This is a genomic window from Pseudomonas sp. MPR-R2A5, assembly GCF_058793055.1.
The window spans coordinates 109,304-166,291 of sequence record NZ_JBXAFK010000001.1; the positions used below are offsets into that span (position 1 = coordinate 109,304).

Sequence of the window (56,988 nt, forward strand, 5' to 3'; positions counted from 1 at the left end):
TCCATCGGGTTGGTCAGCCAGGCGATCGGCTTGGCGCTGGAGCCTTGGCCATTGATCGTGCTGGCATCGTCATAGGGCTTGAGCACGCGACCTTCGAGGCGGCCGCGCAGGCGCTTGCCCTTGAGTTCGGGGTAAATGCTTTCCAGGTTGACGATGATCAGGTCATCCGGCACGCCGTACACCGGCACATGGGCGCTGGCGGTCTGGGTCAGGCTGCCGGGGTAGACCGGTTCGTAGTAGCCGGTGATCAGGCCGTTCGGGCTATTGTCCGCCGAGCGCAGGCCGAACACATCCAGGCGCTCCTTGAGGAAGCCGCGGATTGCCACGGCATCACCCGGCACTGCGGCCGCCGCCGTGCACGTGGCGCCCCACACAGGGTCGGCCTTGAGACGCTGGCAGGCGCTGCGCCAGGATTCAAACCCGGCCAGCAGGTCGCTGTCGGACACCGCCGGCAACGCTTCCCACGGTGCGTTCACGTAGGTGGCTATGGCATGGGGTTTTACGGTTTCATCTTTGCCGGCATCTTTGCCCGCGTCGCAGCCGGCCAGCAGCGCGATCATCGGTAGAGCCCACGCCAGGCGGCGGCTCCAGGGTTTCAAGGTGACATTCATAGGGGTAATTCCTGAAGCGATTGCCTGCGCCATCGCGCGTTGGGGCAACCCTTATTGTTAATAGGGCTATTGGTCTTTTCGGGCGGGGCGAGGATACTGGCCGCCGTTTTCCGTGACCGTGAGCCACCATGACTTTTAAAAAATTGACGGTTGTATTGCTGGCCTGCCTGGCCTTGTCTGCCTGTGGCGGCGTTGACCCCAACTCCCCCCTGGGCCAGCGCAAGGCGATCTTCAAGCAGATGCTCAAAACCGGCGAAGACCTGGGCGGCATGTTGCGTGGGCGCATCCCGTTCGACGGCGCAAAGTTCGCCGAAGGGGCGGTCAAGCTCGATGCCCTGTCCCATGAGCCGTGGAAGCATTTTCCGAGTGTGCGCGAAGAAGATCACACCAGCGCAAAGGACGATGTCTGGCAGCAGCAGGCACGTTTCCAGGAGCTGGCGCGCAACCTTGAAGCGGCCACCGGTGAATTGGTGATCGCCAGCCAGGTGCAGCCTTACAAGGCCGCCAACCTGGGGCCGGCGGTGCAGAAAGTTGAAGATGCCTGCAGCGCTTGCCATAAACAGTTCCGAGACCACTGACCGATTTTACTGGTCGAGCTCTTCCACGGCGTCCTGCAGGTCTTTGCGTGACTGGGCAAGCTTGTCCTTGCGCTTGTTGATCTTGTCCGCGTCACCCTTTTTCATCGCTTTGTCGAGGTCGGCCTGACGACGGCTGACTTCGTGCTTGGCGTCGAGCACCTTGTTTTCGCGTTCCTTCTTCAAGGCGGCGTCGTTGCAGTTGGCGGTGACTTCAGCCAGGGCTTTTTCCAGGCCGGCCTGTTGTTCGCTGTTGCCATGGGCCTTGGCCTGTTCGATCTGGGTGCTGATGGCCTGGCGCTTGGCGGCGCAGCCGGTCAGGGGTTGCGTGTCTTCGGCCGCCAGCGATGGCGTGGCCATGAAGCTTGCGACGGTCAACAGGGCAAGGGGGGCTAGAAATTTCATGTGGAGCTCCAAGGTCGCAATCGGATGGCAGGGTGAATTCTGCCGTGGTTTAAAGGTGGCCGGGCCGGTTCAAAACCCGTCTATCCCGGCCACGCGGAGTGTCTCAGCCAACGCCTGGACTTGTGGGTCGTGAAAAAAAGCGCTCAATTGCGCTGCGCGACCCGGGCCAATGCCATCGATGGCCTGCCAGGCTTGGGTGTCCCGGGCGACCAGCGTCTGCCAGCCGCCTTCCAGGTTATTGCGTGCCACGGGCGGTACACCCAGGGCTTTGAGCCATTGCGCGAAAGGCCGTTGCCGCGCGCTGCGAATGCTGTCGAGCAGTCGCGCACGGCTGCGATCGCCGAAGCCATCAATGTTAGCAAGCTCTGCCGCATCCAGGGTTAACCAATCGAGAAAGCCAGCGATTAGACCGGCCTGGATCAATACGTTCCAGGTCTCGCGGCCCAAATGCGGTAACGCCAGGCCCTGGTTGCCGCTCAGCCAGGTCAGGCGCGCGAGCAATTGTTCTTCGCAGCCGGGGTCGAGTTGCCAGCAGCTCAGCGCGTGAAAATCCCGGGCATGGGGCACGGCCATGGCGACTCGGGTTTCGTTGCGCAGGATGACTTCGTCCAAGCGTGGGATCACTTGGCCGGCGAGGCTGATGGAAACCTGGTCGCCGGGGCGGATGTCCAGCGCTTGCCAGCGTTTCAGGGAGCCGACGCTGACCCGGCTGATCTGCCGGTCGTCCAGCCGCACCGGCTCGAGTTCCAGCAACGGCGTGATGCGCCCGGTGCGGCCGATCTTGAACTGCACGTTGCGCACCAGCGCCAGGGCCTTGGCTGCGGGGTATTTCCAGGCGACTGCCCAGTAAGGCGTACTGACCTGCCAGCGTTCGGCGGGGGCGCGCACGGCCTGGTGCAACACCACGCCGTCGCTGGCGAACGGCAGTGGATGGGTATACCAGTGGGTGCGCCAATGGGCGGCTTCGGTGAGGCTCTCGACGGGGTGGCTGTAGTCTTGGCTGTCCGTGAACCCCCAGCGCGCCAGGGTAGCCAGGCGTTCGGTAAAGTCCTCCGGACCCTCGGGCCAGGCCCAGACGAACAGGCCGATTCCGGCTGCATCGGCGTCGCTCAGCTGGCGACGGTTCATCAGCCCGGCCACTTTGCTGCGGGCATTGAGCCCACCCTGTGCCGATTGCACGTGGTCGTCGAGACGCCAGTAGAGCTCGCCCTGCAACACCAGGTCGATGGGTTCAGGCAAGCGTTGGACGATGGCCGGGATCCTGCTGGAAGAGGCTGACCAATCCTGGCCGAGTCGGCCGTCACCGCGGCTGATGACTTGGCTCAAGTGGCCCTGGCGGTACACCAGCGTGACGGCAACGCCGTCGACCTTGGGTTGAATCCAGACATCCTGGCGCACGCGCAACCATTCGCCAACGGCCTGTTCATCCAGCAGTTTTTCCAGGCCCGTATGGGCAATCGGGTGCGGCACGGTGCCGCGTGAACTGGCCAGCGGTTTGTCTGTGGTCGCCGCGGAGGGGGAGACGCATTGGCGCCAGTTGGCCAGGCGCTGGCGGGCCTGGTCGTAGAGCTCATCGCTGATGGGCGAATGGCCGAGTCGATGGTAGCTGTCATCCCACAGGCGAATGTGTTCGGCGAGGGTATTGACCTGCGACCTGGCTTCATCGGGGCATTCATCTGCCCAACACAAAATGGGCAGAGCACTGACTAGAAGAGTGATCACTGAACGCATCATGAGCATCCTTGCTCGAAAAGGGCGCCCAGCCTAAATGATCCTCTCTTCCACAAAAAAGCCCCGGCAGTGCGGGGCTTTTTACCGGGTGTTTCCAGTTACTTGAACAAACCACCCAAGGCTTTCACGGCGTCCGGCTTATCCGCCTTGGCTTCCTGGTTTTGCTGCTTGGCGTCGGCTTTGGCTTGGGTTTCAGCGAGTTTGTTGCAACCTTTGTTGACCTGGTCTTGTGCGGCTTTGAATGCCTTCACTTTCATGGTGTCTTTGCTGGCTTCGGCCGCATCGATTTTGGTTTGCAGGTCTGCGGCTTGCTTCTGGCAGTCGCCGGCATTGCCACCCAGTTGGGAGGTCAGGGCGCCACTCAGGGCGCTCAGGTCGGCGGCGTGGGCCGGCAGGGCGAGCAGGCTGAGCAGAAGGGCGGCGGGGACGAGCGTGGAGATGCGCATGAAAAACCTCAATGTTCGATTGCCTGCGCACTTATCTATCCCGGGCTGGCGCAGTGCAATATCCAATTAAGGTGGAGGGCCCGAGAGGGCGCGGATTCTAGTGGGCCATTATTTGGCCTGCAAGCTTTGGATCCAAAAAATGTGAACGTCACCGCGATTCACCCGACAATAAAAAGCCCCGCCGGGAAAACCCGGCAGGGCTTTGGATGACGCGAGCGATTACAGGCCGGCAGCAATGCGCAGGTCGTTGGCGCGGTCGGTCTTTTCCCAGGTGAAGGTGGTGAAGGTGTCGTCGCCGACGGTCTTCTGCGCAGGGGTACGACCGAAGTGGCCGTAGGCTGCGGTTTCCTGGTACATCGGGTGCAGCAGGTCGAGCATGGTGGTGATCGCGTAAGGGCGCAGGTCGAAGATCTCGCGCACCAGTTTGACGATCTTGTCATCGCTGATCTTGCCGGTACCGAAAGTGTTCAGCGAGATCGACGTAGGCTGGGCCACGCCGATGGCGTAGGACACCTGGATCTCGCAGCGCTCGGCCAGGCCGGCGGCGACGATGTTCTTGGCCACGTAGCGACCGGCGTAGGCCGCGGAACGGTCAACCTTCGACGGATCTTTACCGGAGAACGCGCCACCGCCATGCCGGGCCATGCCGCCGTAGCTGTCAACGATGATCTTGCGACCGGTCAGACCGCAGTCGCCGACCGGGCCACCGATGATGAACTGGCCGGTCGGGTTGATATGGAACTGGGTGTCTTTGCTCAGCAGTTCGGCGGGCAGCACGTGCTTGACGATCAGTTCCATCACGCCTTCGCGCAGGTCGGCGTAGGAAACGTCCGGGTTGTGCTGGGTCGACAGGACGACTGCGTCGATGCCGACCACCTTGCCGCCTTCATAACGGCAGGTCACCTGGGACTTGGCGTCCGGGCGCAGCCAAGGCAGCAGGCCGGATTTGCGCGCTTCGGCCTGACGTTGCACGAGCTGGTGCGAGAAGGTGATCGGTGCTGGCATCAGCACGTCGGTTTCGTTGCTGGCGTAGCCGAACATCAGGCCCTGGTCGCCGGCACCCTGATCTTCAGGCTTGGCCCGGTCGACGCCCTGGTTGATGTCAGGGGACTGCTTGCCGATGATGTTCATCACGCCGCAGGTAGCGCCGTCAAAGCCGACGTCGGAGCTGTTGTAGCCGATGTCGGTGATCACGTCACGAACGATCTGCTCCAGGTCAACCCAGGCGGTAGTGGTCACTTCGCCAGCGATGATCGCTACACCGGTTTTCACCAGGGTCTCGCACGCCACACGGGCGAACTTGTCTTCAGCAATGATGGCGTCCAGTACCGCATCAGAAATCTGGTCGGCGATTTTGTCCGGATGCCCTTCAGACACGGACTCGGAGGTGAAAAGGGAGTATTCGCTCATCTCGATGTTTTCCTGATATTTACCGATGGTGAGTGTCGCCAGCCGGTCGCTGAAAATGGCGGACCTGAATCTGGAAACCATTACGTAAACCTACATAGAGGCTTTCCCCGGGAACGAGCCCCGCAGCGGTGGCCCAACGGGCCAGGTCGTCCTGTTCAAAACCCAACCAGAGATCACCGCAGGCCTCCCTGGCCCAATTCTGGTTGTGGCTGCATAAATCTGTAACCAGCAGGCTACCGCCGGGTTGCAGCAAGTTCGCCATCTGCTTGAGGGCGTCGGCGGGGGCCGCGAAATGGTGCAGGACCATGTTCAGCACCACGCAATCGGCCTTCAGGCCCGTATGAGTCAGCGCGTCGGCCAACTGCAGGCGGACATTGCCCAACGCCTCGCGCTCGCAGAGCTGGCGTGCCAGCTCAAGCATTGCCGGGCTGTTGTCCAGCGCGGTGACCTGGCCGAAACGGCGCGCCAGTTCTGGCAGAAAGCCGCCATCCCCAGGCCCGACTTCCAATGCCGTGGCCTCATGACTGAAGCTCAGCTTGTCCAATAGCGCCAGTACGCTTTCGCGATATTGGGGCAAACCGGCGATCAGGTCCTGCTGGGCACGAAACTTCTCGGCAACCCGCGAGAAAAAGTCCTGGCTGGCCGCAGCGCGTTGTCCGTGTACCTGGCCGATGCGTGATTGCACGTCGTTGGGCAGGTTGAGGCTGTCCACTTCGTCGAGCAGGGCGGCATGAAGCTTTCCGCCGAGCACGTCGGAGTGGGGCAGGGCGCGGCGGTAAAAAATCGCATTGCCTTCGCGGCGGGTGGCTACCAGGTCGGCCTGGGCCAATACCTTCAAGTGGTGGCTCATGCCGGACTGGCCAATGGCGAAAATCTGCGCCAACTCCAGTACACCGAAAGAGTCGTTGGCCAGTGCGCGCAATACGTTCAGGCGCAACGGGTCACCAGCGGCCTTGCACAAGGCTGCCAGGTCATCGCCGTCGTCAGGACGCAGGGAGGGCACGGGTAGGTTCATAAGGCCAGCAGTCTAGTGACGGGTGGGTCTCCTCGCAAGGCCAATATCAAAAAGTTTTGATATTGGACGATAAGTGGCGGTTATAAACAGTCGCTATAACCTTTAGACGAAGCGGTTAAAGGTTTCTGCAAGCGATTGCCGCGCAAAGCACAGGAAAAACACCTGCAAGTGACTATCTGTCATTGCCCGCAGGCGGTGGCTGAGGGAAAATGCCGGTCCTTTTTTCCGTTTCTTTTAATCACTCACTATTCAAAATCCTCAGGAGAACAGCGATGCCCAGCCGTCGTGAGCGTGCCAACGCCATTCGTGCCCTCAGCATGGATGCCGTGCAAAAAGCCAACAGCGGCCATCCCGGTGCCCCGATGGGCATGGCGGATATCGCCGAGGTACTTTGGCGTGACTACCTGAAACACAACCCGAGCAACCCATCGTTCGCCGACCGTGACCGCTTTGTGCTGTCCAACGGCCACGGCTCGATGCTGATCTACTCGCTGCTGCACCTGACCGGCTACGACGTCACCATCGATGACCTCAAGAGCTTCCGCCAGCTGCACAGCCGCACCCCGGGCCACCCGGAATTCGGCTACACCCCAGGCGTCGAGACCACTACCGGTCCCCTGGGCCAAGGCCTGGCCAACGCCGTAGGTTTCGCGCTGGCTGAAAAAGTCCTGGGCGCGCAATTCAACCGCCCTGGCCACCACATCGTTGACCACCACACCTACGTGTTCCTGGGTGATGGCTGCATGATGGAAGGCATTTCCCATGAAGTCGCTTCCCTGGCCGGTACCCTGGGCCTGGGCAAGCTGATCGCCTTCTACGATGACAACGGCATCTCCATCGACGGCGAAGTCGAAGGCTGGTTCACCGACGACACCCCTAAGCGTTTCGAAGCCTACAACTGGCAGGTGATCCGCAATGTCGACGGCCACGATCCGGAAGAAATCAAGACCGCCATCGACACCGCCCGCAAGAGCGAGCAGCCGACGCTGATCTGCTGCAAGACCACCATCGGTTTCGGTTCGCCCAACAAGCAAGGTAAAGAAGACTGCCACGGTGCCCCCCTGGGTGACGCGGAAATCGCCCTGACCCGCGCCGCGCTGAAGTGGAACCACGGTCCGTTCGAAATCCCGGCCGACATCTACGCCGAATGGGATGCCAAGGAAAAAGGCCTGGCCACCGAAGCCGAGTGGGACCAGCGCTTCGCCGCCTACTCCGCTGAATTCCCGGAATTGGCCAACGAGCTGGTACGCCGCCTGGCCGGTGACCTGCCTGCCGACTTCTCGGAAAAAGCCTCGGCCTACATCGCCGAAGTCGCGGCCAAGGGCGAGACCATCGCCAGCCGTAAAGCCAGCCAGAACACCCTGAACGCCTTTGGCCCGCTGCTGCCCGAGTTCCTCGGCGGTTCGGCCGACCTGGCCGGTTCCAACCTGACCCTGTGGAAAGGCTGCAAAGGTGTCTCGGCCGAAGACGCCAGCGGCAACTATATGTACTACGGTGTGCGCGAGTTCGGCATGAGCGCCATCATGAACGGCGTGTCCCTGCATGGCGGCCTGGTGCCTTACGGTGCGACCTTCCTGATGTTCATGGAATATGCACGTAACGCAGTCCGTATGGCGGCGCTGATGAAGAAGCGTGTGATCCATGTGTACACCCACGACTCCATCGGCCTGGGCGAAGACGGCCCGACGCACCAGCCGGTCGAGCAACTGACCAGCCTGCGTACCACGCCGAACCTGGATTGCTGGCGCCCAGCCGACGCGGTCGAATCCGCCGTGGCCTGGAAACATGCGATCGAGCGCAAGGACGGCCCTTCGGCGCTGATCTTCTCTCGTCAGAACCTGCAACACCAGGTGCGTACCGACGCGCAGATCGCCGACATCAGCCGTGGCGGCTACGTGCTCAAGGACTGCATCGGCGAGCCGGAGCTGATCCTGATCTCCACCGGTTCCGAAGTGGGCCTGACCGTCCAGGCATACGACAAGCTGACTGCCCAGGGCCGCAACGTGCGCGTTGTTTCCATGCCGTGCACCAGCGTGTTCGAAGCCCAGGATGCCGACTACAAACAGTCGGTGCTGCCGTTGCAGGTCAGCGCGCGTATCGCCATCGAAGCGGCCCACGCCGACTACTGGTACAAGTACGTGGGCCTGGAAGGCCGCGTGATCGGCATGACCACCTACGGTGAGTCGGCGCCGGCACCGGCGTTGTTCGAAGAATTCGGTTTCACCCTGGATAACATCCTGGGTCAGGCTGAAGAGCTGCTGGAAGACTAAAGCGCGAACGCGGCGGCCAATTTGGCCGCTGCACACAGATGTGCGTTGGCGACTGCCCATCGCACCCTCTGTAGGAGCGAGCTTGCTCGCGAAGAACGAGAGAGCGCCGCGTCACATCAGAAACGCTGCGTTATCGTTGACGATCTTCGCGAGCAAGCTCGCTCCTACATTGGTTAGATGGTTTATGTCGCCCCCACTGCGAGAACCCCATGCCCCAACCGCGTCCCTACAAAGTTGCACTCAACGGCTACGGCCGCATTGGTCGTTGCGTCTTGCGTGCTCTGTTCGAGCGAGGGGCGGCGGCCGGTTTTGAAATTGTCGCGATCAATGACCTGGCCGACATGGCCAGCATCGAATACCTGACACGCTTTGACTCCACCCACGGCCGCTTTCCCGGCGAAGTGCGGGTCGAAGGCGATTGTCTGCATATCAAGGGCGACTGCGTGAAAGTGTTGCGCAGTGCCACCCCCGAGGGCATCGACTGGGCGGCGCTGGGCGTCGACCTGGTGCTGGAATGCTCCGGTGCCTATAACACCCGCGCCGATGGCCAGCGTTTTCTCGATGCCGGCGCCCCGCGAGTGTTGTTTTCCCAGCCGATGGCCAGCGAGGCGGATGTCGACGCCACCATCGTCTACGGCATCAACCAGGATTGCCTCACCGGTCATGAGTTGCTGGTGTCCAATGCCTCCTGCACCACCAACTGCAGCGTACCGCTGTTGCGCCTGCTGGATCAGGCGATCGGCCTGGACTACGTGTCGATTACCACCATCCACTCGGCGATGAACGACCAGCCGGTGATCGACGCCTATCACCACGAAGACCTGCGCCGCACGCGCTCGGCGTTCCAGTCAGTGATTCCGGTGTCCACCGGCCTGGCGCGCGGCATCGAACGACTGTTGCCGGAACTTGCCGGGCGAATTCAGGCCAAAGCCGTACGGGTGCCGACGGTGAACGTGTCCTGCCTGGACATCACCATGCAAACCGTCAGCGACACCGATGCCGAGGAGGTCAACCGGATCCTGCGTGACGCCGCCACCAGCGGCCCGCTCAAGGGCCTTCTGGCCTATACCGAGTTGCCCCACGCCAGTTGTGATTTCAACCATGACCCGCATTCGGCGATTGTCGATGCCAGCCAGACCCGCGTTTCCGGCCCGAGGCTGGTGAACATCCTGGCCTGGTTCGACAACGAATGGGGGTTTGCCAACCGTATGCTGGACGTCGCAGAACACTATCTGCAAACAGCCTCTCCAAAACTTTAGCCTCAGGAATTGCCTCCCATGACCGTGTTGAAGATGACCGACCTCGATCTGCAAGGTAAGCGCGTACTGATTCGCGAAGACCTCAACGTCCCAGTCAAGGACGGTGTTGTCACCAGTGATGCGCGAATCCTGGCCTCGCTGCCGACCATCAAGCTGGCTCTGGAAAAAGGTGCGGCCGTGATGGTCTGCTCCCACCTGGGTCGTCCGACCGAAGGTGAGTTCTCCGCCGAAAACAGCCTCAAGCCTGTGGCTGACTACCTGAGCAAGGCCCTGGGCCGGGACGTGCCACTGGTGGCTGACTACCTGGGGGGCGTCGACGTCACGCCTGGCGACATCGTGTTGTTCGAAAACGTGCGCTTCAACAAAGGCGAGAAAAAGAACAGCGACGAACTGGCCCAGCAATACGCGGCCCTGTGCGACGTGTTCGTGATGGACGCTTTCGGTACCGCCCACCGCGCCGAAGGTTCGACCCATGGCGTGGCCAAGTTTGCCAAGGTCGCCGCTGCCGGCCCTCTGCTGGCTGCTGAACTGGACGCGCTGGGCAAGGCCCTGGGTGCGCCCGCACAGCCAATGGCCGCCATCGTGGCCGGCTCGAAAGTTTCCACCAAGCTGGACGTGCTCAATAGCCTCAGCCAGATCTGTAACCAGCTGATCGTCGGCGGCGGCATTGCCAACACCTTCCTGGCGGCCGCGGGTCACCCGGTGGGCAAGTCCCTGTACGAGCCGGACCTGCTCGACACCGCGCGCGCCATCGCTGCCAAGGTCAGCGTACCGCTGCCAGTGGACGTGGTCGTGGCCAAGGAATTTGCGGAAAGCGCCGAAGCGACCGTCAAGCTGATCGACGATGTGGCCGCCGACGACATGATCCTGGATATCGGCCCGCAAACCGCGGCCAACTTCGCAGAGCTGCTCAAGGCTTCCCAGACCATCCTGTGGAACGGCCCGGTGGGTGTGTTTGAGTTCGATCAGTTCGGCAATGGCACCAAAGTGCTGGCCAAGGCGATTGCCGAAAGCTCGGCATTCTCCATCGCCGGCGGCGGCGACACCCTGGCGGCCATCGACAAATATGGCGTTGCCGACCAGATCTCCTACATTTCTACCGGTGGCGGTGCGTTCCTCGAGTTCGTTGAAGGCAAGGTCCTGCCTGCCGTTGAAGTCCTGGAAAGCCGGGCCAAAGGCTAAGGCGCGCGATCAGGAAAAGGAGCATTCCCATGATCAAGTCGTTGGCACTGGTGCTCGCAGCGGGCCTGTTGGCTGGCTGCGGCAGTACGCCGAACGCTGCGCCGGAGGTTGGCAAGCCCGCGCCAGCGCAGAAAAAAAGCTGCTATCAGGCCGATTGGCAAGCCGAGACCATGCCGGTGATCAACAAGCGCATCGGCAATGAACGCCTGGAGAAATACGACTCCGCGCCCAACGGTCAGGAACAGGGTTGCCCTTGACGGGTCTGATCAACTAACCGACAGCAGTGGCGGCCTTTTGGGGCGCCGTTCGAGGATTGGCAATGAAAGGCGTTTTCGCCCTGGCAACACTGGCGTTACTGGCCGGTTGCAGCAGCATGGACATGTTCAACAAGGCAGAGTCTGCCGACAAATGGACCACTTGGACCTGCGATAGCAAGGCCGAGGTCAACTGGCGCTTTGCTAACCAGGCCCACAGCGAGGTGGATGTACGCCTCGGCGGTTCCGACCAGGTTTACCGCCTTAAGCAGGACGTTGCCGCCTCGGGCGTGCTGTACAGCAACGACCAATTGGCGTTTCACACAAAAGGTGAGGAAGGCCTGGTTTACTGGGTGGCCACCGACGATTTGATCGGGCGGGGCTGCAAGGCCCAGTAAACAGAACACGGTCTCAACATTAATGAGATCCCAATGTGGGAGGGGGCTTGCCCCCGATAGCGTTGGGTCAGCCACCCACGATGTCGACAGGTAAATCGCCATCGCGGGCAAGCCCCCTCCCACATTGATACGGTTTCAAAGTGATGTCGGCGTTGAGTCCGGCTCACAAAAAACGATTCAGCAGGCCAGGTATGCAAAGCCTGACCTTCAATAACTTGAATAGCAGCCGCCGCTACGGCAGGCTTGCACGATTAACGACCCTCGACCGGGAGAGACAACACAATGGCACTTATCAGCATGCGTCAAATGCTGGACCACGCAGCCGAATTCGGCTACGGCGTCCCAGCTTTTAACGTCAACAACCTTGAGCAGATGCGCGCCATCATGGAAGCCGCTGACAAGACCGACTCCCCTGTGATCGTCCAGGCTTCGGCCGGTGCCCGCAAATACGCCGGCGCGCCTTTCCTGCGCCACCTGATCCTCGCCGCGATCGAAGAATTCCCGCACATCCCGGTGTGCATGCACCAGGACCACGGCACCAGCCCTGACGTGTGCCAGCGCTCCATCCAACTGGGTTTCAGCTCGGTGATGATGGACGGTTCCCTTGGCGAAGACGGCAAGACCCCGACCGACTACGAGTACAACGTCCGCGTGACCCAACAAACCGTGGCCATGGCTCACGCCTGCGGCGTGTCGGTTGAAGGCGAGCTGGGCTGCCTGGGTTCCCTGGAAACCGGCATGGCCGGCGAAGAAGACGGTATTGGCGCCGAAGGCGTGCTGGATCACAGCCAGATGCTGACTGACCCGGAAGAAGCCGCTGACTTCGTCAAGAAGACCCAGGTGGATGCCCTGGCGATCGCCATCGGCACCAGCCACGGCGCCTACAAGTTCACCAAGCCGCCAACCGGCGACGTGCTGGCCATCGACCGCATCAAGGAAATCCACAGGCGCATCCCTAACACCCACCTGGTGATGCACGGTTCTTCCTCGGTACCGCAAGAGTGGCTGGCGATCATCAACCAGTACGGCGGCGACATCAAAGAAACCTACGGCGTCCCGGTTGAAGAAATCGTCGAAGGCATCAAGTACGGCGTGCGCAAGGTCAACATCGACACCGACCTGCGCCTGGCGTCCACCGGTGCGATGCGTCGCCTGATGGCCACCAACCCAAGCGAATTCGACCCACGTAAATTCTTCGGCGCAACCGTGACGGCGATGCGTGACGTGTGTATCGCTCGCTATGAAGCGTTCGGTACTGCCGGCAACGCTTCGAAGATCAAGCCTATCTCGTTGGAAGCGATGTACCAGCGTTACCTGAAAGGTGAGTTGAACGCTAAGGTGAATTAAGCCTCAGGCGTTAAAAAGAAGCCCGCAGTGATGCGGGCTTTTTTGGGTACCGAGTTAAATGAACTGAATGTTTTCCCTTTGTTGTTTTTTGATGCTTTGCTGAACATTTTAAGTTCGATCAAGTTGATAAGACAAAATGCTCGGTGCGCCCGTTGGTTCAGTTAAGTGTCGGGTGTCATTCAGATCCGTCTTGTTTAACTGTAATTAAATCCATGAGGCGTTACAGGGATCGTGCTGAACGCAATTAAACTACCGGCGCTTATTTCTAATTTATATTTAAAGCTGTCAACCTTGACAGTATCGCTCGTTGGCCATCGTGCCTAGGCTGGAGTCACTCATTAAAGAGAGGTGTACACGGCTATGTCACATCCATATCTTATAAAATCGCTTCAGTGTCTAACTGCTATTGGCGCGTTGGCGTTGATGGGGAGTGCATATGCGGCGCCGTTATCTTGCCCCGAGGTTTCAACCATCAAGGCGGTGAGCATTCAGTTTTCAGCTGAAGAAGAGGGGTGGAAGGGTGAGCAGTCCATTGACAATAAATCGATGGTCAAAGGGTTCAAGTTTATGGGCTCGGCAATCAAGCAGGGAACGGACAGCGAAACAAATTCGTCTTATTACTACGTAACCTGTGATTACAGTGGTAAAGGCAAGGATGACTATTTAAGGTTGTCCCAACGGTTTATCTTACCTCCTGGGGCTAAAGGTCCTGGTTGGAATAGGGATAAAAACAAGTGTGAAACAAGTAAGGTCGCGGACTGTGCTTTTGAGTTGGAGAATTCAAAGGGCCCAGCTCAGATGAAATTACCTGCCCAGTAGACAGGCAACCTCGTCGCGTGAAAAGTGGCGGCCGCTCTTGGTGAGCGGCCGCGCATGTGTATGCCAGTAAAGGCGGTATTGGCCACATTGTTCAGATCGCGCTCGGCGAAGTCCGCCAGGCCGAGGCGCTCAAGGGGGGGCGTCAAGGCGTTCGCGCAGGCAGGCAACGCCCACGCGAAATGAGGCGCCGCTCACTCGTGGTCGATATCCAGCTTGGCAAACGTCACCCGTGCGCCTTCCTTGCTATCCCCGCTGTTGTCCTGAACATACGCGCCAGCCTTGAAGTACAGGGGTTTGCTGCCCCACGCCGCACCGATGCGTTCGTTCCACTCACTGTCGGCGGCGTACACACTGAGCAGCCCGGCCTTGTTGAGGTTGATCACGTAGGTGAAGCTTTTTTCCAGCGGCACATTGGAAGCCACGATGATCACGCGGCTTTCATCCTCATCCGGACGCATGCGGACCTTGGCGACGATGTTGCCGGTCTGGGTTTTTTCCTTGAATTGATACTCCAGCTTGATCAGCGGCTTCTGGCTGTCATAGGCGTGAATCTGGCCGATCACCACCTTGCCGGTGGACGGTACCTGGTTGACGGTCAGCGTGGCGCGCAGGAAGTTGTCGGCGTCAGGGTAGGTCCAGTTACGCAGGCGGCCGTCGGCGTAGGTTTCACGCAGTTCGCTGCGGGGGTAGACAGCGTTTTCGGTACGGGTGCCGGTGACGGGTGTCCAGAATTGCACATTGCTCCCTTCTGCCTGGAAATATTGGTCATTGAAGCCGCTCATCAGCTTCGGGGTGTCGATGGTCGCGGGGGGCGAGCCGACCGGAATACTCAGGTTCCAGGTGGAAAGATCAATCATGGGCGTAGGCCTTTTTACAGAGGGGTGTAGGCTATGGCCCTTGGGCCAGACAGGTTCTTTATAGGCGGTCGTCACGCGCTTGTTAATTATTGCTCGGCAATTTATTGGCGCCAAAGGAATGCCAAAAAGCCATGTTGCCCATGAACCGTGGGCTGCAGGCACTGACCGTTAGTCGGCTTCCCAGGCTTTGGCGCAATGATGGCATCGCGGTGACTTCTGATTTTTGGGAACCGAGGCTAGAGTGATGCCTCAGAGTTTGTCCGGGTTTTCTGTCAGAAGTGACTGGGACAGCTCCTTTAGGAAGAGACGTAGCATGGAATGCGCACCACTCCCCGGCGATGGCAGTTCGGTTCTTCTGGTGGTCGATGACTACCCGGAAAACCTGATCAGCATGCGCGCACTTTTGCAGCGTGATGATTGGCATGTGGTGACCGCTGCTTCAGGCCTTGAAGCCCTGGAACTGCTGCTGCAGCTCGAAGTTGATCTGGTATTGCTGGATGTGATGATGCCCGGCATGGACGGCTTTGAAGTCGCCCGCCTGATGCGCGGCAACCAGCGCACACGGATGACGCCAATCATCTTCCTCAGTGCCAATGCCCAATCGCCCGCCGCCGTGCTCGAGGGCTATGCCAGCGGCGCGATCGACTACCTGTTCAAACCGTTCGACCCGCATATCCTCAAGCCCAAGGTCCAGGCGTTGCTGGAGCACCAGCGTAATCGCCGGGCGCTGCAGCGCCTGAGTCATGACCTGGAATCGGCGCGTGCCTTTAATGCCTCGGTGTTGGACAACGCCGCCGAAGGCATCCTGGTGGTGGGGGAGGGGGGAGTGATCGAGTACGCCAACCCGGCGATTTCGCGCCTGCTCAATGCCACGATCCAGGAACTGCAAGGCCAGGAGTTCCTCGGCTTCCTGCAAAAACCCCATGTACCTGCCTGGCTGGATTCGCAGATGTATGCCGGTTACCGCCAGGGCGAAACCTGGCGCTTGCATGATGCGATCCTGCGCACAGGCCGCGGCCAACAGGTGCCGGTGGCGTTGTCGTGCGCGCCGTTGCCCTCTGAGCAGAAGGCCATGGTGGTGACGGTGCTGGATATGTCCGAAATACGTCACCTGCACCAGCAACTGGAGTTTCAGGCCGTCACAGACCCGCTGACCGGGTTGCTGAATCGGCGCGGCTTCTATCAAGCAGTAGAGAGTGCGTTGTTGCGCGGCGAACGCGTCGAGCGGTCGCTGGTGTTGCTGTACCTGGACCTGGATGGGTTCAAACGGGTCAACGATTCACTGGGGCATGACGCTGGCGATCGGGTGCTGCGCTGGGTGTCGGAACAATTGCAGGGCAGCGTGCGCGCCAGCGACATTCTCGGACGCATGGGCGGCGACGAATTCACGGCATTGCTGGAGCTGGAGTTCCCGGAACAGGCCGCGAAAATTTCGGAAAAACTGATTGAGCGTGTGTCTGTTTGCCAGCAGGTCGACGGGTTGGATGTGATGCTCGGGGTCAGCATCGGCATTGCCACTTTCCCGGATTGCGGTTCTGACTTGAACGGTCTGCTGCGTGCGGCAGACATCGCCATGTACGAAGCCAAGCGTGCGGGGCGTCAGCAGTACCGCTATTACGATCAGGAAATGAACGGGCGTGCTCGTTCGCGGCTGATGCTTGAAGACAGCGTGCGCACGGCGATTCAGAACAAGGACTTCACCCTGGTGTACCAACCCCAGGTGTCCCTGGAGGACGGTCGCTTGCGCGGCGTCGAGGCGCTATTGCGCTGGCAGCACCCCAGCGTCGGTGATGTGCCGCCGGGGCTGTTTTTACCGCTGCTGGAGGAGGCCCGGCTGATCAGCCAGTTGAGTGCCTGGATTTACCTGCAGGTCGCTGCGCAGCGCCAGATGTGGCAGGTGGCTTTGGATGACGAACTGGTGCTGAGCGTGAGCCTGAGCAGCAGCCAGTTCAATATGCCGCAGCTGTCCAGCCAACTGCAGCAGGTGCTGGAGCGGCATGGGTTGCAGGGGCGGCAGTTGGAGGTGGAAATCAGCGAAGACAGCCTGATGAGCAATCTTGAGGAGTCTGCCAAGCAGCTCAAGTTGTTGCGTCAGGTCGGGGTGCGTATCGCCCTGGATGACTTTGGCTGCGGCCACTGTTCCCTGGCTCACCTGCGCGACCTGGAGTTCGACACCCTCAAGCTTGATCCGCAACTGGTCGCGCGCCTGCCGGGTTCGGCGCGGGATGCCGCACTGGCCCGCAGCATTATCCAATTGTGCGAGCACTTCGAGGTGCTGGTGATCGCCGAGGGCGTAGAGACGCAGGAGCAATCCGAGTGGCTCAAGGCCAATGGTTGCCGATTTATCCAGGGGCCATGGGCGGCGCAGCCGTTGATGGCCGAGGAAGTGCTCGTCTGGGCGCGCGCTCGCGTGCGTTGAATTCGCTACACTGGCGCCCATCCGAACCCTGTTGCAGACCCCCAATGACCGCCCTGAAATACCTCCAGGCCTACCCCGCAGCCCTCCAGGAGCAAGTGCGCCAACTGATCGCCAAGGACCAGTTGGGTGCCTACCTGGAGCAGCGTTACCCCGAGCGCCACGCCGTGCAGAGTGACAAGGCGTTGTATGCCTACGCGCTGGCCCTGAAGCAGGAGCACCTGCGCAACGCGCCGGCCATCGACAAAGTGCTGTTCGACAACCGCCTGGACCTGACCCATCGCGCCCTCGGCTTGCACACCACGATTTCCCGGGTGCAGGGCGGCAACCTGAAGTCCAAGAAAGAGATCCGCATCGCCGCGCTGTTCAAGGAGGCCGCGCCGCAGTTCCTGCGCATGATCGTGGTGCACGAGCTGGCGCACTTCAAGGAGTCGGACCACAACAAGGCGTTCTATAAACTCTGTGAGTACATGATGCCGGGCTACCATCAGGTGGAATTCGACCTGCGGGTGTACCTCACCTATCGCGACTTGCAGGGCAAGCCCTAACCGTACAAGGCGACCGACCATGGATGTGAGCAAGACCAAGAGCAGCTTTTACCGCCGTCTCTATGTGGCCTACCTGATCGACAGCGGGCAAGCCAGCAGCGTACCGGCGCTGACCGAGTTGACGGGCATGCCCCGGCGCACGGCGCAGGACACGATTGCGGCGCTGGCCGACCTGGATATCGTGTGTGAGTTCGAACAGCAAGACGGCGGCCGCAACCATGCCGGGCATTATCGGATTCGGGATTGGGGCGCGATTGATCGGCGGTGGATCGAGGTGAATCTCGGGTCCATCAAACAGGTATTGGGTTATCCCTGAGGTTCTGCGGGGATTTGGCTGACGCCATCGGGGCAAGTCGAATCGTCGCACCGCCCCTCCCACAGTTTGAACTGTGACTACATTCAAATGTGGGAGGGGGCTTGCCCCCGATGGCGGCCTCAAACGCGCCGCATACCAATATGTGGAATATCGTCTTCCAGGTATTCCTCGCCCACCACCAGAAAACCATACCGACCGTAATACCCTTGCAAATGGGCCTGGGCTGACAGGAATATCGGCGTTTCTGGCCAGATATCGTCAATCTGCCTGAGGGTTTCCTGCAGCATCAGGTGCCCCAGCCCGGTGCCGCGCGCCATGGGGGCCACGATTACCCGCCCGATCACCACGTCGCCGCCCTGGGACTCCGGGTCCAACAGGCGCAGGTAAGCCACCAACTGGTCGTCCTGCCAGGCCATCAGGTGGTGGGTATCACCTTCCAGGTCCTGCCCGTCGATGTCCTGGTAGATGCACTTCTGCTCGACGACAAAGACTTCGCTGCGCAGGCGCAGGATGGCGTAGAGCTGCTCCTTGCCCAGGTCATTGTGATGTTTGCAGACCCATTCGACTGTCATGGTGCGTTCTCTTTATCAATGTCTGTTCTGGATAGTAAGCGCGCCACGCCTTTGTGTCGAAATCAGCTATTTTTGTGAGTGACGTCAATTCGCCATCATTGTGTGCATCTGCCGTCGGCTTCTTGTGTAATCTGAACTACTGTTAGAGCCTCAGGCCTCGCCTGAGTAAGGGCTACCGCCTGCCTGCCAAGGACTTTAAGCATGCCGCGATTCTCTCGTGCCGTTGCTTTGATTGGAGTTTTATTGCTGGCCCAGCCAGTGTTCGCAGAGCGTCTGCGCCTGGTAGCGGATGCCTGGCCACCCTTTACCGATGCCACCTTGATCAATGGCGGGCTGGCCACCGACATTGTCACCACGGCCTTGGCCCGCGCCGGGTACGCCAGTGATTTCGAACAGGTGCCCTGGGCTCGCGCACTGATGGGGGTGGGCGATGGGCGCTATGACGTACTGATCAACGCCTGGTACGACGATGCTCGCACGCAGTTGGGGCAGTTTTCCGCGGAATACCTGGTGAACCGTGTGCGTTTTATCAAGCGCCGTGATGACCCGATCGAGTTCCAGAACCTTGAGCAATTGCACGATGAGCCTATCGCCGTGGTGCGCGGGTACGTGTATTCGCCGGCGTTCGACCAGGATGCGCAATTGCAGAAAGTCCCTGTGCATAACTTTGCCATGGCCGTGCGCATGCTTGCGGCGCAGCGCGTGCGGTTGACGGTGGAGGATGAATATGTGGCGCGCTATTACCTGTCACGCGAATCGGCGCGGGTGCGCAATGCGGTGGAGTTTTTGCCCAAGCCCTTGAGCGAAAATAGCCTGCATATCCTGGTCAGCCTGAAGAACCCTGAGCATGCGCAGATCGTCGCCAGCTTTGACCGCGAGATTGCCAGGATGAAGGCTGATGGCAGTTATGCGCGGTTGATGAAGGCCCATGGCATGTAGTGCCTGTGCGGGCCTCATCGGGACCAAGCCCCCGATAGCGACCTAAGCCGCGCTGGTGTCCTTGATCAAATGCGCCGCCAAGGTGCGCAACGGCCCCAACTGCCGGCAAATCAACGCCAACTGCGTTTGCACCAACCGTTGCCCTTCATCGATCTCGTCCGGCATCTGCTCCAGGTCGGTTGCCAGCGCTTCCTCGGCATCACTCTGAATCGCAATCGGCTGTTTGTTGGCCAAGCCCTCGGCGATCTCATCGATGCTTGCCGCCAGTGTCTTGCCGGCGCCGTCGATCAAATGCTCACGCACCTCGGCCGGCAGTTGGGTTTCCCGATGCGCGCCGAGCCCTGACAAGTAGCTGAGCAGGGTGTGGGACAGCACCAGGAAGCGGAAGCCCACATCGGCTTCCTTACGGAAGTGCCCCGGTTCCATCAGCATATTGGCCAAGGTGGTGGACAGGGCCGCGTCGGCGTTATGCGCATTGCGTCGAGCCAGGCGGTAGGCCAGGTCATCGCGCTTGCCGGCAGCATACTGCTGCATGATTTGGCGCAGGTAGATGCTGTTGCAGGTCAGGGTGTTGGCCAGCACTTTGTTCAGGCGGCGGCCTTGCCAGTCCGGCAGGAACAGGAACACCGCCAGGCCGGCAATCACGCTGCCCAGCAACGTATCGAACAGGCGTGGCAGGAACAACCCGTAGCCATCGCCCACTTGGTTAAAGCAGAACAGCACCATCAAGGTGATCGCCGCCGTGGCCAGGGTGTAGCGGGTGGTGCGGTTGATAAAGAACACCAGGCCTGCGGCGATGGCGAACATCGATTGCACCAGCGGGCTGGGGAACAGGTCGAACAGTGCCCAGGCCACGGTGAGGCCGATGGCCGTGCCGATGATCCGCTGACCGAGCTTGCGCCGCGTGGCGCCATAGTTGGGCTGGCAGACGAACAGGGTGGTGAGGATGATCCAGTAGCCTTGGGACGCGTGGATCGCGTGCAGGACGCCATAGCCGACGGTCAGCGCCAGGGCCAGGCGCAAGGCGTGACGGAACAGCAGCGACGTCGGTGTGAGCTGGGTGCGCAGGCGCGTCCACATCTCCTTGAGGTTGCGCGGGGCGCGGTCCAGCAGGTTGCTGTCGGTAGCGTCGGCCAGGGCGTCGGGATTGCTGGCGTCGCCCAGCAGGCGATCCAGGGTCGAGAGGTTGGCCGCCAGGGCACGCAACGAGCGCAGCAGGCCGCGCCAGGCCGGGTTGCTCTGGATGCGCAGGTGTTCCAGGGAGGCATTCAGGTCGCCCAGGGCTTCGGCGAAGTGGGCGTCATAAATGAACGGCTGGCGCAGTTGGATCGACTCGGCCAGGGCCTGGCAGGCTTTGCCTTGCTGGCGCAGCAGGCGCTGGCAGCGGAACAGCACATCGCTGTGGAAGAACGCCTCGGCCAGGGCGTTGTAGGGGTAGTGGGACGAACTGGCGCGTTCATGGATGTCCTGGGCCAGGAAGTACAGCTTGAGGTAGCGGCTGACCTTCGAACCCGGTCGGCCATTGCCGACGCGGTGCAGGATGATTTCCTTGGCCGCATTGAGCGCCGCCACCACCCGGCCATTTTGCTGGGCCAGTTCCAGGCGCCGCGCCTCCACATCCAGTTGGCGGATCGGCTCGAACAGCGACGATTTAAGCTTGAGATAATGCCCCAACTCTCGAAACAGGCGCGCCAGGCTCTGCTGTACCGGCTGGTTGGAAAACAGCACCTGCCACAGCACCGACAACACGCCGTACCAGGCGGCACCGGCCACCAGCAGCAAGGGTTCATGCCAGAAATCGCTGACGGCGCCGCCGCGCTGGTCCACGCCGATCATGGTGTAGACCGACAGGATCAAGGTGGCCGAGGCAATCGCGCCATAGCGTTCGCCCAGGGCCCCGAGCATGGTCAGGCCGAAACTGGCCAGGGCCAGGGCGACTGCGAAAATCCAGGGGTAGGGGAACAGCAACTCCACGGACAGCGCGGCGATGCTGAAACACACCAGCGTCACCGCCAGGGCATTGAGGCGGCCCTGCCAACTGTCGTCGGTCTCGGCCAGGGCACTGGCGATGATCCCCAGGAACAGTGGGATCAGCAGTGTCATTTCATCCTGGTACCAGCACAGCGCCATGCTGCCGGTAAGGGCGATGAAGACCCGCACGCTATAACTGAATTTATCCAGCGCCCACAGGCGCCGCATGGACTGCTTGAACGAGGTCGATGACATGAAGTCTGGAGTCTTCCGGGACGTTGCCGCTAAATTGAGCTATCAAGGACGCCACGGCAAGCGTGGCGATCACATCTGACAGCAAATTATTCCCAGGCACACCACAAATCAAAATGTGGGAGGGGTACATCCTTCAGACGTACTGCGCTGCGGCGTAACCCGACGCCCACGCCCACTGAAAGTTAAACCCGCCCAGGTGCCCGGTCACATCCAGCACTTCCCCAATAAAGTACAAGCCCGGGCTTTTCAGTGATTCCATGGTCTTGGACGACACTTCCCGCGTATCCACGCCGCCCAGCGTCACTTCGGCGGTGCGATAACCTTCGGTGCCTGCCGGCACCAATTGCCAGTTCCCCAGCTTGTTGGCGATATCCGCCACTTCGGCATGGGTGTACTGCTTCATCGGCTTGGACACGAACCAGGTTTCCGACAGCAAGTTGGCCATTTTCTTGGTGAAGATTTCACCCAGCAAGGTTTTCAGCTCGCTGTTGGGCCGCTCGACCTGTTGCTGTTGCAGCCAGCTGTGGGCGTCGTGGTCGGGCAGCAGGTTGATCTCGACTGTGTCGCCGGGCTCCCAGTACGAAGAAATCTGCAAGATCGCCGGGCCGCTCAGGCCGCGGTGGGTAAACAGAATGTTCTCGCGAAAGCTCTGGCCGTTGCAGCTGACCAGGCAATCCACCGAGGTGCCGGACAGCTCGCCGCACAAGTCCTTGAGCTGGTCGGTGATGGTGAACGGCACCAGCCCGGCGCGGGTCGGCAGCAGTTCGTGGCCGAACTGCCTGGCCACTTGATAGCCAAATCCGGTAGCGCCCAGGGTTGGAATCGACAGGCCGCCGGTGGCGATCACCAGGGATTCGCAGCGCAGCTCACCCAAGGTGGTCTGCAACTGGTAGCCGTTATCGAGCTTGGCGATTTCCTGGATAGACGTATCCAGGTGCAGGCTCACGCCGGTCTGGATGCATTCGTCGAGCAACATGCCGAGGATATCGCTGGACTTGTTATCGCAAAACAGTTGGCCGAGTTTCTTCTCGTGGTACGGCACGCCGTGCTTGGCCACCAGGCCGATGAAATCCCACTGGGTATAACGGGCCAGGGCGGACTTGCAGAAGTGTGCGTTGTGCGAAAGGAAGTTGGCCGGCTCGGTGTACAGGTTAGTGAAATTGCAGCGGCCACCGCCGGACATCAGGATCTTCTTGCCGGCCTTGTTGGCGTGGTCGATCAACATCACCTTGCGCCCACGCCCCGCGGCGGTCAGGGCGCACATCAAGCCTGCGGCGCCGGCGCCAATGATCACAACTTCGGTCGAGCGCACAGCAATGTCCTCATCTATGAATCAGTACGATCCCTGTAGGAGCGAGCTTGCTCGCGAAAACCCCATAGACGACACGGGCTACCTGATAGCGCTGCGTGATCGTTGACGTTTTTCGCGAGCAAGCTCGCTCCTACAAGGGGGGTGGGTTTTTTACAGGATGCGAACGCGCAACGAACGGCCCTTGATCTTGCCGTCATTCAAACGCTGCAACGCCTGCTTGGCGACGCCACGCTCCACGGCCACGAAGGCCTGGAAGTCAAAGATCGCGATCTTGCCCACCTGGGCGCCTGGGATGCCGGCTTCCCCGGTCAATGCGCCAAGGATATCGCCTGGGCGCACTTTGTCTTTACGGCCGGCGGCGATGCACAGGGTGCTCATCTGCGGCAGCAGCGGGCCACCGCTTTGCGGCTTGAGGTTGTCCAGTTGGTCCCAGTTCAACGGCGACTTTTGCAGTTGCTCGATGGCCTGGGCGCGGTGCGCTTCGGACGGCGCCACCAGGCTGATGGCGATGCCGGTCTCACCGGCACGACCGGTACGGCCGACGCGGTGGATGTGGATTTCCGAGTCGCGGGCCAGTTCGACGTTGATCACCATGTCCAGCGAGTCGATGTCCAGGCCACGGGCGGCGACGTCGGTCGCCACCAGCACCGAGGTGCTGCGGTTGGCGAACATCGCCAGTACCTGGTCGCGGTCACGCTGTTCCAGGTCGCCATGCAGGCCGACGGCGGAAATACCCTTGGACGTCAGGTGGTCGACGGTTTCCTGCACTTGCTGCTTGGTGAAGCAGAACGCCACGCACGATGCCGGGCGGAAGTGCGCGAGGACTTTCGTCACCGCGTCCATGCGCTCTTCCGGCGAGATTTCGAAGAAACGCTGCTCGATCTGGTCGTCGGAGTGGAAGGCTTCGGCTTTGACTTGCTGCGGCGCGCGCATGAACTTGGAGGCCAACTGCTTGATGCTCACCGGGTAGGTGGCCGAGAACAGCAGGGTCTGGCGGCGTGCCGGGGTCTTGCTGATGATATCTTCGATGGCGTCGTAGAAGCCCATGTCGAGCATGCGGTCGGCTTCGTCGAGGATCAGCGTGTTCAAGCCATCGAGCACCAGCGAACCCTTGCGCAGGTGCTGCTGGATACGGCCCGGGGTGCCGACGATCACATGGGCGCCATGTTCCAGGGAGGCGATCTGCGGGCCGAGGGACACGCCACCGCACAGGGTCAGCACCTTGATGTTGTCTTCGGCACGGGCCAGGCGACGGATTTCCTTGGCGACCTGGTCGGCCAGCTCACGGGTCGGGCACATCACCAGGGCCTGGCAGCCGAAGTAGCGCGGGTTGATCGGGTTCAGCAGGCCGATGCCGAAGGCGGCGGTCTTGCCACTGCCGGTCTTGGCCTGCGCGATCAGGTCCAGCCCCTTGAGGATCACCGGCAAGCTTTGCGCCTGGATCTGCGTCATCTCGGCATAACCCAGCGAGTCGAGGTTAGCCAGCATGGCGGCGGAGAGCGGCAAAGTATTAAAAGCGGTGGCGATGGTGGTCACGGGACTGGCTCTGCAAAACAAAATGTCGCGCAGTGTACCAGCCCTATGGGATTTTCCCTGCAAGTTCTCGACGAGACGCCTGCTAGTGCTCGATGTGGTGTTCGCGGCTGACCACACGTTTGCCGTCTTTTGGCGACAATTGCAGGAAGATCGCCGCCGCCAGCATCGCCATGATGCCCACCGTGAGGAAGGTCAGTTGGAACGCGCCGAGTACCGTGCTGACGCCGTCGTTGCCCGATTCGGCGGTGAAGCCCCCGAGCAACGCACCGGCGCAGGCCACCCCCAGGCTCAGGGACAATTGCGCCACCACCGACAGCAAACTGTTGCCGCTGCTGGCCTGGGCGTCGTCGAGGTCGATCAGGGTCACGGTGTTCATGGCGGTAAATTGCAGGGAGTTGATCGCCCCCAGCACCGCCAGCATGCCCAGCAACAGCGGGTAGGGTGTTTGCTCGCTGACCAGGCCCATGCTCGCCAGCATGATGCCCAGGGCCAGGGTGTTGCCGGTCAACACCACGCGATAACCCAGGCGCTCGATCAGCGGGCGCGCCACCGACTTGGCGAACATCGCCGCGGCCGCCAGGGGCAGCATGCTCATCCCGGCCTGGGACGGCGAATACCCCAGGGCCACTTGCAGCAGCAACGGCACCAGGAACGGCAAGGCACCGCTGCCCAGGCGCGCGAACAGGTTACCGAGGATGCCCACCGCAAAGGTGCGGGTCTTGAACAGCGCCGGCGAGAACAGCGGGTTATCGATATGCCCGGCGCGCAGCCAATACGCCGCCAGGCACGCCAACCCGCCGAACAGCAGCAACATCACCCGCAGGTGCGGCAGGTGCAGTTCGCCCAAGCCTTCCATGGCAATGGTGATCAGCACCATCGCTGCGCCGAACAGCAGGAAGCCGATGCCATCGAAGCGCGTACGTTCGCTGCCGCGCAGGTCGGGGATGAGTTTCCACACGGCATAGCAACCGATCATGCCCACCGGCAGGTTGATCAGGAAGATCCAGTGCCACGTCAGGTATTGCACCATCCAACCGCCCATGGTCGGGCCGAGCAAGGGCCCGAGCAGGCCGGGGATGGTAATGAAACCCATGATCCGCACCAGTTCGGAGCGGGGGTAAGCACGTAGAACCACGAGCCGGCCAACCGGCAGCATCAACGCACCGCCGAGGCCCTGGATGACCCGTGCGCCCACCAGCATGGTCAGGCTGCTGGACAGGGCACACAGCAAGGAGCCGATGCTGAACAGCATGATCGCGCCGAAGAAGATTTTCTTGGTGCCGAAGCGGTCGGCGATCCAGCCCGAGGCCGGGATCAGCAAGGCGACGGTGAGCATGTAGGCGATCACCACCCCTTGCATGCGCAGCGGGTTTTCCGCCAGGTCCCGGGCCATGGCCGGCAGTGCCGTGTTGAGAATCGTCCCATCCAGCGATTGCATGAAGAAGGCAATCGCTACTACCCAGGGGAGCCAGCGGGCAGTCTTGGCATCGAGAGGGGCACGATCTGGCATGGGGTACCTTTTTGTTAGCCGGCTATGTGTCGGCGATTATGCGCCATTCGTCGCTCCTTTTCCCACTGGCGGTTCGTCTAAATCCGACAGCTTTGCGTGCTCTCCCACCAAGAAATCCAACAGCGCGCGGTGCACCGCCAGGGCTGACTCACGGGACTCCAGGTCGAGTAAATGCCCGGTATGTTCCGCCACGGCAAAGCTGCTGTGGCCGACGTAGTGCTTGAACAACTGGGCATCGGCGGCCGGGGTGTATTCATCCAGCGTGCCGTTGAGAAAGTGCACCGGGGTTTCGATCTGTTTGAGCTGGGGCAGGTAGTTGCCATCGCCCAGCGCCAACACCTGGTGGATATGGAAACGCGCCTGGCGGTACTCGGTGGTGGCCATGTTCGACAGGTGCCGATGGTTGTTGCGCTTGAGCCGGGGCGACAGGTATTTGCCGACGGTCTCGTTGAGCAAGTGGCCGACGGCGGATTTGTCATCGGCCTCGATCAGCACGCGTACCCGCTCCACATAGTCGAGCATGGCCTGGTTCAGGTTGGGCGCCAGGGCCATGACTACCGAACTTTCGATCGACGGCGGGTTATGCGCCAGGGTCAGCAGCGTGGAGATACCGCCCCACGAGGCCGACACCAGGTGGTTGACCTGGAAGCGCTCGACCAGCGCGCGCAGGATTTGGACTTCGTCGTCCTTGGTCACCAGGACCAGGTCGGTGTTGTGCTCGCGCGAATAGCCGGAGAACGGCAGGTCGAACAACAGCACATTGAAATGCTCGGCCAGGCATTTGCTGGTGCGGGCGAATGAGCGTGTGGTGGACAGTGCGCCATTGACCATCAAGATGGTCTTCTTTTCCGAATCGTTTCCTAGCTGCTCAACATGAACGTTGTAGTGCTTGAACAGCTTTTCAATGACAAAACTTCCATGGTTCATGTCAACGCTCCAGCTTGCCCTTCCCGGGCAAGGTCATGCTCTCGTGGATGAGGTGGCGGGGGGCCACTAACTCTTATAACGAGGTTTTTCGCAGGCGACAACAGGCTGCCCGTGCAGACTGGGAGGAAGAGAATTTACGGTAGGAAGGGCTGAAACCGGGATGTCTGAAATCAGCACAGGACAAGGTGGGAGGGAGCTTGCCCCCGATGGCGGTGTATCAGCAAAGTACTCATTGACTGACACACCGCCATCGGGGGCAAGCCCCCTCCCACAGGGGTTGTATTTACAGGGTCAGGGTCAGGCGTTTAACCAGGGCGCCCGGCAACAGGTTGGACGCGGTGTTGCGTTGGCTGTAGGTACTGGCCGACAGCAGCAGTTCGCGCTCGGCGGTCAGGGCCTCCAACTGCGACCCGAGCAAGCTGTAGACGCTGTCATCAAAGCGCATGGTGCTGACCGGCGCCTTGATCTCACCGTCTTCCACCCAGAACGTGGCGAAGCGCGTCATGCCGGTCAGGCGGGCGGCCGGCAGGTCGGAGTAGTTCAGGTACCACAGGTTGCTGATATACAGCCCGGTGCCCAGTTGCTTGAGGATATCGGCCTGGGCCAAGGTGCCCGCCGCCATCTGCAAGGCACTGGGGGATTCGTCGCGGCTGGCGCCGTTGGCGCTGAGGCCGTATTCAGCGGCGCTGCGCGAGTTCACCAGTTGGCCATCGGCTTTGCCGGCGTTGATCAGCGTGACATCGCTGCGCGGGTAGCCCTCGGTGGAAAACGCCTGGCTCAGGGAACCGCTGATCTGCTCATCCACCGTCACCAGCGGGCTCAGCGATTGTTCGCCGGCATACAACCGTTGCAACGAGCTGCCTTTGCTGGCGATGGCCTGGGCGGAAAAACCACCCCAGGTGATGATGCTGATGATTTCTTCCAGCGCCGCGGGGGCCAGGTAGGCGCGGTATTGCCCAGGCGCCAGTGTGTGCAGCGGGCGGTCGAGGAACTCCAGCTGTTGGCGGGCCAGTTGGAAGCGCCGGGCGAACTCGTCGCTGTTCCAGGTGTGCCCGGCATAACTGGCTTTCACCGCTTCGCCATTGGCGTGGAACAGGCTGAAATCGAAGTTGAAGCTATTGGCCTGGTGCCAGCCAAATGCGCCGTTGGAACTGGCAAAGCCACGGCTGATCGGGCCTGCGGCATAAAAGCCGACCAGGTCGACGCCGTGCGCCGCCTGGCTGATTTCCTCCAGCACCCGCACCAGGTCGGGCAGGGGGCGCGCCTGTTCGTTGTGGCTTTGCCAGGCGTTGTGGTTGAGCAGCAAGTACGGGTCGTGCGGCAGCAGTGGCAAGGTTTCACGCAACTGTTGCAGGCCGTCGGCGAGGCGCTGGCGGTCCAGCTCCGGTTCGCCGGCCAGGGTGATGCCCAGGTCGGCATGGCGGCCGTCGTTGATCAGCTTGAGGGTGAGGCTGGCCTGTTGCACCTGCCCGGCCTGACGCACCTTGGCGTGGTTGAAACGCACGAACTCGGACGATTCGGCGGCATAGCCCAGGTGAAATTGTTCCTTGTCGGTGAGGGCCTGCTTGAGCCACTGCACCAATGCCTTAAAGTTGTTCATCAGGCATCTCCCCCGAATACATCAACGTTGCTGAACACACAGGCGGGCGAGGCATGGCCGACGCGGATCACCTGGTTGGGTTCGCCTTTGCCGCAGTTGGGCGTGCCCAGGACCTTGAAGGTGCTGGCGTCGCCCACTGCGCTGAGGTTGCGCCAGAACTGCGCGGAGATAGCCCGGTAGTTGGGGTTTTTCACCACGCCCTTGAGCTCACCGTTTTCAATCAACTGGCCCCACTCGCAGCCGAACTGGAATTTATTGCGCGCATCGTCGATCGACCACGAACGGTTGGTCGACATCAGGATGCCGTGTTCGATGCCGCCAATCAGTTGCGCCAGGCTCTTATCGCCGGCTTCGATATTCAGGTTGGCCATGCGGTCGATCGGCGGGCGGTTCCAACTGCTGGCACGGCTGTTGGCCACACCGTTCATGCCCGAACGGAATTGCGACAGCGCGCCGCCCAACGGCTTGAGCAGCAGCCCTTCGCGGATCAGGAACTGCTTGCTGGCGGCGCTGCCGTCGTCGTCATGGCTATAACTGGCAAGTTGTTCGGGAATGTCCGGGTCGAACGTCACGTTCAACAGCTTGGAGCCGTATTGCAGGTGACCGAAGTCGCTGGCCTTGACGAAGCTGGTGCCGGCGTAATTGCGCTCATCACCCAGGATGCGGTCGAGCTCCAGTGGATGGCCGATGGATTCGTGGATTTGCAGGATCATCTGGTCGGGCATCAGCAGCAGGTCGCGCGGACCTTGGGGCGTATTCGGCGCCAGCAGCAGTTGCAGGGCTTCGTCGGCGATGCGGGGTGCGGCGCCGACCAGGCCAAAACGCTCGATCACGTCAAAGCTGCCTTGCTGGCCGAAGTTGCTGCCGCCGAGGGTACGGGTCTGGCTGTCGTTGCCGTCGTAGGCCGTGACGTTGACGCCGGGGAATACGAACCGTTGGGCCTGGCGCAGTTCGGCCCCGGCATTGTTGAGGTAGATCTGCTCGACGTGGCTCAGGCCGAGGCTGACTTCCCAGTTGACCAGGCGTTCGTCGCGGGGCACGGCGGCGGATTCATCACCCAGCAGTTGGTAGCAGTCGCTCAAGGAAGGGAAGGCTTGCGCAAGGTTCGGTGACAGGTAGTCGGCCACGTCGCTGGAGACCTGTTGATCGCGCAGGTCGAGCAGGGCGTGAGGCTTGATCAGGCGCGCTTGCTGTTCGGCACGTTCAAGGGCCGCTTGCAGGCCGGCCAGGGAAATATCGTGGGTCGCGGCATAGGCTTCGACGCCGTTGACACGCACGGTGAGCATGGCGCCTGCGTCGTGGTTCAGGTGCGGCGGTTCGGCGACGTTCTTGCGCACCGACAGGTAGTGGCCGGACTCACGTACGTAGCGCAGGGAGAAGAAGTCGGCGGTGGTGCGCAGGGCACTGAAATGTTTTTTGAGTGTGGCGTGGTGTTCGAACATGGGGCCTTCCTTGTGGGCGGCTCAGCGCGGGCAGGCAAACAGAGTAGGCCTGGGCTGGGGGCTGATCAAGGAAAGGTGATTCTTTGTGGCAAGTGCCCCTGTGGCGAGCGGGCTTGCCCCGCGTTGGGCTGCGCAGCGGCCCCAAAAATCTTGGGAGCGCTACGCACTCCAACGCGGGGCAAGCCCTAATGCCGTTCAGTTAAGGCTTTTTTGTAGGAGCGAGCTTGCTCGCGAAGAACTCACAGGCGCCGCGTTCACTCAGGAAACACGCGTTATCGTTGACGTTTTTCGCGAGCAAGCTCGCTCCTACAGAAGGCGATGTACGCTTAACTGAACGGCATTAGGGCAAGCCCGCTCGCCACAGGGAATGGGTTACTGCGCAGTCGGCCCCACTTCCCGCAGCGGCTTGCCACGCACCGGTGCGGTGCCTGCCACGTAGTAGTCGGCGGTGCTGCGCGGCAGCGGCTTGCGACCACGGATCTTGTCGGCGATTTTCTCGGCGATCATGATCGTCGGCGCGTTCAGGTTGCCGGTGGTGATGATCGGCATGATCGACGCATCGACCACACGCAGGCCTTGCATGCCATGCACGCGGCCTTCGCCATCGACCACGGCCATCTCATCGGTGCCCATCTTGCACGAGCAGGACGGGTGGAACGCGGTTTCGGCGTGTTCGCGGATGAACTTGTCGAGTTGCTCGTCGGTTTGCACCTCGATGCCCGGGCTGATTTCGCGGCCGCGGTACGGGTCCAGCGCCGGCTGTTGCATGATTTCGCGGGTCAGGCGGATGCCGTCGCGAAACTCCTGCCAATCCTGCTCGGTGGCCATGTAGTTGAAGAGGATGCTCGGGTAGTCCCGTGGGTTCTTCGACTTCAGTTGCACGCGGCCACGGCTTGGCGAGCGCATGGACCCCATGTGCGCCTGGAAACCGTGCTCTTTCACACCGTTGCTGCCGTTGTAGTTAATCGCTACCGGCAGGAAGTGGTACTGGATGTTCGGCCAATCGAATTCTTCACGGGTACGGATAAAACCGCCGGCCTCGAACTGGTTGCTGGCGCCGATGCCGGTGCCGTTGAACAGCCACTCGGCACCGATGGCCGGCTGGTTGTACCAGAGCAGCGATGGGTACAGCGACACCGGTTGGGTGCAGGCGTATTGCAGGTACAGCTCAAGGTGGTCTTGCAGGTTTTCGCCGACACCGGGCAGGTCATGGACCACCGGAATGTCGAGGCTTTCCAGCAGTTTGGCCGGGCCGACACCGGAGCGTTGCAGCAGCTGCGGCGAGGCGATTGCGCCGCTGCACACCAGCACTTCCTTGCGGGCGCGGGCTTCGACGCGCTCTTCGGCGGCACCGATCAGGTAACGCACGCCAACGGCACGCTTGCCTTCGAACAACACTTTGTCGGTCAGGGCGTGGGTGACGATGGTCAGGGTCGAACGCTTTTTAGCCGTGTCCAGGTAACCGCGCGCGGTGCTGGCGCGTCGGCCGTTTGGCGTGACGGTACGGTCCATCGGGCCGAAGCCTTCCTGCTGGTAGCCGTTCAAGTCTTCGGTACGCGGGTAACCGGCCTGTACGCCGGCTTCGACCATGGCGTGGAACAGCGGGTTGTTGCCGGCTTTGGGCGTCGTCACGCTGACCGGGCCGTCGCCGCCATGGTAGTCGTTGGGGCCGATGTCGCGGGTTTCGGCTTTACGGAAATACGGCAGGCAGTCGAGGTAGGTCCAGTCTTCCAGACCGGGCAGTTTCGACCAGTTGTCGTAGTCCAGGGCGTTGCCACGGATGTAGCACATGCCGTTGATCAAGGAAGAGCCACCCAGGCCCTTGCCGCGCCCGCATTCCATACGGCGGCCGTTCATGTGCGGCTCTGGATCGGTTTCGTAGGCCCAGTTGTAGCGGCGGCCTTGCAGCGGGAATGCCAGGGCGGCGGGCATCTGGGTACGGAAGTCGAGACGGTAGTCAGGACCGCCGGCTTCCAGCAGCAGGACGGTGACGCCTTCGTCTTCGGTCAGACGGGTCGCCAGGGTGTTACCGGCGGAGCCGGCACCCACAATGATGTAATCGTATTCTTGGGACATAAATGCACCCTCTTTGATGTGTGGTCAGGTCGGGCCTCATCGGGGGCGAGCCCCCTCCCACACTGACTGTGTTCACAGTTTCAGATGTGTAAACACAGTCAAACGTGGGAGGGGGCTTGCCCCCGATGGCGGCCTGACAGGCAATACAAAACTCGGGTCTTAGAACACCGAGGCGTAGTCGCCCAGCTCAACCTGTACCGATTTGATGCGAGTGAAGTTGTTCAGCGAGCTGATCCCGTTCTCACGGCCCACACCCGACTGCTTGTAGCCACCGACCGGCATCTTCGCGTCGGACTCGCCCCAGGCGTTGATCCAGCAGATACCCGCTTCCAGCTGGTGAATCACGCGGTGGGCGCGGTTCAGGTCCTTGGTGACCAGGCCGGCGGCCAGGCCGAAGTCGGTGTCGTTGGCGCGGCGGATCACTTCTGCTTCGGTCTCGTAAGTGAGGATGCTCATCACCGGGCCGAAGATTTCTTCACGGACGATGGTCATCTCGTCGGTGCAGTCAGTGAATACGGTCGGGGCCACGTAGGCGCCTTTGGCGAAGGCACCATCGGTCAGGCGATCGCCGCCGCACAGTACGCGGGCGCCTTCTTCCTTACCTTTGGCGATGTAGCCCAGCACGCTTTCCATGTGGGCGAAGCTGACCAGCGGGCCGAAGTTGGTGTTGGCATCTTGCGGGTCGCCCACGCGGATGCGCGCAACACGCTCGGCAATCTTGGCTTCGAACGCGGCTTGCAGGTGCTTTGGCACAAACACGCGCGTGCCGTTGGTGCAGACCTGGCCGGAGCTGTAGAAGTTGGCCATCATCGCAATGTCGGCGGCGCGATCCAGGTCGGCGTCGTCGAAAATGATCAGCGGGGACTTGCCGCCCAGTTCCATGGTCACTTCCTTGAGCGAAGAGCTCGAAGCGCTGGCCATGACTTTTTTACCGGTGTCGGTGCCGCCGGTGAACGAGACTTTCTCGATGCGTGGGTGTTCGGTCAGCCAGGTGCCGACTTCACGGCCGCTGCCGGTCAAGACGTTGAATACACCGGCTGGAACGCCGGCCTCGGTGTAGATCTCGGCCAGTTTCAAGGTGGTCAGCGAGGTGACTTCGCTGGGCTTGAAGATCATCGCGTTACCGGCGGCCAGGGCTGGCGCGGATTTCCACAGGGCGATCTGGATCGGGTAGTTCCACGCGCCGATACCGGCGACCACGCCCAGCGGCTCGCGACGGGTGTAGACGAACGAGGTATCACGCAGCGGGATCTGCTCGCCTTCGATGGCCGGCACCAGGCCTGCGTAGTACTCCAGCACGTCGGCGCCGGTGACGATGTCGACGTACTGGGTTTCCGAGAAGGCTTTACCGGTGTCCAGGGTTTCCAGGGCGGCCAGTTCGTCGTTGCGCTCGCGCAGGATGTCGACGGCGCGACGCAGGATGCGCGAACGCTCCATGGCGGTCATGGCGGCCCAGATTTTCTGGCCTTTTTCAGCGCTGACCACGGCACGTTCAACGTCGTCTTTCGTGGCGCGTTGCACTTGGGCGAGAACTTCACCGTTAGCCGGGTTGATGGCTTCGAAGGTGGCATCGCTGCCAGCGTCGCTGTAGCCGCCGTCAATGTAGAGTTTTTGCAGGTCGAAACGGGCCATAAAGTCCTCGCAAGTGCATAAGTGGTTGGCGTTACCCGCCGCAAAGTGGGCCATAAGGGTGTGGCAACACTGAGTGGCGGACGTTCAGGGGTTGAGCGGTTATGTGTGCTCTAACTCACCTGCTTGGCCAATTGGAAATCCATGTATTCGTAAGCGATCCGTTGCGCCTGCGCCGTGTCGAAAGCGTCTCCCGACAGGGCGCCGCGCAACCACAAACCGTCGATCAGGGCCGCCAGGCCTCGGGCTGCTTTGCGTGCGTGCGGCAGCGGCAGCACTCGGCGGAACTGGCAGCACAGGTTGGAATACAGACGTTGATCGTTGATCCGCTGCAACCTGTGCAAAGACGGGTGGTGCATGCTGGCGGCCCAGAAGGCCAGCCAGGTTTTCATTGCCGGTCCATTGACCTGGCTCGCATCGAAGTTCCCCCCGATGATCACCTGAATGTGTGCCCGTGGGCTGTCATCCTTCAGCGCCAGCCTGCGTTCATGGACGTTCTCGATCAGCACGTTCATCAGGTAGCGCATCGTCGCGGCGATCAGGCCGTTCTTGTCCTGAAAGTAGTGACTGATGATGCCGTTCGAAACACCGGCCAGACGGGCGATCAGCGCAATGCTGGCATCTCCCATCCCGACCTGATCGATGGCCGTCAGCGTGGCTTCGATCAACTGTTGGCGGCGTATGGGTTGCATACCGACCTTGGGCATGTAGCACCTCTCCTTAGGCCTGCCGACGCGCGATCAACGTTCGTCGACTTGAAGGCCAGTCTATTTTGTTTTGATTGAACGTTCAATCAACAAAGAATAAGCTCTGCGACAAATGGTCGCTGCCTACAGGTATTTCCTACCCGAGGCCAACGACATCTGACACCTGGAAAACCCTTGAAACACCCGCTGTACCGCTACGGCGGGGGCCATGGATTTTCGGGGTGTCTTTATAACACCCGTCCGTCGACTGCCGAAAAATCGATGGCGCGGGATAACCGCTGCCTTGTGTTTCTCTCTCGCACTGCCTGGAGCATCTGCGCCATGAGTTCTGCCTCTCTTATAAAGACCCCGCCAGAAAAGGTGCGGGTCAACGGTTGGGTGTTCTACACCTCCACCGCATTGATTCTGTTGTTGACCGCCATCCTGATCATCGCCCCGCAAGAGGCCGGGCGCATGCTCGGCATCGCACAGGCGTGGCTGTCGAAAAGCTTCGGCTGGTACTACATGGTGGTCATCGCCGCCTACCTGGTGTTCGTGGTCGGCCTGGCGTTTTCCTCCTACGGCAAGCTGAAACTAGGCAGCAAGGACGACACCCCGGACTTCAGCTACGGCGCCTGGGCCGGCATGTTGTTTTCGTCGGGCATCGGCATTTCGTTGCTGTACTTCGGCGCCTCGGAACCGTTGGACCACTACTTCAACCCGCCTGAAGGCGCAGCGGCCAGCAACGGTGCGGCACGCCAGGCGTTGCAACTGACCTTCCTGCACTGGGGCCTGCATGGCTGGGCGATCTATGCATTGGTCGGCCTGGCCGTGGCGTACTTCGCGTATCGCCATAACCAGCCGCTGGCGCTGCGTTCGGCGCTGTACCCGCTGGTGGGCGAACGGTGGGTCAAGGGTGCGGCCGGGCATGCCGTGGACGGTTTCGGCATGTTCGTGACCCTGCTGGGCCTGGTGACCAACCTGGGCATCGGCTCGATGCAGGTGTCGTCCGGGCTGGAAAACCTGTTCGGCATGGCGCACAGCAACACGAACCTGTTGATCGTCATCGTCGTGATGAGCACCGTGGCGACTATCGCTGCCGTGTCGGGGGTGGAGAACGGCATTCGTCGCCTGTCCAACCTCAACATCGTGCTGTTCAGCGGTCTGCTGATCTTTGTGCTGTTGTTCGGCCCGACCCTGCACTTGCTCAACGGCCTGGTGCAGAACACCGGTGACTACCTCAACGGCATCATCCTGAAAACCTTCGACCTGTATGTGTACGAAGGCGACGCCGACAAGACCGAGCGCTGGATGGGCCTGTGGACCCTGTTCTACTGGGCCTGGTGGATTTCCTGGGCGCCTTTCGTGGGCATGTTCATCGCGCGTATTTCCCGGGGCCGCACGGTGCGTGAATTGGTCGCCGGCGTGCTGTTGATCCCGCTGGGCTTTACCTTGGCGTGGCTGTCGATCTTCGGCAACTCGGCACTGGACCTGGTGCTCAACCACGGTGCGGTAGAGTTGGGCAAGACGGCGCTGGAACAACCGTCCATGGCCATCTACCAACTGCTGGAGCATTACCCCGCGTCGAAAATCGTGATTGGCGTGTCGATCTTTGTAGGCTTTGTGCTGTTTTTGACCCCGGCGGACTCCGGCGCGGTGATGATGGCGAACCTTTCCTGCAAGGGTGGCAACGTGGATGAGGATGCGCCGCACTGGCTGCGGATCTTCTGGTCGGCGGTGATCACCCTGGTGACGATCGGCCTGCTGTTTGCGGGTAACTTCGAAGCCATGCAAACCATGGTGGTGCTGGCGGGGCTGCCGTTCTCGGTGGTGCTGATCTTCTTTATGTTCGGTTTGCACAAGGCGATGCGCCAGGACGTGGCGACGGAGCTGGAGCAGGCGCAGTTGGCCGAGCGTGGTCGTCGTGGTTTCAGCGAGCGCCTGAGCGCGTTGGACCTGCAACCGAGCCAGGCCACCGTGCAACGCTTTATGGACAAGCATGTAACGCCGGCGTTGGAAGAAGCCGCGACGGTGTTGCGCGAGCAGGGGCTGGAAGTGCAGACCCTGTTGGGCAAATCCAAGCGCTGCATTGGCGTGCGCATCGAGAGGGAAGAGGGGAATCCGTTTGTCTACGAAGTCAGCCTGGATGGCTACTCGACGGCGTCGGACGACCTGCCCGAGGAAGAGCGCACCCGTTACTACCGCGCTGAGGTGTACCTGCATAACGGGCCTCAGGAGTACGACCTGATGGGCTTCGCCCAGGAACAGATCACCCGGGACGTGCTCGATCAGTTTGAAAGCCATCGGCAGCTCCTTGGCCGTGTCTATAGCTGATAGTTGAAATGAGCGCCGCCGCCTTCACGGACGAACTGTAGGAGCGAGCTTGCTCGCGAAAAACGTCAACGATAACGCGGGTATCCTGGCTTAATGCGTTGTCTGATCGTTCTTCGCGAGCAAGCTCGCTCCTACAGTGGGCCTGGGTGATTAGCCCAGGTTTTTGCCCAGCAGAGCGTGGTACAGCTCACTGTCGCCCAAGATCCCCACCACCTGGTTGTTGTCATGCAACACCAGCTTGTTCCCCGTCTGATAACGAATCTGCAGCGCATCGCGCATGCCGATATTCGAATCCACCAGCGTCGGCAACCGCCCCAGGCCTTCCACCGCTTGCCCGGGTGCCCAGTTCTGCAGGTTCATCACCGCGCCATTCTGGCGGGCGCCCTTGATGGTGTTGCCTTCGGCCAGGTCCAGCCACGAGTCGCCGCCCGGATCGAGACACACCGAACCGTTGACGCGCTTGCAGTTGTCCAGGGTGCGCATCAGGCTGCGCCCGCACAGTACGTTCAGCGGGTTGGTGTGGGCGACGAAGGTGCGCACATAGTCATCCGCCGGGTTCAGCACGATTTCTTCCGGCACGCTGTACTGGATGATCTTGCCGTCTTTCATGATCGCGATACGGCTGCCGAGCTTGAGGGCTTCGTCGAGGTCGTGGCTGACGAACACGATGGTCTTGCTCAGCTTGCTTTGCAGTTCCAGCAGTTCGTCCTGCAGGCCCTGGCGGATCAGCGGGTCGAGGGCCGAGAAGGGTTCATCCATCAGCAGGATATCGGCGTCCATCGCCAGCGCGCGGGCCAGGCCGACACGTTGCTGCATGCCGCCGGACAGTTCGTCGGGCTTCTTGTTGCGCCACTGGGTCAGGCCCACCAGTTCGAGTTTCTCGTCCACCAGCTTGCGCCGGTCTTTCTCCGGACGGCCCTGCATTTCCAGGCCGAAGCTGATGTTCTCGCGCACCGTCAGCCAGGGCATCAGGGCGAACTTCTGGAACACCATGGCGATGCGCTTGGTGCGCATCATTTTCAGCTCCGCCGGGGTGCAGGAGGCGATGTCGATCTGGCGCCCTTCATGCTCCACGAACAGCTGGCCACGGCTGACCGTATTGAGGCCGTTGATGCAGCGCAGCAGGCTCGATTTGCCGGAACCGGACAGGCCCATCAGCACGCAGATTTCACCTTTCTCGACATCCAGGCTGGCTTTTTCTACGCCGACAATCTGCCCGGTTTTTTTCAGGATCTCGTTACGGCTCATGCCCTGGTCCAGCAGCTTGAGCGCTTCGCGTGGGTCTTTGGAGAAGATCACATCGACATTGTCGAATCGGATAATGCTCATGCATCACCCCCTACTTTGGCGTCGGGTTGTTTGCAGATGCGGTCGAGCATGATGGCCAGCAATACGATCGCCAGGCCGGCTTCAAAGCCCAGGGCGATATCGGCGGTGTTCAGCGCGTTGACCACCGGCTTGCCGAGGCCATCGGCACCCACCAGGGCGGCGATCACCACCATCGACAACGACAGCATGATGCATTGGGTAATGCCGGCAGCGATGCTCGGCATGGCGTGGGGCAGTTCAATGCGCGAGAGCAACTGACGGCGCGAGCAGCCAAAGGCCTTGCCGGCGTCCATCAACTCTTGCGGTACATCGCGGATACCCAGGTAGGTCAGGCGGATCGGCGCGGCAATCGCGAACACCACCGTGGAAATCAGCCCGGGCACCACACCCAGCCCGAAGAGGGTCAGGGTAGGGATGAGGTAGACGAAGGTCGGTACGGTCTGCATCAGATCGAGCACCGGCCGCATCAGGGTGTAGAACATCGGCTTGTGCGCGGCAACAATGCCCAGCGGCACTCCGATGACCACGCAGACCAGGGTGGCGAACAACACCTGCGCGAGGGTTTCCATGGTTTCCTGCCAGTACCCAAGGTTCAGGATCAGCAGGAAGGAGGCGACGACAAAAACCGTCAGGCCCCATTTACGTTGAATAACGTGAGCCAGCAGCGCAATCAGACCGATCAATGCCAGCGGATTGAACCAGGTCAGCGCGAACGTCACGCCGTGGATCATCGTTTCCAGTGTCGATGCGATTGCGTCGAAATAGTTGGCACCGTGTTTGGTCAACCATTCGACGAAGGCAGCGATGTACTGGCCTAGTGGGATTTTCTGTTCAGTCAGCATGGTAGTGAATGTCCACATGCGAAGGGGAAAACATCCCGGGGCAGCGCACCGCCCCGGGGTCAGCGGTTACTTGTCGAGGTAAGCTTTGACGGCCTCCAGGCCGGGTTTGCCATCAACCGTGGTCACGCCGGCCAGCCAGGTGTCGAGCACCTGAGGGTTCTTCTTCAGCCAGGCCTTGGCCGCGGCGTCGGGCTTCATTTTGTCGTCCAGGACATTCCCCATCAGGGTGCTTTCCATGTTCAGCGTGAACACCAGGTTTTTCAGCAGTTGGCCGACGTTGCTGCATTCCTGGGTGTAGCCCTTGCGGGTGTTGGTATAGATGGTGGCCTGGCCGTAGTTGGGGCCGAACGAGTCGTCACCGCCGGTCAGGTACTTCATCTTGAAGCGGGTGTTCATCGGGTGCGGTTCCCAGCCGAGGAACACGATGGCCTGGTCGCGCTTGGTGGCGCGTTCCACCTGGGAGAGCATGCCGGCTTCGCTGGATTCGACCACTTTGAAGCCCGCGGTTTTCAGGCCGAAGGCGTCTTTGTCGATCAGCGTCTGGATGGTGCGGTTGCCGTCGTTACCTGGTTCGATACCGTAGATCTTGCCGCCCAGCTCATCCTTGAATTTGGCGATATCGGCGAAGTCTTTCAGGCCTTTGTTGTACAACGCCTCGGGGACGGCCAGGGTGTACTTGGCGTTCTCCAGGTTGGCGCGCACGGTTTCCACGGTGCCGGCATCACGGTACGGCTTGATGTCGTTTTCCATGGTCGGCATCCAGTTGCCGAGGAAGATGTCCATGTTCTTGCCGTCTGCCAGTGACTTGTAGGTCACCGGTACCGAAATCATCGTGGTGCGTGGCTTGTAGCCCAGGCCCTTGAGAATTTCGCTGGTGGTCGCAGTCGTGACGGTGATGTCGGTCCAGCCGACATCGGAGAAGTTGACGGTCTTACACTGTTCCGGTTCTGCAGCGTGTGCCATGACTGGCAGACTCAGCATGGCGGCCAACAACAACGAGGGTGAACCTTTCATCGGGGTAGACTCCTGTGTCTTTTCTGGCGGCATTCGCCGCGCTTTATTAGGTGTTGCGGTTGGGGCGTGCGACGACAGCTCTGGCACGGTGCCTTGCAAACGAGTCGAGACTGATCATGTACCAGTGAAAATCTGACGCCTACAGGGGGCGTCGTATCCAGTACAGGGAGGGTCGTATCCAGTGTCGGTGACGTCGCTTACAGGTTTTTCCCAAGTCAAAACTGCTGTTTTTGCCCATCTGCACCGCTAAAAACGGCCAAAACAGGCGATCGCACGGGAGCGACGCTGGTGAGCATGAGTGCGTCGGTGTGAGACGCCGTGAGGGCAGGTAAAAGCTTGATGATGCCGCCATCTGGGCGATCTGAGCGTAGCACCTCGTTCAAGCCTGGCCGTGCTTATCGAGGAGTTCTACCGCAATGGCTATCAGTGTTTTCGACCTGTTCAAGATCGGCATCGGGCCTTCGAGTTCTCACACCGTCGGCCCCATGCGCGCCGCGGTGTTGTTCGTCCAGGCTTTGCGTGAACGTGAACTGTTGGAACAGGTCCGGCGCGTCGAAGTTCAGCTCTACGGCTCCTTGTCGGCTACCGGCATCGGTCACGGCAGTGATACCGCGACCATCATGGGCCTGATGGGCGAGTGGCCGGACGCGATCGATCCGGCGCAAATCGGCCTGCGCATTCATACCCTGCGCGAGACCGATACCTTGCTGCTGGACGGACGTTTGCCCGTGCCGTTCGTATGGGCCCGGGACATGCGCCTGCTCGACGAAAACCTGCCGTTCCATCCCAATGCCATGACCCTGGTGGTGTTCGGCGATGACGGCGAGCTGCACCGCGACACTTACTATTCAGTGGGGGGCGGTTTTGTGGTGGATGAGGCCCAGGCCCGCAGCGGTGTGGCCGATATGGACAGCACCGCCTTGCCCTATGATTTTTCCAGCGCGGTGGAGCTGTTGCAGCTGTGCAAGACCCACAACCTGCGCGTCGCCGAGCTGATGATGGCCAATGAAAAGGTCTGGCGCTCCGAGGACGAAATCCGCAGCGGCCTGATGAAGCTCTGGCGCGCCATGCAAGAGTGTGTCGAGCAGGGCCTCAAGCACGAAGGCATCCTGCCCGGCGGCCTCAACGTGCGTCGCCGTGCCGCCAAGTTGCACCGTAGCTTGCAGGAATTGAACAAGCCCAATGTGATCGGCTCGACCTTGAGCGCGATGGAGTGGGTCAACCTGTTCGCCCTGGCGGTCAACGAAGAAAACGCCGCCGGTGGACGCATGGTCACCGCCCCCACCAACGGCGCGGCGGGGATCATTCCGGCTGTGTTGCATTACTTCATGAAATTCAGCGACGAAGTCACCGAAGCCAACGTGGTCGACTACCTGCTCAGCGCCGCGGCGGTGGGGATCCTGTGCAAGAAGAATGCATCGATCTCCGGTGCTGAAGTCGGCTGCCAGGGCGAGGTGGGCTCAGCCTGCGCCATGGCCGCCGCCGGGCTGGCAGAGGTTCTTGGCGCCACGCCGGAGCAATTGTGCAACGCCGCCGAAATTGGCCTGGAACATAACCTTGGCCTGACCTGCGACCCGGTGGGCGGCCTGGTGCAAGTGCCGTGCATCGAACGCAACGCGATTGCGGCGGTGAAGGCGATCAACGCGGCACAGATGGCCCTGCGCGGCGACGGCCAGCACTTCATCTCCCTGGATCGGGTGATCCGCACCATGCGCGATACCGGGGCGGATATGCATGACAAGTACAAGGAAACATCGCGGGGTGGGTTGGCGGTGAGTGCGGTGGAGTGCTGAGACCGCGTTGCCTGCATCGAAGGCAAGCCCCCTCCCACCTTTGACCTGCCTTCACAGATTAAAGTGTGGGAGGGGGCTTGCCCCCGATGGCTGTAATCCAGGCAATGCTGCTCAAAAAGTGAACACTCCAACCTAAATCGCCACCTTTTAGCGCGTCGCAAACAGATAAGTAGCTCGCGAACGATTTCCCCTCCGACCACCCGTCACCTGTGCGTGCGGTGACAGACTTTTCCTACGCCCTGAAAGCGCCTTCCCACAAGTGCTACCGAACTGCTCACAGCCCTTGAGTAGGCTCGCTCCTACGACCAATTCGGGTCGTATTCCGCACTTCCTGCGTGGGCTTATATAGACGCGTCATGAGGTCGTTTTCAGGAGTTATTGAATAGCCATTCAATTTTAGGCATGGCATTTGCTCTATCAATTCAAAGCGTCGCTCTGCATCGCAGACGCGCGCAATAACAAGAGCCTCGCCTGAGGCCATCACCCGCTTTGTGTGAGGAGATACCGCCATGACGTCGTTCAACTCCGGGACTCAACCCCAGAACCGTGCGCCTCAATCCATCGGCTTTTTGCTGCTGGACAATTTCACGCTGATTTCCCTGGCTTCGGCAGTGGAACCACTGCGCATGGCCAACCAGTTGTCCGGTCGCGAGTTGTATCGCTGGACGACCCTGAGTGTCGACGGGAACCAGGTGTGGGCCAGCGACGGCCTGCAAATCACCCCCGATGCCTCCATGCACAAAGCCCCGGCCCTGGACACTGTGATTGTGTGCGGCGGCGTGGGCATCCAGCGTACCGTCACTCGTGAACACGTGTCGTGGCTGCAAAGCCAGGCGCGTCAGTCCCGTCGCCTTGGCGCGGTGTGCACCGGCAGTTGGGCCTTGGCCTGCGCCGGCTTGCTCGACGGGTTCGATTGCAGCGTGCACTGGGAGTGCCTGGCGTCGATGCAGGAAGCCTTCCCCCGCGTGTCGATGAGCACCCGCCTGTTCACCCTCGATCGCAACCGTTTCACCAGCTCCGGCGGCACCGCGCCGCTGGACATGATGCTGCACCTGATCAGCCGCGACCATGGCCGTGAACTGTCGGCGGCGATCTCCGAGATGTTCGTGTACGAGCGCATCCGCAACGAGCAGGATCACCAGCGCGTGCCGCTCAAGCACATGCTTGGCACCAACCAGCCGAAGTTGCAGGAAATCGTGGCGCTGATGGAAGCCAACCTCGAAGAGCCGATCGACCTGGATGAGCTGGCGGTGTACGTCGCCGTGTCGCGGCGCCAGTTGGAGCGGCTGTTCCAGAAATACCTGCACTGCTCGCCGTCGCGCTACTACCTCAAGCTGCGCCTGATTCGCGCCCGGCAGTTGCTCAAGCAAACGCCGATGTCGATCATCGAAGTGGCGTCGGTGTGCGGGTTCGTGTCCACGCCGCACTTCTCCAAGTGCTACCGCGAATACTTCGGCATTCCGCCACGGGATGAGCGCGTAGGCTCCAACACCACCCAGCAGGTGGCGATGATGCCGATTCCGCAGGCGTTGGTGTTGTCACCGTTGTCGGGGCCGATGTCGGCGTTGAGCCAGGCGCGCAACGAGTCGACATTCGCCAGCGTACGGCTCTAACTGTAGGAGCGAGCTTGCTCGCGAAAAAAGCAAGAGCGCCGCGGGGCACTTGGTGCCCCGCGTCATTGTTGGCGATCTTCGCGAGCAAGCTCGCTCCTACAGGGGGGGCTGTCAGGCGCCAGCGTTCTGCTTGAACTGCACCAACGCCGGCAACAACTGCTTGTCGATCGCCTGGCGCACCGCCGGCAGAATCGTCGCGCTGCCGGTGTACATCTGCTCAACCATACCCTTGAGCGCCTTGGCCCGTGCTTCGCTCAAACCGCGTACCGCGCATTCGCACGCCTGTTCGGCGCTGGCACCGCTGGATACCTCGAAACCCAGCGAGCGCAGTTGGCTCAGCAGGTCATCCTGGTCAATCAAATCCGCATGCATCATGACGTTTATCCTGGTGAAGGGAGCGGGGGATTGATCTGGATTCTGGTAGGCCCCCGGCTGGTCGGCAAGGGCAGAATGCACGAATGGCTCAGATGGCTATGAGCGTGTCGTTTTCGGGTCATTTACCCACCCAAGGAATAGGCACACTGGCTACCAGCAAGCAGCTTGAAGGTTTGGTCACCCTCGGGATGTACGGCTCACACAAAGCGCTCTGCCCCGATCCCGTCACGGCTGGATCGGGGCTTTTTTTTGCCTGGGGTTTTTGCGCTGCCGCGCCGCGATCTACCGCTGCAACACCAGGATCCTCGAGAGCAACTCGTCGCGATCGATGTAGCACCCCTGAAAGTGCCGCGCCCCGGATGTTGGATCAAACGCATTACGCGCATGCAACGTACGGCGGTTATCGAAGCACCACAGCTCGCCCGGGTTCAGGCGCTTGACCAGCCGAAAGCGCGCCTCGCGCGTCATCGCGATAAACCGCCGATAAGCCCGATACAGCAACGGCATCTGCGCCACCGACGTTTCGAACGGCCCGCGCAAAAAGTTGGCCATGCGAATCTCCACCACCTCGCCCAACGCGTCCAGGGCAATGATCGGCGCAAGGCGGCGATAGTCGCTGTGACGGTCTTTGTTGCGAAACTCCACGGGTATTTCACACAAGGCGCGAAACGCTTCGGGATCTTCCTCGCGCAGGGCATTGGCGATGGCAAACCCATCGACAAAAAGACTCTCGCCACCGTCCGCATCGTTCACCAGGCAATGCAAGAATTGCAGCCCCGGTTGCAGCTCCCGGGTCGGCAGATCGCTGTGCAACGGCAGGTTGAAAGCGGTGTAGGCATTGCTGTCGGCATCGGCCTTGGATTGCACGTTGAACAGCACACCAAAATTGCTTTCGCGGATAAACGAAATGCGCTTGGCGATCAGTGCCAGGGAACCCGGTTCGGTGGGCACGCCACGGACTTGGGTAAGGCCCCGGTCGCGCAGTGCCAGTAGCCATTGCAGCAGGGCCTTGGAGTCTTCCATCACGGCGGTATAGTCAAACACCGGGAGATCGAAGGTGCTGTCCCACAACTGGGGTTGGGGCTTTGCCGCCCTGCGTTCGGCGCGGGATTCATCGTCATAGGCATGGGCGCGCAGCCAGCCGGGATCGTATTGGCTGCGATGGCCGCCACGCCACTCCACGCTGAGAACACCGTGCTCGATCCGCGCGCCGATGGCGCTGAGGTCGTCATCCACGTCGACAATTTCCAGCACCTGCTCACGCGTCACGCTGTACACGCATTGTGCGCACGGGCAGTTGTCCCGCAGCCACTGATGATGAAACGGGCTGACCCGGCCATCGGCCCAGCGTACGCGAATCTGATCTTCCAACACCTGCGCCTCGGCGAGGTCGCAGCGCTTCGGGTAAGTACGGAAATCGGCAACAGCGGCGGCGGTTTGCATGATGGCTCCTTATTTTTTTGGTGGCAGTCCAATCACTCGGCCGAGGAGGGCGGGCCTTGGCAGATCGGCTTGCTCAGCGCTGATCGCAACGAGTTTTTCCAGCGTCGCCTCGGCAAACGGCGCCGAATGCGGGCCTGCCAGGTCAACGTGCAGCAGCATCTGTTCGTTGCCGGCCAGCTCTTTCTCGTCGCCCACTAAATGCAGGCTGTGATAAAGGTGCAGGCGCTTGGCGTCGTGGGCGATCAGTTGCGTATGCACCTCCACCGCGGCGCCGAGTTTCACTTCGTGCAGGTAGTTCAGGTGCAGTTCCAGGGTGAACAGCGAATGGCCGTTGGCTTCGCGGTTGTCGCTGGTAAGGCCCAGCGTATCCATCAGCGCGTCGGTGGCGTAGCTGAAGATCAGCAGGTAGAACGCGTCGCGCAGGTGGCCGTTGTAGTCGACCCAGGCGGGTTGGATTTTGGTGGCGTAGGTGGTCAGTGCAGGCATCACATGAATTCCGGCTATGTACGCGGTCAGGAATGTGGGAGGTGGCTTGCCCCCTCCCACAGGGTTATTCGGCGAAGGTCATGCCGTGTTTTTCCTTGGTCGCCTTCACCGCTTCGAGCACCGCCAACAGGCAATCGTCACGATAGCGTTCCAGCGCCGAAATGCTGTGTTTGCCCAATTGGTCGCTGGTGCCCTCGACCACGTCGTCGATCAGCTTGTCGGTCAGCTCCGGTGCTGGCAGGTAGGTCCACGGCAACTGCAACGCCGGACCGAACTGCGCCATGAAGTGCCGCATGCCCGCATCACCGCCTGCCAGGGTATAGGTGAGGAAGGTGCCCATGAACGACCAGCGCAACCCGGCGCCAAAGCGAATGGCGTCGTCGATTTCGCCGGTGGTCGCCACGCCGTCATTGACCAGGTGCAGCGCCTCGCGCCACAGCGCTTCGAGCAAGCGGTCGGCGATAAAACCGGGGACTTCCTTGCGCACATGCAGCGGGCGCATACCGAGGGCTTCATACACCTTGATCGCGGCCTGGATCGCTTCCGGCGCGGTGTGCTTGCCGCCCACCACTTCCACCAGCGGCAACAGATAGACCGGGTTGAAAGGGTGGCCGACGACACAGCGTTCCGGGTGAGTCGAACCCTCGTAGAACTCGCTCGGCAACAGCCCGGAGGTACTCGAGCCGATCAGTGCATTGGGCTTGGCCGCTGCGCTGATCTTGCTGTGCAATTGCAGTTTCAGCTCCAGGCGTTCCGGGGCGCTTTCCTGGATGAAGTCGGCGTCTTTCACGCATTCTTCAATGGTGGCCACAAAGCGCAGGCGGTCTTGCGATGCGCCGGGTGCGAGGCCCTGTTTTTCCAGGGCGCCCCAGGCATTGGCGACGCGTTTGCGCAGCGCCGCTTCGGCACCCGGCGCGGGGTCCCAGGCGACCACATCGAGGCCATGCGCCAGGGCGCGGGACACCCAGCCGCTGCCGATGACACCGCTGCCGAGGGCGGCGAAGGTTTTGATTTCTGTAATAAAGCGCATGGCAAATTCCTAAAGCGTTCAGTGATCCCTTGCGGGAGGGGGCTTGCCCCCGATTACGGTGTGTCAGCCAATAGATCCTTCAACTGACACACCTCTATCGGGGGCAAGCCCCCTCCCACATTTTTTGATTAGCGGCGTTTGGTGAGGCCCATTTTTATGCGGCCTTCGGCCGGGGTCATGACCCGCGCGCCCAGGCGGCTGAGGATTTCACTGGCGCGTTCCACCAGTTGGCCGTTGGTGGCGAGTACGCCCTTGTCCAGCCACAGGTTGTCTTCCAGGCCCACACGCACGTTGCCACCCAGCAGTACGGCCTGGGCCGCCATCGGCATCTGCATGCGGCCGATCCCGAACCCTGCCCACACCGCGTCGGCAGGCAGGTTGTCGACCATGGCTTTCATGGTGGTGGTGTCGGCCGGCGCGCCCCACGGGATGCCCAGGCACAGCTGGAACAGCGGGTTGTCGAGCAGGCCCTCCTTGATCATCTGCTTGGCGAACCACAGGTGGCCGGTGTCGAAGATTTCCAGCTCGGCTTTTACCCCCAGCTCCTGGATGCGTTTGGCGCCAGCGCGCAGTTGGGCCGGAGTGGACACATAAATGGTGTCGCCATCGCCGAAGTTCAGGGTGCCGCAATCGAGGGTGCAGATTTCAGGCAGCAGTTCTTCCACATGAGCCAGGCGGGTCAGCGGGCCGACCAGGTCGGTATTGGGGCCGAATTCCATCGGGTTCTCGCCGCCGCCGATCTCCAGGTCGCCACCCATGCCAGCGGTGAGGTTGACGATGATGTCGATGTCAGCCTCACGAATGCGCTCCATCACTTCGCGGTACAGGGCGACGTCGCGGCTGAACTTACCGGTTTCGGGGTCGCGGACATGGCAGTGCACCACGGTGGCGCCGGCTTTGGCGGCTTCCACGGCGGCGGCGGCAATTTGCTTGGGAGTGACCGGCACGTGAGGGCTTTTGGCGGTCGTGTCGCCAGCACCGGTGAGTGCGCAGGTGATGATGACGTCGTGGTTCATGAGGCGGGTTCCTTACAGGCGTGTGATTTCAAGGCGTAAGACGCCGTTCGCGGCCAGGGATGACCGCGACGCGGGGAGTCCAAAAAGGTTATTTGCTGGTCAATTGCAGGTTGGCGGCGGCCGGTTTGCCGTCGAAGGTGGTCACGCCTTCAAGCCAGCGCTGCTGGTCCTGCGGGTGATCCTTGAGCCACTGTTTGGCGGACTCCAGAGCGTCCTTGTGATCCAGCAGCGGCTGCATCATCCGGCTCTCGTCGGCGGCGGTGAAGGTCAGGTTGCTCAGCAGCTTGTGCACGTTGGGGCACTGCTCGGCATAGGTCGGCGAGGTGACGGTCCAGACGGTGGCCATGCCTTCGTTCGGGCCCAGGGCGTCCTCGCTGCCGGTCAGGTAGGTCATTGCCACGTTGACGTTCATCGGGTGCGGCGCCCAGCCGAAGAACACCACGGCTTCCTTGCGGCGCACGGCGCGGTCCACGGCGGCGAGCATGCCGGCTTCGCTGGACTCTACCAACTGGAACTTGCCCAGGCCGAACTGGTTCTTGGCGATCATCGCCTTGATCTGGGTATTGGCGCCCGAGCCAGGTTCGATGCCGTAGATCTTGCCACCCAGTTCTTTCTCGAACTTGGCGATATCGGCGAAGGTTTTCAGGCCCTTGTCCGCCAGGTAAGTCGGCACGGCGAGGGTGGCGCGGGCATCTTCCAGGCTCGGTTTGTCGAGGACCTTGACCTGCTTGGCGTTGACGAACGGTGTGATGGTCTGGGTCATCAGCGGGTTCCAGTAGCCGAGAAACAGGTCCAGGCGCTGGTCGCGGATGCCGGCGAAGATGATTTGCTGGGAGGCGCTGGTTTGCTTGGTCTTATAGCCGAGGCCGTCGAGCAATACCTGGGTCATGGCGCTGGTGGCGATGACATCGGTCCAGTTCACCACGCCCATGCGCACGTTCTGGCAGGATGCCGCGTCGGCGGCCAAGACATTGGTGCTCAAGAGGGCGCTGGCACTGAGTGCGAGTACGCAACGGCTGATCAGTCGATTCATGGTGGATCCCTCGGCAGGTCGTTATTGTGGGGGCCGGCGTCTTTGTGCGCCGTGGGATCACGTTACGCAGCTTGGAGGGCGGCAAAACGCACGGCGGCGACTCACTCTTGCACTGCAGCGACCTGCCCCCTTGAATCCACCCGAGAACGGGAGTATCACAGTGCCACGCTGCCCGTCCGACGAGAGCGCCACCATGTCCCAGGATTTCTACTTTTTGCTGATGCCGGGCTTTTCGGCCATCGGTTTTATTTCGGCGCTTGAACCGTTGCGCGTGGCCAACCGCTTTCGTGGCGAGTTGTACCGCTGGCACGTATTGAGCGCCGATGGCGGCGCGGTGCTGGCGAGCAATGGCATGTCGGTCAACGCCGACGCCGCGCTGGAACCGTTGAAGAAGGGCGCCACCTTGATGGTGGTCGCCGGCTTCGAACCGCTCCAGTTCGCCACGCCCGCCCTGGAGCACTGGCTGCGCCGCCTCGACCACGACGGCGTCACCCTTGGCGCCATCGACACCGGCGCCTGTGTTCTCGCCGAGGCGGGCCTGCTCGACGGCCATCGCCTGACCCTGCACTGGGAAGCCATTGATGCCTTCAAGGAATCGTATCCGCACCTGAGCGTGACCCAGGAGCTGTTCGAGATCGACCGACGCCGCATCACCTGCGCCGGCGGCACCGCATCCATCGACCTGATGCTCGACCTGATCGCCCAGGCCCACGGCCCGGACCTGGCCATCCAGGTCTCCGAACAATTCGTGCTCGGGCGCATTCGCCCACGCAAAGACCACCAGCGCATGCAGATCGCCACGCGCTACGGCATCAACAACAAGAAGCTGGTGCATGTGATCGGCGAGATGGAGCAGCACACCGAGCCGCCCCTGAGTACCTTGGCCCTGGCTGACACGATCAAGGTCACCCGGCGCCAGTTGGAACGCTTGTTTCGCCTGCATTTGAACGACACGCCGAGCAACTTCTACCTGGGCCTGCGCCTGGAAAAAGCCCGGCAGTTGCTGCGCCAGAGCGACATGAGCGTGCTGGAGGTGAGCATTGCCTGCGGGTTTGAGTCGCCGTCGTATTTCACCAGGAGTTATCGGGCCAGGTTTGCCAAGTGTCCGAGGGAGGATCGGCGACGGGAGGTGGTTTGACGGGCAATTATAGTCAATTATACTCGTTACTATAATTTATAGTCCTTTACATAATTGAGTATAAAACCATGCCCAAGCACAGCGGCTTTGTGTTTCGCCGCCCCACCCTGGCACGCAGTATTGCCGATGGCCTGGTGGGGGCCGGTATTCAGGATTTCACCTCTGGCCTGTTTCTCGCGGCGCCCCGTCGCACCGGCAAAAGCACCTTTCTGCGCGAAGACTTGATTCCGGAATGTCAGCTCCGGGGCTGGCTGACGGTGTATGTGGATCTCTGGGCTGACAAAGAGAAAGATCCTGCAGAGTTGATTGCCAGTGCTATTGCGGCTGCTCTGGTTCCCTATGAAAAGGGCATTCGCAAACTGGCCAAGAACATCGGCATCGAGAAACTGAGCTTTCTGCGTACGCTCTCCTGGGATTTTACCAAGCCACAATTGCCTGTCGGGGCGACGCTGACCCAAGCGTTGGAATTGCTCCACAGCGCTGCTGAAAAACCCGTTGTGCTGGTGATTGACGAAGCGCAGCACGCATTAACCACCGAGTCGGGTATCAATGCGATGTTCGCGTTGAAGGCTGCCCGGGATCAGCTCAACCAAGGCCGTGACGAGGAAGGCAGCGGCTTGCGCCTGGTGTTTACCGGCTCCAACCGCGACAAGCTGGCTCACTTGGTGCTCGGCAAAAGCCAGCCGTTCTTCGGCTCCAGCATCACGCCGTTCCCCTTGCTCGGCAAAGAGTTCACCCAGGCGTACACCGTGCACCTCAACGCTCATTTGGCGCAAACCAATCAGTTCAACCCTGCCGACATTGATGAGGCGTTTGAGCTGGTAGGCCGGCGCCCCGAGATGTTGCGCACGATCATCGGTGAGGTCGCGTTGGAGTTAGGCGAGGCCAGTAACCTCGGCCAACTCCTGCACAGCCGCGCCGAGCTGTTGCGCGCGGGCGTATGGACCGAGTTCGAAAGCGCCTGGAACGCCCTGACCATCCCGCAGCGCGCCGTGCTGGAGGTGATGGTGGAGCGCTCCCAAAACAACGAACCCTTCGCGCCATTTACCGACAGCACCCTCACGGCTGTCAGCAAGGCGCTGGAAGATATGGGCAGCGACGTGGTACCGGGTACCCAGACCATCCAGGCCTGCATTGATGCCCTGCGCGACAAGGAACTGGTGTGGAAATCGAGCCGGGGCGGGTATGCCCTGGAAGACAAGACATTCGGCGACTGGCTGCGGCACAAGCGCCATGCCCCCCACTAAAGACAACACACATCCCATGTGGGAGGGGGCTTGCCCCCGATAGCGGTGGGTCAGCCAAAGCTGTATCAACTGACCGTCCGTCATCGGGGGCAAGCCCCCTCCCACATGGGGTGTTTGGTGTGGTTTATTTCTTCAGCAGTGCCGAACACGCCGTCTTGAAGGCCTCATGCTGATACTTGTTCAGTGTCGCCGGCAGGTCAAAGTTGTGCTTCTTGTTCTGCGCGTTGATGGTCTGTGGTGACAGCAGCGTCACCTCAACCCCCTCCAGCAGTTGAAACACCCCTTCAATCTTGAACGTGGTCGGGCCGCCGGCGAATTCGCCTTTCTTGCTGCGCTTCTTGATGGCGATGCGCTGGAGGGCGTTTTCCTGCACGAACGCCTTCACCTGGGCGGCGAAGGCTTTGACGTTGGCGGCTTCATCGTCGTCTTCAAGGGCGATTTTCTTGGTGGCCAGGGCGACGTGGGTCAGTGTCTGGTCGTCCAGGGAGGCAATGGCGAAGATCGCTTCGCTGCCTTTGATTTCGATGCCGCAGAGAGTCATGAGTAGCCTTGGTTCAAAGAGAGAGGCAGGGATTGTCGCTTATTCCTGCCCAATCGACTCCAGAAACTCCGACCGCTCATCACTCATCCGCGCCAGGCAATCATTCTGCGCAATTGCATATTCCTTGGTGCCTGTCACCGCCGGGAAGGTATCCACCGCGCAATCGGCGTCACGCAGCTTTTCCCACTTCTGCTGGGCGTCCTTCAGACGAGCGGTAATGTCGGCGAGCTGTGACTTGTTGCGGCCATAGGTCGAACCCATGCGCTCCAGCAGGACCTGGTAGTTATCCTTGAGCAATTGTTCTGCGGTGGTTTTGTTGTAGGTGGCGCATTCCAGGGTTTGCTTGTCGTTTTCGATGCCGTCGCACGGCGTGCTGTCGGTGTCTTCGGCGGCGTGGACGCCGGTTGCGATGAGTGCCAAAGCCAGGAAAATCGATTTCATTGCGCCGTCTCATATCAGTGGATGACCGAATTCTGGCTCAAGCGTAAGACAAAGAACAGCCGCCAGTCAGACACCTCTTAACAGCCTTTGTCGCGGATTGACGCTTTCGGCAATTCCCCTGTCGTTTTTGCACCCGGCTCAGGTTGCCCCTGGGCATATGCTGGCCCCAAAGCGCCGGCAGACGATTCGGCGCATGAATCGCCAATAAGGGGACGCCTGATGAGCCCAGCGCAATTGCACGCCGACAGCATCGTTATCGACGGGCTGATCATTGCCAAGTGGAACCGCGAGCTGTTCGAGGACATGCGCAAAGGTGGCCTGACCGCCGCCAACTGCACCGTGTCGGTGTGGGAAGGGTTCCAGGCCACGATCAACAACATCGTCGCCAGCCAGACCTTGATCCGCGAGAACAGCGACCTGGTGATCCCGGTGAAGACCACCGCCGACATCCGCAAGGCCAAGGAACAGGGCAAGACCGGCATCATCTTCGGCTTCCAGAACGCCCACGCGTTTGAAGACCAGCTCGGCTACGTCGAGATCTTCAAGCAGCTCGGCGTCGGTGTGGTGCAGATGTGCTACAACACCCAGAACCTGGTGGGCACCGGTTGCTACGAGCGCGACGGCGGCCTGTCGGGCTTCGGTCGCGAGATCGTCGCCGAGATGAACCGCGTCGGCATCATGTGCGACCTGTCCCACGTCGGCTCCAAGACCAGCGAAGAAGTCATCCTCGAATCGAAGAAACCGGTGTGCTACTCCCACTGCCTGCCATCGGGCCTTAAGGAGCACCCGCGCAACAAGTCCGATGAAGAGCTGAAGTTCATTGCCGACCACGGCGGTTTTGTCGGTGTGACCATGTTTGCGCCGTTCCTGGCCAAGGGCATCGATTCCACCATCGACGACTACGCCGAAGCCATTGAATACACCATGAACATCGTCGGCGAAGACGCCATCGGCATCGGCACCGACTTCACCCAGGGCCATGGCCAGGATTTCTTCGAAATGCTGACCCATGACAAGGGCTACGCCCGCCGCCTGACCAGCTTCGGCAAGATCATCAACCCGCTGGGCATCCGCACCGTGGGCGAGTTCCCCAACCTCACCGAGACCCTGCTCAAGCGCGGCCACTCTGAGCGTGTGGTGCGCAAGATCATGGGCGAGAACTGGGTCAACGTCTTGAAGGACGTTTGGGGCGAATAAGCCAAACACCCCCGGGCATACCACTACGAATTTTTCTGGAGTTAAGTTTCCATGGCCAAGATCGCCCCGCAATTGCCAATCGAAGTCGACAGCGAAACCGGTGTCTGGACTTCCGACGCCCTGCCGATGCTGTACGTACCGCGCCATTTCTTCGTCAACAACCACATGGGCATCGAAGAAGTGCTGGGCGCCGAAGCCTACGCCGAGATCCTCTACAAGGCCGGCTACAAGTCCGCCTGGCACTGGTGTGAAAAAGAAGCCGAATGCCACGGCCTGGAAGGCGTCGCGGTGTTCGAGCACTACATGAAACGCCTGTCGCAACGCGGCTGGGGCCTGTTCAAGATCCAGGACATCGACCTCGACAAAGGCACCGCCAGCGTCAAGCTGGAACACTCGGCGTTCGTCTACGTGTACGGCAAGGTCGGGCGCAAGGTCGACTACATGTTCACCGGCTGGTTTGCTGGCGCCATGGACCAGATCCTGCAAGCGCGTGGTAGCCAGATTCGCACCGTGGCCGAGCAAGTCTACGGAGGCTCCGAAGAGGGCCACGATGACGGCCTGTTCATCGTCAAGCCGTTGTAAGCCGAGGACCCTGCCATGGCTTTCGAAGCAATGTTCCAGCCGATCCAGATCGGCAAACTGACCATCCGCAACCGCGTGCTCAGTACCGCCCACGCCGAGGTGTATGCCACCGACGGCGGCATGACCACCGACCGCTATGTGAAGTACTACGAAGAGAAAGCCAAGGGCGGTATCGGCCTGGCGATCTGCGGCGGTTCCTCGGTGGTGGCCATCGACAGCCCCCAGGAATGGTGGAGTTCGGTGAACCTGTCCACCGACCGCATCATCCCGCACTTCCAGAACCTGGCCGACGCCATGCACAAGCATGGCGCCAAGATCATGATCCAGATTACCCACATGGGTCGCCGCTCGCGTTGGGACGGCTTTAACTGGCCAACCCTGATGTCGCCGTCCGGCGTGCGCGAGCCGGTGCATCGCGCCACCTGCAAGACCATCGAGCCGGAAGAAATCTGGCGCGTGATCGGCAACTACGCCAGCGCCGCCAAGCGCGCCAAGGCCGGTGGCCTGGACGGGGTGGAACTGTCCGCGGTGCACCAGCACATGATCGACCAGTTCTGGAGCCCACGGGTCAACAAGCGTACCGACGAGTGGGGCGGTACCTTCGAAGGCCGCATGAAGTTCGGCCTGGAAGTCTTGAAGGCCGTTCGCGCCGAGGTCGGTGACGACTTCTGCGTGGGCATGCGCCTGTGCGGTGACGAGTTCCACCCGGACGGCCTGTCCCACGAGGACATGAAGCAGATCGCCAAGTATTACGACGACACCGGCATGCTCGATTTCATCGGCGTGGTGGGCTCGGGTTGCGATACCCACAACACCCTGGCTAACGTGATCCCCAACATGAGTTATCCACCGGAGCCGTTCCTGCATTTGGCGGCCGGTATCAAGGAAGTGGTCAAGGTTCCGGTGCTGCACGCGCAGAACATCAAGGACCCGAACCAGGCCACGCGCATCCTCGAAGGCGGCTATGTGGACATGGTCGGCATGACCCGTGCGCACATCGCCGACCCGCACCTGATCGCCAAGATCAAGATGGGCCAGATCGACCAGATCAAACAGTGCGTCGGCGCCAACTATTGCATCGACCGCCAGTACCAGGGCCTGGATGTGCTGTGCATCCAGAACGCCGCGACGTCGCGTGAATACATGGGCGTGCCGCACATCATCGAGAAGTCCACCGGGCCCAAGCGCAAAGTCGTGGTGGTCGGTGCCGGCCCGGCCGGGATGGAGGCCGCGCGCGTGGCCGCCGAACGTGGCCACGACGTGACCCTGCTCGAGAAGAAAGAATTTATCGGCGGGCAAATCACCACCGCCTCCAAGGCTCCGCAGCGCGACCAGATCGCCGGTATCACCCGCTGGTTCCAACTGGAGCTGGCGCGTTTGAAAGTCGACCTGCGCCTGGGGGTTGCCGCTGACGCTGAAACCATTCTGGACCTGCGTCCGGACGTGGTCGTGCTGGCGGTCGGCGGGCATCCGAATCTCGAGCAAAACGAACACTGGGGCGCAGCCGAAGGCCTGGTGGTGAGCAGTTGGGACGTGCTCGACGGCAAGGTGGCGCCGGGCAAGAACGTGCTGGTGTACGACACCATCTGTGAGTTCACCGGCATGTCAGTGGCGGATTTCCTCGCGGACAAAGGCAGCCAGGTCGAGATCGTCACCGACGACATCAAACCCGGCGTGGCCATCGGCGGTACGTCGTTCCCGACCTACTACCGCAGCATGTACCCCAAGGAAGTGATCATGACCGGCGACATGATGCTGGAAAAGGTCTACCGCGAAGGCGACAAGCTGGTGGCGGTGCTGGAGAACGAATACACCGGCGCCAAGGAGGAGCGGGTGGTGGACCAGGTGGTGGTGGAGAACGGTGTCCGTCCGGACGAGGAAATCTACTACGCCCTCAAGCCAGGTTCGCGCAACAAGGGCCAGATCGACGTTGAAGCCCTGTTCGCGATCAAGCCACAGCCGTGCCTGAGCGAAACGGGCGATGGGTACTTGCTGTTCCGCATCGGTGACTGTGTGGCCCAGCGCAATACCCACGCTGCCATCTATGACGCCCTGCGCCTGTGCAAGGATTTCTAAGCCGGCCTTGAACCAATGTGTACTCGGTCCAAATGTGGGAGGGGGCTTGCCCCCGATGGCGGAGTGTCAGTTGATACAGCTGTTGCTGAACCACCGCTATCGGGGGCAAGCCCCCTCCCACATTCGGGCCGGTTTCACAGTAGACCTGTGTGGTCTGTGGGAGCTTCACCATGTTGAACACCTTGCTGCCTATTCTTTTGTTTGCCGCCCTGGGCCTCGCCGTCCTCGGCGCCCTGCGCCGGGTGAACATGTGGCGCCGTGGCCGCGCGTCCAAGGTCGACCTGCTGGGCGGCCTGCTGGCCATGCCCAAGCGCTACATGGTCGACCTGCACCACGTGGTTGCCCGCGACAAATACATCGCCAACACCCACGTCGCTACGGCGCTGGGCTTTGTGCTGTCGGCGCTGCTGGCGATCCTGGTGCATGGCTTTGGCCTGCACAATCGCATCCTCGGCTACGCCTTGCTGTTGGCCTCGGTGCTGATGTTTGTCGGCGCCACGTTCGTCTACCTGCGTCGGCGTAACCCACCGTCACGCCTGTCCAAGGGCCCGTGGATGCGCCTGCCGAAAAGCCTGATGGCGTTCTCGGTGAGCTTCTTCCTGGTGACCTTGCCGGTGGCCGGGATCCTGCCTGCCGACTTCGGCGGCTGGCTGCTGGCAGCGCTGCTCAGCGTTGGCGTGCTGTGGGGCGTGTCCGAGATGTTCTTCGGCATGACCTGGGGCGGCCCGATGAAACACGCCTTCGCCGGTGCCCTGCACCTGGCCTGGCACCGCCGCGCCGAGCGTTTTGGCGGTGGCCGATCCACAGGTTTGAAGCCGCTGGACCTGACCGACAAAAGCGCGCCACTGGGCGTGGAAAAACCCAAGGATTTCACCTGGAACCAACTGCTCGGCTTCGACGCCTGTGTGCAGTGCGGCAAGTGCGAAGCCGCGTGCCCGGCATTTGCCGCCGGCCAGCCGCTGAACCCGAAAAAGCTGATCCAGGACATGGTGGTCGGCCTCGCCGGCGGCACCGATGCCGCATTCGCCGGCAGCCCGTATCCCGGTAAGCCGATCGGCGAACACAGCGGTAATCCTCATCAACCGATCGTCAACGGCCTGGTGGACGCCGAGACCCTGTGGTCGTGCACCACCTGCCGCGCCTG

General features: G+C 61.1%; 50 protein-coding genes and 1 pseudogene (2 of these 51 only partly in view). 21 read left to right on the top strand and 30 right to left on the bottom strand.

Annotated features, from left to right (window positions below):
• Positions 1-611, bottom strand: the 5' portion of a protein-coding gene (mltA, locus tag AC1Q6I_RS00550; protein WP_102623702.1) for a murein transglycosylase A. It extends 574 nt beyond the left edge of the window; only the first 611 of its 1,185 coding nucleotides appear in the window; the start codon lies at positions 609-611; the stop codon falls past the left edge of the window.
• Positions 612-739: 128 nt separating this feature from the next.
• On the opposite strand from mltA, the gene AC1Q6I_RS00555 reads away from it, so the two are divergent.
• On the top strand, positions 740-1,189 hold the full coding sequence (locus AC1Q6I_RS00555; RefSeq protein ID WP_024077854.1) for a c-type cytochrome: 450 nt from the start codon (positions 740-742) through the stop codon (positions 1,187-1,189).
• A 6-nt stretch (positions 1,190-1,195) separates the two neighbouring features.
• Here AC1Q6I_RS00555 and AC1Q6I_RS00560 read toward each other — a convergent pair whose 3' ends face one another.
• From AC1Q6I_RS00560 to AC1Q6I_RS00580, 5 genes are all read right to left on the bottom strand, one after another.
• Positions 1,196-1,591: a DUF1090 domain-containing protein gene (locus tag AC1Q6I_RS00560; protein ID WP_024077853.1), complete on the bottom strand. Its 396-nt coding sequence runs from the start codon at positions 1,589-1,591 to the stop codon at positions 1,196-1,198.
• A 69-nt stretch (positions 1,592-1,660) separates the two neighbouring features.
• A complete protein-coding gene (gene ligB / locus AC1Q6I_RS00565; RefSeq protein ID WP_371858335.1) occupies positions 1,661-3,322 on the bottom strand; it encodes an NAD-dependent DNA ligase LigB in 1,662 nt (553 codons plus the stop codon).
• Between the two features lie 98 nt (positions 3,323-3,420).
• The gene (locus tag AC1Q6I_RS00570) at positions 3,421-3,768 is read right to left on the bottom strand and encodes a hypothetical protein (protein ID WP_024077851.1); all 348 of its coding nucleotides are present in this window, start codon (positions 3,766-3,768) and stop codon (positions 3,421-3,423) included.
• Positions 3,769-3,987: 219 nt separating this feature from the next.
• Entirely contained in the window at positions 3,988-5,178 is a 1,191-nt protein-coding gene (gene metK, locus AC1Q6I_RS00575) for a methionine adenosyltransferase (RefSeq protein WP_024077850.1), read from the bottom strand.
• Positions 5,179-5,197: 19 nt separating this feature from the next.
• The gene (locus AC1Q6I_RS00580; RefSeq protein WP_102623701.1) at positions 5,198-6,193 is read right to left on the bottom strand and encodes an ArsR/SmtB family transcription factor; all 996 of its coding nucleotides are present in this window, start codon (positions 6,191-6,193) and stop codon (positions 5,198-5,200) included.
• 272 nt (positions 6,194-6,465) lie between these two features.
• On the opposite strand from AC1Q6I_RS00580, the gene tkt reads away from it, so the two are divergent.
• The 7 genes from tkt to AC1Q6I_RS00615 all read left to right on the top strand — a co-directional run bounded on the left by tkt (position 6,466) and on the right by AC1Q6I_RS00615 (position 13,722).
• Positions 6,466-8,463 (top strand): transketolase, encoded by a 1,998-nt coding sequence (gene tkt / locus AC1Q6I_RS00585; RefSeq protein ID WP_024077848.1) that lies wholly within the window; start codon positions 6,466-6,468, stop codon positions 8,461-8,463.
• A 209-nt stretch (positions 8,464-8,672) separates the two neighbouring features.
• Positions 8,673-9,722: an erythrose-4-phosphate dehydrogenase gene (epd, locus tag AC1Q6I_RS00590; RefSeq protein WP_024077847.1), complete on the top strand. Its 1,050-nt coding sequence runs from the start codon at positions 8,673-8,675 to the stop codon at positions 9,720-9,722.
• Between the two features lie 18 nt (positions 9,723-9,740).
• Positions 9,741-10,904 (top strand): phosphoglycerate kinase, encoded by a 1,164-nt coding sequence (locus AC1Q6I_RS00595; protein WP_024077846.1) that lies wholly within the window; start codon positions 9,741-9,743, stop codon positions 10,902-10,904.
• Between the two features lie 29 nt (positions 10,905-10,933).
• Positions 10,934-11,161, top strand: coding sequence for a hypothetical protein (locus tag AC1Q6I_RS00600; RefSeq protein ID WP_024077845.1), 228 nt, complete (start codon positions 10,934-10,936; stop codon positions 11,159-11,161).
• Between the two features lie 62 nt (positions 11,162-11,223).
• Positions 11,224-11,556 carry an MliC family protein gene (locus AC1Q6I_RS00605; RefSeq protein ID WP_102623699.1) on the top strand — a complete coding sequence of 111 codons (333 nt, stop codon included), beginning with the start codon at positions 11,224-11,226 and terminating at the stop codon, positions 11,554-11,556.
• A 282-nt stretch (positions 11,557-11,838) separates the two neighbouring features.
• Positions 11,839-12,903, top strand: coding sequence for a class II fructose-bisphosphate aldolase (gene fba / locus AC1Q6I_RS00610; RefSeq protein ID WP_102623698.1), 1,065 nt, complete (start codon positions 11,839-11,841; stop codon positions 12,901-12,903).
• A 360-nt stretch (positions 12,904-13,263) separates the two neighbouring features.
• A complete protein-coding gene (locus AC1Q6I_RS00615) occupies positions 13,264-13,722 on the top strand; it encodes a DUF3757 domain-containing protein (protein WP_102623697.1) in 459 nt (152 codons plus the stop codon).
• Between the two features lie 191 nt (positions 13,723-13,913).
• Here the strand turns inward: AC1Q6I_RS00615 and AC1Q6I_RS00620 are convergent, their stop codons facing one another.
• Complete coding sequence (locus AC1Q6I_RS00620) at positions 13,914-14,579, bottom strand: polysaccharide lyase family 7 protein (protein WP_069077184.1); 666 nt, start codon at positions 14,577-14,579, stop codon at positions 13,914-13,916.
• A 313-nt stretch (positions 14,580-14,892) separates the two neighbouring features.
• On the opposite strand from AC1Q6I_RS00620, the gene AC1Q6I_RS00625 reads away from it, so the two are divergent.
• Genes AC1Q6I_RS00625 through AC1Q6I_RS00635 form a run of 3 tightly spaced genes read left to right on the top strand, consistent with a single transcriptional unit; the run spans position 14,893 to position 17,859 of the window.
• Positions 14,893-16,998, top strand: coding sequence for a putative bifunctional diguanylate cyclase/phosphodiesterase (locus AC1Q6I_RS00625; protein ID WP_024077841.1), 2,106 nt, complete (start codon positions 14,893-14,895; stop codon positions 16,996-16,998).
• Between the two features lie 44 nt (positions 16,999-17,042).
• Positions 17,043-17,543 carry a M48 metallopeptidase family protein gene (locus AC1Q6I_RS00630; protein WP_069077183.1) on the top strand — a complete coding sequence of 167 codons (501 nt, stop codon included), beginning with the start codon at positions 17,043-17,045 and terminating at the stop codon, positions 17,541-17,543.
• 19 nt (positions 17,544-17,562) lie between these two features.
• Positions 17,563-17,859 (top strand): winged helix-turn-helix domain-containing protein, encoded by a 297-nt coding sequence (locus tag AC1Q6I_RS00635; protein ID WP_024077839.1) that lies wholly within the window; start codon positions 17,563-17,565, stop codon positions 17,857-17,859.
• Positions 17,860-17,978: 119 nt separating this feature from the next.
• On the opposite strand, the gene AC1Q6I_RS00640 is transcribed toward AC1Q6I_RS00635, so the two are convergent.
• Positions 17,979-18,431, bottom strand: a complete 453-nt coding sequence (locus AC1Q6I_RS00640; protein ID WP_102623696.1) for a GNAT family N-acetyltransferase — start codon at positions 18,429-18,431, stop codon at positions 17,979-17,981.
• Positions 18,432-18,632: 201 nt separating this feature from the next.
• Between AC1Q6I_RS00640 and AC1Q6I_RS00645 the strand changes: the two genes are divergently transcribed.
• Entirely contained in the window at positions 18,633-19,370 is a 738-nt protein-coding gene (locus AC1Q6I_RS00645) for a substrate-binding periplasmic protein (protein ID WP_024077837.1), read from the top strand.
• 42 nt (positions 19,371-19,412) lie between these two features.
• Here the strand turns inward: AC1Q6I_RS00645 and yccS are convergent, their stop codons facing one another.
• The 10 genes from yccS to betI all read right to left on the bottom strand — a co-directional run bounded on the left by yccS (position 19,413) and on the right by betI (position 34,335).
• Positions 19,413-21,596, bottom strand: coding sequence for a YccS family putative transporter (gene yccS, locus AC1Q6I_RS00650; RefSeq protein ID WP_024077836.1), 2,184 nt, complete (start codon positions 21,594-21,596; stop codon positions 19,413-19,415).
• A gap of 133 nt (positions 21,597-21,729) precedes the next feature.
• A complete protein-coding gene (locus AC1Q6I_RS00655; RefSeq protein WP_102623695.1) occupies positions 21,730-22,908 on the bottom strand; it encodes a BaiN/RdsA family NAD(P)/FAD-dependent oxidoreductase in 1,179 nt (392 codons plus the stop codon).
• Positions 22,909-23,058: 150 nt separating this feature from the next.
• A complete protein-coding gene (gene dbpA, locus AC1Q6I_RS00660; RefSeq protein WP_236646017.1) occupies positions 23,059-24,396 on the bottom strand; it encodes an ATP-dependent RNA helicase DbpA in 1,338 nt (445 codons plus the stop codon).
• 130 nt (positions 24,397-24,526) lie between these two features.
• Entirely contained in the window at positions 24,527-25,954 is a 1,428-nt protein-coding gene (gene mdtD / locus AC1Q6I_RS00665) for a multidrug transporter subunit MdtD (protein WP_024077833.1), read from the bottom strand.
• A 36-nt stretch (positions 25,955-25,990) separates the two neighbouring features.
• On the bottom strand, positions 25,991-26,881 hold the full coding sequence (locus AC1Q6I_RS00670; RefSeq protein ID WP_102623694.1) for an alpha/beta fold hydrolase: 891 nt from the start codon (positions 26,879-26,881) through the stop codon (positions 25,991-25,993).
• Positions 26,882-27,164: 283 nt separating this feature from the next.
• Positions 27,165-28,481 (bottom strand): TldD/PmbA family protein, encoded by a 1,317-nt coding sequence (locus AC1Q6I_RS00675; RefSeq protein WP_102623693.1) that lies wholly within the window; start codon positions 28,479-28,481, stop codon positions 27,165-27,167.
• Positions 28,481-29,923 carry a TldD/PmbA family protein gene (locus AC1Q6I_RS00680; RefSeq protein ID WP_024077830.1) on the bottom strand — a complete coding sequence of 481 codons (1,443 nt, stop codon included), beginning with the start codon at positions 29,921-29,923 and terminating at the stop codon, positions 28,481-28,483. The genes AC1Q6I_RS00675 and AC1Q6I_RS00680 overlap by 1 nt, the downstream gene beginning before the upstream one ends.
• 372 nt (positions 29,924-30,295) lie before the next feature.
• Positions 30,296-31,999 (bottom strand): choline dehydrogenase, encoded by a 1,704-nt coding sequence (gene betA, locus AC1Q6I_RS00685; protein WP_024077829.1) that lies wholly within the window; start codon positions 31,997-31,999, stop codon positions 30,296-30,298.
• Positions 32,000-32,158: 159 nt separating this feature from the next.
• The gene (betB, locus tag AC1Q6I_RS00690) at positions 32,159-33,631 is read right to left on the bottom strand and encodes a betaine-aldehyde dehydrogenase (RefSeq protein WP_024077828.1); all 1,473 of its coding nucleotides are present in this window, start codon (positions 33,629-33,631) and stop codon (positions 32,159-32,161) included.
• A gap of 110 nt (positions 33,632-33,741) precedes the next feature.
• Positions 33,742-34,335 carry a transcriptional regulator BetI gene (gene betI, locus AC1Q6I_RS00695; RefSeq protein ID WP_024077827.1) on the bottom strand — a complete coding sequence of 198 codons (594 nt, stop codon included), beginning with the start codon at positions 34,333-34,335 and terminating at the stop codon, positions 33,742-33,744.
• A gap of 378 nt (positions 34,336-34,713) precedes the next feature.
• Between betI and AC1Q6I_RS00700 the strand changes: the two genes are divergently transcribed.
• Positions 34,714-36,648, top strand: a complete 1,935-nt coding sequence (locus AC1Q6I_RS00700; RefSeq protein WP_237141800.1) for a BCCT family transporter — start codon at positions 34,714-34,716, stop codon at positions 36,646-36,648.
• A gap of 150 nt (positions 36,649-36,798) precedes the next feature.
• On the opposite strand, the gene choV is transcribed toward AC1Q6I_RS00700, so the two are convergent.
• The 3 genes from choV to AC1Q6I_RS00715 form a co-directional block, all read right to left on the bottom strand.
• On the bottom strand, positions 36,799-37,977 hold the full coding sequence (choV, locus tag AC1Q6I_RS00705) for a choline ABC transporter ATP-binding protein (RefSeq protein ID WP_024077825.1): 1,179 nt from the start codon (positions 37,975-37,977) through the stop codon (positions 36,799-36,801).
• Positions 37,974-38,819, bottom strand: coding sequence for a choline ABC transporter permease subunit (gene choW / locus AC1Q6I_RS00710; protein ID WP_102623692.1), 846 nt, complete (start codon positions 38,817-38,819; stop codon positions 37,974-37,976). The genes choV and choW overlap by 4 nt, the downstream gene beginning before the upstream one ends.
• A 66-nt stretch (positions 38,820-38,885) precedes the next feature.
• Complete coding sequence (locus AC1Q6I_RS00715; protein ID WP_024077823.1) at positions 38,886-39,833, bottom strand: choline ABC transporter substrate-binding protein; 948 nt, start codon at positions 39,831-39,833, stop codon at positions 38,886-38,888.
• A 416-nt stretch (positions 39,834-40,249) separates the two neighbouring features.
• Here AC1Q6I_RS00715 and AC1Q6I_RS00720 point away from each other — a divergent pair, with 416 nt between their 5' ends.
• Both AC1Q6I_RS00720 and gbdR read left to right on the top strand, forming a co-directional pair.
• Positions 40,250-41,626, top strand: a complete 1,377-nt coding sequence (locus AC1Q6I_RS00720; RefSeq protein WP_102623691.1) for an L-serine ammonia-lyase — start codon at positions 40,250-40,252, stop codon at positions 41,624-41,626.
• 509 nt (positions 41,627-42,135) lie between these two features.
• Entirely contained in the window at positions 42,136-43,239 is a 1,104-nt protein-coding gene (gene gbdR, locus AC1Q6I_RS00725; RefSeq protein ID WP_024077821.1) for a choline metabolism transcriptional regulator GbdR, read from the top strand.
• Here the strand turns inward: gbdR and AC1Q6I_RS00730 are convergent.
• From AC1Q6I_RS00730 to AC1Q6I_RS00760, 7 genes and pseudogenes are all read right to left on the bottom strand, one after another.
• A pseudogene (locus AC1Q6I_RS00730) lies at positions 43,229-43,354 on the bottom strand (outer membrane lipoprotein carrier protein LolA); the annotation flags it as partial. The gene gbdR and the pseudogene AC1Q6I_RS00730 overlap by 11 nt on opposite strands.
• Positions 43,351-43,614: a hypothetical protein gene (locus AC1Q6I_RS00735; RefSeq protein ID WP_024077820.1), complete on the bottom strand. Its 264-nt coding sequence runs from the start codon at positions 43,612-43,614 to the stop codon at positions 43,351-43,353. The pseudogene AC1Q6I_RS00730 and the gene AC1Q6I_RS00735, both read right to left, overlap by 4 nt.
• Before the next feature lie 282 nt (positions 43,615-43,896).
• The gene (locus AC1Q6I_RS00740; RefSeq protein WP_102623690.1) at positions 43,897-45,057 is read right to left on the bottom strand and encodes a gamma-butyrobetaine dioxygenase; all 1,161 of its coding nucleotides are present in this window, start codon (positions 45,055-45,057) and stop codon (positions 43,897-43,899) included.
• Positions 45,058-45,066: 9 nt separating this feature from the next.
• Positions 45,067-45,543, bottom strand: coding sequence for a thioesterase family protein (locus AC1Q6I_RS00745; RefSeq protein WP_102623689.1), 477 nt, complete (start codon positions 45,541-45,543; stop codon positions 45,067-45,069).
• Positions 45,544-45,607: 64 nt separating this feature from the next.
• Positions 45,608-46,573, bottom strand: coding sequence for an L-carnitine dehydrogenase (locus AC1Q6I_RS00750; RefSeq protein WP_069077111.1), 966 nt, complete (start codon positions 46,571-46,573; stop codon positions 45,608-45,610).
• A gap of 128 nt (positions 46,574-46,701) precedes the next feature.
• Positions 46,702-47,589, bottom strand: a complete 888-nt coding sequence (gene cdhC, locus AC1Q6I_RS00755; RefSeq protein WP_024077816.1) for a 3-dehydrocarnitine:acetyl-CoA trimethylamine transferase CdhC — start codon at positions 47,587-47,589, stop codon at positions 46,702-46,704.
• A gap of 88 nt (positions 47,590-47,677) precedes the next feature.
• Positions 47,678-48,622 (bottom strand): choline ABC transporter substrate-binding protein, encoded by a 945-nt coding sequence (locus AC1Q6I_RS00760; protein WP_024077815.1) that lies wholly within the window; start codon positions 48,620-48,622, stop codon positions 47,678-47,680.
• Between the two features lie 193 nt (positions 48,623-48,815).
• Between AC1Q6I_RS00760 and AC1Q6I_RS00765 the strand changes: the two genes are divergently transcribed.
• A complete protein-coding gene (locus AC1Q6I_RS00765) occupies positions 48,816-49,760 on the top strand; it encodes a GlxA family transcriptional regulator (RefSeq protein WP_024077814.1) in 945 nt (314 codons plus the stop codon).
• A 68-nt stretch (positions 49,761-49,828) separates the two neighbouring features.
• Positions 49,829-51,007, top strand: coding sequence for an AAA family ATPase (locus AC1Q6I_RS00770; RefSeq protein ID WP_024077813.1), 1,179 nt, complete (start codon positions 49,829-49,831; stop codon positions 51,005-51,007).
• A gap of 124 nt (positions 51,008-51,131) precedes the next feature.
• Here the strand turns inward: AC1Q6I_RS00770 and AC1Q6I_RS00775 are convergent, their stop codons facing one another.
• Positions 51,132-51,548: a DUF3010 family protein gene (locus AC1Q6I_RS00775; RefSeq protein WP_024077812.1), complete on the bottom strand. Its 417-nt coding sequence runs from the start codon at positions 51,546-51,548 to the stop codon at positions 51,132-51,134.
• Positions 51,549-51,587: 39 nt separating this feature from the next.
• Positions 51,588-51,989, bottom strand: coding sequence for a lysozyme inhibitor LprI family protein (locus AC1Q6I_RS00780; RefSeq protein ID WP_069077113.1), 402 nt, complete (start codon positions 51,987-51,989; stop codon positions 51,588-51,590).
• Between the two features lie 219 nt (positions 51,990-52,208).
• On the opposite strand from AC1Q6I_RS00780, the gene AC1Q6I_RS00785 reads away from it, so the two are divergent.
• The 4 genes from AC1Q6I_RS00785 to dgcB all read left to right on the top strand — a co-directional run.
• Entirely contained in the window at positions 52,209-53,186 is a 978-nt protein-coding gene (locus AC1Q6I_RS00785; RefSeq protein WP_024077810.1) for a dipeptidase, read from the top strand.
• 51 nt (positions 53,187-53,237) lie between these two features.
• Positions 53,238-53,768: a 4-vinyl reductase gene (locus AC1Q6I_RS00790; RefSeq protein WP_024077809.1), complete on the top strand. Its 531-nt coding sequence runs from the start codon at positions 53,238-53,240 to the stop codon at positions 53,766-53,768.
• A gap of 15 nt (positions 53,769-53,783) precedes the next feature.
• A complete protein-coding gene (dgcA, locus tag AC1Q6I_RS00795; protein WP_102625682.1) occupies positions 53,784-55,844 on the top strand; it encodes a dimethylglycine demethylation protein DgcA in 2,061 nt (686 codons plus the stop codon).
• Between the two features lie 170 nt (positions 55,845-56,014).
• Positions 56,015-56,988, top strand: partial view of a dimethylglycine demethylation protein DgcB gene (dgcB, locus tag AC1Q6I_RS00800; protein ID WP_024077807.1) — the 5' portion only. 970 nt of this gene lie beyond the right edge of the window; 974 of the gene's 1,944 nt are visible here — the first part of the coding sequence; it begins with the start codon at positions 56,015-56,017; its stop codon lies beyond the right edge, outside the window.

Bases quoted from the DNA above. Each gene is read 5' to 3' on its own strand.
- AC1Q6I_RS00790 (WP_024077809.1), top strand. From the start codon at position 53,238: ATGGCCAAGATCGCCCCGCAATTGCCAATCGAAGTCGACAGCGAAACC.
- AC1Q6I_RS00670 (WP_102623694.1), bottom strand. From the start codon at position 26,881: ATGAACCATGGAAGTTTTGTCATTGAAAAGCTGTTCAAGCACTACAAC.
- AC1Q6I_RS00580 (WP_102623701.1), bottom strand. From the start codon at position 6,193: ATGAACCTACCCGTGCCCTCCCTGCGTCCTGACGACGGCGATGACCTG.
- betI (WP_024077827.1), bottom strand. From the start codon at position 34,335: ATGCCCAAGGTCGGTATGCAACCCATACGCCGCCAACAGTTGATCGAA.
- AC1Q6I_RS00740 (WP_102623690.1), bottom strand. From the start codon at position 45,057: ATGCAAACCGCCGCCGCTGTTGCCGATTTCCGTACTTACCCGAAGCGC.
- choV (WP_024077825.1), bottom strand. From the start codon at position 37,977: ATGAGCATTATCCGATTCGACAATGTCGATGTGATCTTCTCCAAAGAC.
- dbpA (WP_236646017.1), bottom strand. From the start codon at position 24,396: ATGCTGGCTAACCTCGACTCGCTGGGTTATGCCGAGATGACGCAGATC.
- mdtD (WP_024077833.1), bottom strand. From the start codon at position 25,954: ATGCCAGATCGTGCCCCTCTCGATGCCAAGACTGCCCGCTGGCTCCCC.
- epd (WP_024077847.1), top strand. From the start codon at position 8,673: ATGCCCCAACCGCGTCCCTACAAAGTTGCACTCAACGGCTACGGCCGC.
- AC1Q6I_RS00555 (WP_024077854.1), top strand. From the start codon at position 740: ATGACTTTTAAAAAATTGACGGTTGTATTGCTGGCCTGCCTGGCCTTG.
- metK (WP_024077850.1), bottom strand. From the start codon at position 5,178: ATGAGCGAATACTCCCTTTTCACCTCCGAGTCCGTGTCTGAAGGGCAT.
- AC1Q6I_RS00625 (WP_024077841.1), top strand. From the start codon at position 14,893: ATGGAATGCGCACCACTCCCCGGCGATGGCAGTTCGGTTCTTCTGGTG.
- AC1Q6I_RS00675 (WP_102623693.1), bottom strand. From the start codon at position 28,481: ATGAACAACTTTAAGGCATTGGTGCAGTGGCTCAAGCAGGCCCTCACC.
- AC1Q6I_RS00605 (WP_102623699.1), top strand. From the start codon at position 11,224: ATGAAAGGCGTTTTCGCCCTGGCAACACTGGCGTTACTGGCCGGTTGC.
- AC1Q6I_RS00620 (WP_069077184.1), bottom strand. From the start codon at position 14,579: ATGATTGATCTTTCCACCTGGAACCTGAGTATTCCGGTCGGCTCGCCC.
- betB (WP_024077828.1), bottom strand. From the start codon at position 33,631: ATGGCCCGTTTCGACCTGCAAAAACTCTACATTGACGGCGGCTACAGC.
- gbdR (WP_024077821.1), top strand. From the start codon at position 42,136: ATGACGTCGTTCAACTCCGGGACTCAACCCCAGAACCGTGCGCCTCAA.
- dgcA (WP_102625682.1), top strand. From the start codon at position 53,784: ATGGCTTTCGAAGCAATGTTCCAGCCGATCCAGATCGGCAAACTGACC.
- choW (WP_102623692.1), bottom strand. From the start codon at position 38,819: ATGCTGACTGAACAGAAAATCCCACTAGGCCAGTACATCGCTGCCTTC.
- AC1Q6I_RS00615 (WP_102623697.1), top strand. From the start codon at position 13,264: ATGTCACATCCATATCTTATAAAATCGCTTCAGTGTCTAACTGCTATT.
- AC1Q6I_RS00760 (WP_024077815.1), bottom strand. From the start codon at position 48,622: ATGAATCGACTGATCAGCCGTTGCGTACTCGCACTCAGTGCCAGCGCC.
- AC1Q6I_RS00785 (WP_024077810.1), top strand. From the start codon at position 52,209: ATGAGCCCAGCGCAATTGCACGCCGACAGCATCGTTATCGACGGGCTG.
- AC1Q6I_RS00560 (WP_024077853.1), bottom strand. From the start codon at position 1,591: ATGAAATTTCTAGCCCCCCTTGCCCTGTTGACCGTCGCAAGCTTCATG.
- AC1Q6I_RS00635 (WP_024077839.1), top strand. From the start codon at position 17,563: ATGGATGTGAGCAAGACCAAGAGCAGCTTTTACCGCCGTCTCTATGTG.
- AC1Q6I_RS00745 (WP_102623689.1), bottom strand. From the start codon at position 45,543: ATGCCTGCACTGACCACCTACGCCACCAAAATCCAACCCGCCTGGGTC.
- AC1Q6I_RS00640 (WP_102623696.1), bottom strand. From the start codon at position 18,431: ATGACAGTCGAATGGGTCTGCAAACATCACAATGACCTGGGCAAGGAG.
- AC1Q6I_RS00765 (WP_024077814.1), top strand. From the start codon at position 48,816: ATGTCCCAGGATTTCTACTTTTTGCTGATGCCGGGCTTTTCGGCCATC.
- AC1Q6I_RS00775 (WP_024077812.1), bottom strand. From the start codon at position 51,548: ATGACTCTCTGCGGCATCGAAATCAAAGGCAGCGAAGCGATCTTCGCC.
- yccS (WP_024077836.1), bottom strand. From the start codon at position 21,596: ATGTCATCGACCTCGTTCAAGCAGTCCATGCGGCGCCTGTGGGCGCTG.
- cdhC (WP_024077816.1), bottom strand. From the start codon at position 47,589: ATGAACCACGACGTCATCATCACCTGCGCACTCACCGGTGCTGGCGAC.
- betA (WP_024077829.1), bottom strand. From the start codon at position 31,999: ATGTCCCAAGAATACGATTACATCATTGTGGGTGCCGGCTCCGCCGGT.
- AC1Q6I_RS00570 (WP_024077851.1), bottom strand. From the start codon at position 3,768: ATGCGCATCTCCACGCTCGTCCCCGCCGCCCTTCTGCTCAGCCTGCTC.
- tkt (WP_024077848.1), top strand. From the start codon at position 6,466: ATGCCCAGCCGTCGTGAGCGTGCCAACGCCATTCGTGCCCTCAGCATG.
- AC1Q6I_RS00780 (WP_069077113.1), bottom strand. From the start codon at position 51,989: ATGAAATCGATTTTCCTGGCTTTGGCACTCATCGCAACCGGCGTCCAC.
- AC1Q6I_RS00600 (WP_024077845.1), top strand. From the start codon at position 10,934: ATGATCAAGTCGTTGGCACTGGTGCTCGCAGCGGGCCTGTTGGCTGGC.
- fba (WP_102623698.1), top strand. From the start codon at position 11,839: ATGGCACTTATCAGCATGCGTCAAATGCTGGACCACGCAGCCGAATTC.
- ligB (WP_371858335.1), bottom strand. From the start codon at position 3,322: ATGCGTTCAGTGATCACTCTTCTAGTCAGTGCTCTGCCCATTTTGTGT.
- AC1Q6I_RS00645 (WP_024077837.1), top strand. From the start codon at position 18,633: ATGCCGCGATTCTCTCGTGCCGTTGCTTTGATTGGAGTTTTATTGCTG.
- AC1Q6I_RS00735 (WP_024077820.1), bottom strand. From the start codon at position 43,614: ATGATGCATGCGGATTTGATTGACCAGGATGACCTGCTGAGCCAACTG.
- AC1Q6I_RS00720 (WP_102623691.1), top strand. From the start codon at position 40,250: ATGGCTATCAGTGTTTTCGACCTGTTCAAGATCGGCATCGGGCCTTCG.
- AC1Q6I_RS00680 (WP_024077830.1), bottom strand. From the start codon at position 29,923: ATGTTCGAACACCACGCCACACTCAAAAAACATTTCAGTGCCCTGCGC.
- AC1Q6I_RS00595 (WP_024077846.1), top strand. From the start codon at position 9,741: ATGACCGTGTTGAAGATGACCGACCTCGATCTGCAAGGTAAGCGCGTA.
- AC1Q6I_RS00715 (WP_024077823.1), bottom strand. From the start codon at position 39,833: ATGAAAGGTTCACCCTCGTTGTTGTTGGCCGCCATGCTGAGTCTGCCA.
- AC1Q6I_RS00750 (WP_069077111.1), bottom strand. From the start codon at position 46,573: ATGCGCTTTATTACAGAAATCAAAACCTTCGCCGCCCTCGGCAGCGGT.
- AC1Q6I_RS00770 (WP_024077813.1), top strand. From the start codon at position 49,829: ATGCCCAAGCACAGCGGCTTTGTGTTTCGCCGCCCCACCCTGGCACGC.
- AC1Q6I_RS00630 (WP_069077183.1), top strand. From the start codon at position 17,043: ATGACCGCCCTGAAATACCTCCAGGCCTACCCCGCAGCCCTCCAGGAG.